Source organism: Rahnella sp. PAMC25617, from assembly GCF_050606005.1.
Classification (GTDB): domain Bacteria; phylum Pseudomonadota; class Gammaproteobacteria; order Enterobacterales; family Enterobacteriaceae; genus Rahnella; species Rahnella variigena.
Genome location: NZ_JBOCUM010000006.1, coordinates 115343 through 173013, shown reverse-complemented (window position 1 = coordinate 173013; position 57671 = coordinate 115343). Strand labels below are relative to the sequence as shown.

Here is a 57671-nt window from a genome sequence, read left to right as displayed (position 1 = left end):
TGGAAATCGATCTGCCGGACGGCAGCCATTTCGGATTTGCTATGTAAGGGCGGGGTATTACGCTAACCGTTCCGGTCATGCAATCAGAAAGCAAAAAGCCCGCTTAAGTTTCCTTAAGCGGGCTTTTCTAATTTGGCTCCTCTGACTGGACTCGAACCAGTGACATACGGATTAACAGTCCGCCGTTCTACCGACTGAACTACAGAGGAATCGTTTGAACGGGGCGAATAATAGCGACTGCCCCGAAGCATGTCAAAGGGTTAACGCAAAAAGTTGCCCAACTGCTGCCTTAATATTCAACTTGTTGAGTATTAAGGCAAAGTGATTAAAACCTCTGCCAGTTATTCCCCTCTTCGCGCCATTTCACTGACGGATTGCACTAAAAGCAAACACAAGTTGCCTGATTGTTGTGCAGCCGTTATCGACAAGTTTGATTCTGGCCGAGCTTCTGCACGTTTTTTGCCAGGAACCTGCCATAAAAACGTCATAAATGCAGATCTGCTGCACAAATTTCACTCATTTACAGCAACTGGCACACCCCGTGCATTGTTATTTCACTAACAGCAGCTAGTTTTTTGACAATGAAGCAACAAAGGATTAACCGATGCAGCCAGCGCAGGATGTGATCGAGCAACTCGAAGCCTCGTTCGCCGGACAGACACCAACCGGTAAACGCATTGCCAGTTATTTGCTGGCCAATCTGTCGCAGATCCCTTTTGAAACTGCGGACAGCATTGCTCGCAGTGCGGCGACCAGCGGGATTTCTGTCGGGCGTTATCTGCGCAGTCTCGGCTATCGCAATCTGGATCATTTCAAACAAACGTTACGGCTGCAAAGCGGCACCTCTTATCAGCCGTGGATGGTCACTGATCGTCTTGGCGCGTATCGCGAACGCAGTAAACAGCCTCAACAGGAAAAGCTGCAACAGTCATTGGCGCTCGAGCTGGAAGCCATTAATCACGTGTACCAGCTGGCGCAGACGGACAGTTTTGCCCTGGTCAGCCGTCGTCTGGCCGATGCGGAGGCGGTGTTTATTCTCGGCATTCAGTCGCTGCGGGGTATCGCGAATAACTTTTCCAGCTATCTCGAGTATTTACGGCCAAAAGTGTATTTCGCTGACGGACTTTCAGGCACCTACGTCGAATCCCTGAATTCAGAATTTGCACAGCCGTATCTGGTGGTGACCGACACCCGCGCGTATTCGAAGATGGCGCAAACCTATTGCGAAGCGGCCTGCGAACGCGGGCTGAACGTCGCACTGATCACCGACATTTATTGTCCGTGGGCGCGCGATTATCCGGTGGATTTGTTGCAGGTGAAAACTGACACCGGCCAGTTCTGGGATTCAATGGCGCCGCTAAGCTGCCTGTTCAATCTGCTGTGTTCCGCGGTGCTCGAACTGCGCGGCAATGAGGTGGAACAGCGTCTGGCCAGCAACCGGATCCTGCAAAAACAGCTTGGACAATTTGAATCCTGAACTTCTAACCCAGCGGAAAGATTTATTGATGAATACGAAAACACCTGATGTTGTCCTGGTCGATCTGGCTGAAATTCTGCCCGATGCAGTGATCGACCTGAAATATGCCACCGCCGATAACCTGACCGGTCAGCCGATTTATCGCGAATCCCGCTGCCTGTTACATCCTGATGCGGCCGCCGCGCTGAGGCGTTGTAACGACGTAGCGAAGCTGGCCGGATTCACGTTGAAAATCTATGACGCTTACCGGCCACAGGCGGCGCAGGCCTGTTTGTGGGCGGCGTTTCCTAATCCGGATTACGTCGTGGATATCAAACTCGGTTCGCACCACAGCCGCGGTGTGGCGGTGGATCTGACCTTGCTGGATGAGCAGGGTGATGTGGTGGATATGGGCGCGGGCTTTGATGAAATGACCGAAGTTTCGCATCCGTTTTATCCCGATTTACCGCCACAAATCCAGCGTAACCGCTTGTTGCTCAATGCCGTGATGGCAGCGGGCGGCTTTAAGGGGATCACCAGCGAGTGGTGGCACTTTGAATTACCGGATGCCAAAACGTATCCGTTGTTGGAAGAGCGGTTCGGCTGTTATCCGCCGGTGAATGCCGCGTAATTATTGCACGTCTCTTATCACTTTTTGACAGAGCCAGGAGTTCTCCGATGAGCAACACAGCAATCAACACGTTCCGCAAAAATACGAAAACCCAGGTCGCCGGTGCCATTTTTCTCGCCTTGTCAGGCTTAAGCTTTGCCGCGCAGGCTGCCGTGCCAAAAGACATGCTGGTGATTGGTAAAGCGGCGGATCCGCAAACGCTGGATCCTGCGGTGACTATCGACAACAACGACTGGACGGTCACGTATCCGGCGTATCAGCGTCTGGTGCAGTACAAAACCGAAGACGGCAAAGGTTCGACGCAGGTGGAAGGGGATCTGGCGGCGAGCTGGACGGCGTCACCGGACCAACTGGTCTGGACGTTCAAACTCAAACCGGGCGCTAAATTTGATGACGGTTCCGACGTCAATGCCGACGCGGTGAAATGGTCGTTTGGGCGTCTGATGAAGATCGGTCAGGGGCCGTCGGAAGCTTTCCCGAAAGACATGACGGTCACGGTGGTCGATCCGATGACGGTGACCTTTACGCTGAAAACGCCGTTCGCGCCATTCCTCTACACGCTGGCAAATGACGGCGCTGGCATCGTCAATCCGGCAATTGCCAAAGCCAATCCTGCTGATGAAGGCAAGGCGTGGCTGGCGGGTCATACTGCCGGTTCCGGCCCTTATAAACTGGATCGCTGGCAGAAAGGTCAGCAACTGGTGCTGGTGCCGAATCCGCATTACAACGGCACGAAACCGGCGTTTAAACGTGTGACCGTGAAAATTATCGGTGAAAGTGCTACCCGCCGCCTGCAACTGTCGCGCGGGGATCTGGATATCGCCGATTCCCTGCCGATGGATCAGCTGGCTGCGCTCAAGAAAGAGGACAAAGTTGCGGTTGAAGAATTCCCTTCATTGCGCGTGACCTATCTGTATCTCAATAACGCCAAAGCGCCGCTGAATCAGGTGGATTTACGTCGCGCGATTTCTTCTGCCGTGGATTATCAGGGCATGGTGAAAGGCATTCTTGGCGGTAATGCTAAGCAAATGCGCGGGCCAATCCCTGAGGGGATGTGGGGTTTCGACCCGGGGGCGAAACAATACACTTTAGATCTCACGCAGGCCAAAGCTGACCTCGGGAAAGTCAAAGACAAGCCGCAAACGCTGGACTTCCTGTATTCCGACAACGATCCGAACTGGGAATCCATCGCGCTTGCCGTGCAGGCCAGCCTTGGTCAGGCCGGTATCAACGTGAAGCTGGAAAAACTGGCTAACGCCACCATGCGCGACCGTATCGGGCAGGGCGATTACGACATCTCGATTGGTAACTGGAGCCCGGATTTCGCCGATCCGTACATGTTCATGAATTACTGGTTCGAGTCCGATAAAAAAGGCCTGCCGGGTAACCGTTCCTTCTACTCAAATCCTGACGTGGATGCGTTGCTGAAAAAGGCCGTTTCAGTCACCGATCAGAAACAGCGCACTGACTACTACCAGCAGGCGCAGAAAATAGTCATTGATGAAGCGGCGTACGTTTACCTGTTCCAGAAAAACTATCAGGTGGCGATGAACAAAGACGTTAAAGGCTTTGTTTTCAACCCGATGCTGGAGCAGGTGTTTAACGTTTCACAAATGAGTAAAAAATAAATCCCCGTCATACTTCGAACTGCAGATGCGTTGGCTGCACTCATTCGCCCCGGTCACATGGTATATCCATGCTCCCGGGGACTTGTGAGCTTGCCGCCTTCCTGCAGCCCGGATTATTTAGGGGATTGGCTGGGGGGTAGGATGACTTTTTGGACTCTGATTCGACAAAGATGCTGGGGTTTGATTTTGGTGATGGCAGGCGTTTGCGTAATCACTTTTATCATCTCGCATATGATCCCGGGTGACCCGGCGCGCCTGCTGGCGGGCGACCGTGCCAGTAATGAAATGGTCGAACATATCCGTGAGCAACTGGGGCTGAATCAGCCACTGTACGTGCAGTTTTTCCGCTACGTCAGTGATTTGCTGCACGGCGATTTAGGCACGTCGATCCGTACCGGCCGTCCGGTGCTGGAAGACCTGAAAGCGTTCTTCCCGGCGACGCTTGAACTGGCGGTCAGTGCGCTGTTTCTGGCGATTGTGCTCGGCATTCCGCTTGGCGTGCTGTCGGCGGTGTATCGCAATAAATTCCCGGATCATCTGGTGCGTTTGCTTTCCGTGCTGGGGATATCCACGCCTGCATTCTGGCTGGGGCTGGGCGTTATCATCCTGTTCTACGGTCATCTGAACCTGCTGCCGGGTGGCGGAAGGCTGGATGACTGGATGGATCCGCCGGCCAATATCACCGGTTTTTATGTCCTCGATTCCCTGCTGACTGGTAACTGGGACGCCTTCTGGAACAGTCTGCAACATCTGGCGATGCCTGCGCTGACGCTGGCGTTTGTCCACATGGGTATCGTGGCGCGGCAAATTCGCTCGGCGATGCTTGAGCAACTGAGCGAAGACTACATCCGCACGGCGCGCGCTAACGGGCTTTCCCGCTGGCGGGTGATCCTGAGCCACGCGTTGCCGAATGCGCTGATCCCGTCGGTCACCGTGCTCGGGCTGGCGATGGGTGATTTACTCTACGGGGCGGTGCTGACCGAAACCGTATTTGCCTGGCCGGGCATGGGCGCGTACGTGGTGAACTCGATTCAGGCGCTGGATTTCCCGGCGGTGATGGGCTTTGCGGTGGTGGTGTCGTTCGCGTACGTCATCGTCAATTTATGTGTGGATTTACTGTATGTGTGGATCGATCCGCGCATTGGCCGTGAGGGGTGAGGCATGTCAGTGATTGAACCGGGCGTCAATAACCACCGGGCCGAGATTGTGGCACCGGACATCAAACCGCGTTTCGCCAGCTGGCGGCGCACATTCCATTTACTGAGCCGCAGTCCGCTGACCATGCTTGGGCTGGCGATCATGTTGATCGTGTTGTTTATCATGATTTTTTCGCCGTGGCTGGTGCCGCATGACCCGAATGCCATCAGCCTCACCGACCGGTTGCAGGCGCCTTCCGCGCTGCACTGGTTTGGTACTGATGAAGTCGGAAGGGATCTGTTCAGCCGCGTTCTTATTGGCAGCCAGCAGTCGGTGGCCGCAGGGCTGGCGGTGGTCATTATCGCGGGCACGACTGGCTCGCTGCTCGGTTGTTTCTCCGGCGTGGTCGGCGGCGTGGTTGACGCGCTGATCATGCGCTGCATGGACATCATGCTGTCGGTACCGTCACTGGTCTTAACGATGGCACTGGCTGCCGCGCTCGGGCCGAGTTTATTTAACGCCATGCTGGCAATCGCCGTGGTGCGTATTCCTTTTTATGTGCGGCTGGCGCGCGGGCAGACGCTGATGTTACGGCATCAGGCGTATATGCAGGCCACGCGGACGTTCGGCGCATCGCGCTGGCATCTGATTACCTGGCACGTTTTACGAAACGTAATGCCGCCGTTAGTGGTGCAGGCTTCTCTGGATATCGGCACCTCGATTCTGATGGCCGCGACGCTCGGCTTCATCGGCCTTGGCGCGCAACAACCGACCGCAGAATGGGGCGCGATGGTGTCTAATGGCCGCAATTATATTCTCGACCAGTGGTGGTATTCGGCGTTTCCGGGCGTGGCGATACTGATCACGGCCACCGGTTTTAACCTGTTCGGCGACGGTCTGCGCGACCTGCTGGATCCTAAAAGCAGAGGGCGCTGAAATGACTGAACTAACCCAGGCGCCGGTACTGAAAATCGACAATCTGCAACTGGTCTTTCCGGTGTACGGCGGCGAAGTCAGCGCACTGAATCAGGTGTCCCTGTCTGTGAACGCCGGTGAAATCGTCGGCGTGGTGGGCGAATCCGGCTCAGGCAAATCGGTCACGGCGATGATGGCGATGCGCCTGCTGCCACCCGATGGTTTCACTGTCACGGGCGGCGCGTTACACATGCTCGGCACCGATGTGGTTCATGCCAGTGAAGAACAGATGCGCGCCTTACGTGGCGCTCGCGTGGCGATGATTTTTCAGGAGCCAATGAATGCCCTGAACCCGACACGCAAAATTGGCCGTCAGATGTGCGAAGTCATTTGTCTGCATCAGAAGCTCAGTAAGGCGCAGGCGTGGCAAAAAGCCATCGGGCTGCTTGATGATATGCAGATTGCCGATGCAGAACAGGTGATGTCGCGCTATCCGTTTGAGCTTTCCGGCGGGATGCGCCAGCGGGTATTAATCGCAATGGCTTTTTCCTGCGAGCCGGAACTGATCATCGCCGACGAACCGACGACCGCACTGGACGTTACCGTGCAGCGTCAGGTATTACGCTTGCTACAGCGTAAAGCCCGCGCCAGCGGCACCGCCGTGTTATTCATCACCCATGATATGGCGGTGGTGTCGCAGCTTTGCGACCGTGTTTATGTGATGTACGCCGGGCATGTGATTGAAAGCGGCAACACGGCTGACGTGATCGACACGCCGTCGCATCCGTATTCCATCGGCTTATTGCAGGCCGCGCCGGAGAATGGTGAGCCACGTAGCCTGCTGAAAGCCATTCCCGGTACGGTGCCGAATCTGGCAAAACTGCCGCAAGGCTGTGCATTTCGCGGGCGCTGCAATCACGCCGACGAGCGTTGTCTGATCACCCCTGTGTTGTCACCGCTGACTCAGTTTCCGCTACAGTCCGTCGCCTGCTGGCATCCGCAGCGTCATGCTGCTGAAATCCACATTCAAGACATTGAGGAGCATTCCTGATGATTGCTGAAGCATTGGTCGAGTTGCAGGATGTGCGCGTGCGGTTCCCGGCCAGTTATAACTGGCGCGGTAAACCTACCGGTTATGTCCATGCGCTGAACGGGCTTGATCTCAATATTATCCGCGGCGAGACGTTAGGGATTGTTGGCGAATCCGGTTGTGGGAAAAGCACGCTGGCACAATTGCTGATGGGATTACAAAAACCGAGCAGCGGAGAAATCCACCGTGCCCGCCATGATAATTCCTGGTTTGGTTCCGGTATGCAGATGGTATTTCAGGACCCACAATCGTCGCTTGATCCGCGCCTGCCGGTCTGGCGAATCATCACTGAGCCGGTATATGTGCAGAAACACAACAGCAGCCGCGAACGCCGTGAACTGGCTGCCACACTGGCGGAACAGGTGGGTATTCGCAAAGAATACCTCGACCGTCTCCCGCATGAATTTTCCGGCGGCCAGCGTCAGCGTATTTCCATTGCCCGCGCACTGTCTTCCGAACCAGACATCATCGTGCTGGATGAACCGACCTCAGCGCTGGATATTTCAGTGCAGGCGCAAATTCTCAATCTGCTGGTTGAACTGCAGCGCCAGCGTAATCTGACCTACGTGCTGATTTCCCATAACGTGTCCGTTGTGCGCCACATGAGTGACCGCGTGGCGGTGATGTATCTGGGGCAAATCGTTGAACTGGGCGCGGCGGAAAAAGTGCTGTCCGAGCCGCAGCATCCGTATACCCGTTTGCTGCTCGATTCCGTTCCCCGCGCCGGACGCGCTCTGGATGAGGGGATCGTTGATAAAAAGGGCGAGCTTCCCAGTAACCGTAATCTGCCTATGGGCTGTTATTTTCGCGAACGCTGTCCGCTGGCCGGTGACGGCTGTCAGATGCCACAGGAGCTTGTCTGCGGGGCAGGTGGGGTGGTAGCGAGGTGTCATCGGGTTATGCCGGAGCGGGCATAAAGTCGCTTTTTTTTAATTTCAAGCTCAAGGTCAAGGTCGTGGGCGTCGGCCCACACCGACCAGAGACCCGGTAACGCGCGGGCCTCTGGACTCCGCGCTTTTTTCACTGCGCGCTATCGCTCGCTGGCTATGTTTCAGTTGCCGCAGCGACAGGCTGGAAATCTTGCCGCTGCGCGGTGCCTTCTCTCGGTCCTGAAGCCTTCGGTCTTCAGGCCGCTCCGTTCAGCAAGATTTCTGAATCGCCCGCAGCTTTTTTAAAAAATTAAGATAGTGAGGTTGTGAAGTATAAGCCTGAGGCCGGTTCCAAAATTCCGCCGGAGGAGAGGTGGAAAACCGCGCGTCTTTTTGCGCGGGTTGTAACCCGAACGGAGGGAACCGCGTAGCGGCGGGATTTTGCGGCTATCGCTGTGGTTGATGAAACATAGTCAGCGAGCGATAGCGCGCAGTAAAAGAGCCGGAGATTCTTAAGAGGCGCGGCGATAGGCGCCTCTTAAGGCCAGTGTGGGTGGCAACCCACGACGTTGACCTTAAGGCCAGCATGGGTGGCAACCCACGACGTTGACCTTAAGGCCAGTATGGGTGGCAACCCAAGGTCTTGATTTTAATGTTAAGTCGTCACGATGTCCGACCCGACATCAACAGATCCACTGTTTTCCCCCAGTCAAACGGTTCCAGATCCGTATACCTGATCCCCTTCGCCGCCAGCGCATCCACCAGCCCCTGCTGGGCGATCACCGTACCGGAGCTCATATTCGGCGCGACGCCGACATCTTCGAGCGTTTTCACAACTTCACGCATTTCCTCGGCGCGGCGTTTGCCATGTTCCGCAATCCGGCTGATGAGATAGTGCGGAAACTGCGCGTTCCAGCCGAGTGAGGGGAAACTGGCGTGCAGCGAAGCCAGTACTTCTTTTTCGACACCGTACTGGCGTGCGGCACTCAGGCATTCGGCGGTCAGCGCCTCCAGACCTTTGATCATCACGCTGCGGCACATTTTGATCGCCGAGGCTTCTCCAACGGTGTTGCTGTGAACGTTGCTGTTAAATCCGTGTTCATTCAGCCATTCGCTGATGGCGTAAACATGCGTGCCGCCAAGCAGCAGCGGGGTTTTCAGGCGTGCGGGCGGATAGGGCGCCATCACCGCGACGTCGATATAATTGCCGCCTGCCTGTTCAATTAACGCCATCGCTTCGCGTTTGGTATGGGGTGAAACGGAATTCAGATCGAGAAAGAACTGTCCGGGGGCGAGGTGCCGGGCGACGGCATCGGCCACTTTCAGCGATTCAGCGGCGGTCACGGCTGAGAATATGATCTGACTGTTTTTCACGGCGTCTTCGACCGACAGCGCAAAGCTCACTCCCGCGTCACGGGCGCGCTGACGGATAACAGGGGAATCGGTCTGCTTATCAAATGCTGCAACGTCCAGCGCCGGATGTTGCTTTTTCAGATCCGTTGCCAGAATGGTGCCGACTTCGCCGAGGCCAATTAAGGTAATGCGGGTCACGTTATTCATGATGGGGTTCCTGGTGATCGTCCTGATTGCCGTCCCAGATGCTGGCGGGGATCGCGACGCGGCCTTCAAAAATCAGGCGGGCGGTGCGTAACAGTGCGCAGCCTTTCAGGCGATCTGCACCGGTTTTTGTCGGATCGAGTTGTAATTCCACGCTGAATTCGCCGGTCGGATGTTCCACGCTGATTAACGACGTGTTGCCCGTTGGCGCATGTGCCAGCCCTTCGGTGATGCTGCCGGGGATCAGGCAGGCGCTGGCGACGCTGACCGCGCCGAGCACGCCAATCGATGCGTGACAGCGGTGTGGGATAAACGTCCGGCTTGAGATAGCACCGCCGTTTCGCGGCTCGGCAATCAGGGTCATTTTCGGCACGGTACGCTGCGAGACATCGCCGAGATTCATTTTCGGGCCCGCCTGTAAACGGATCGACTCGAGGCGTTTTTTCAGTTCTGTATCCGCATCCAGCTGTTCGCGGGTCTCATAACCACTGCGCCCGAAATCCGCAGCCCGCAGCAGAATCACCGGCATGCCGTTGTCGATACAGGTGACGTCAATACCGTCGAACGTGTCGCGGGCGTTGCCCGTCGGCAGCAGTGCGCCGCAACTGGAACCGGCGATATCGGCAAATTCCACGCTGATTTTGGCCGCAGTGCCGGGTACGCCGTCAATGCGCAAATCGCCCTGATAGCAAACCTGACCGTCTTCTACGGGCACATGAGCGGTCGCAATCTGGCCTGTGTTTTCCATGAAGATCCGCACCGGTGTCATCCCTTCGATCGCGCTGACCAGCTGGCGCTCGAGGGCGAACGGGCCGACGGCGGCCAGGATATTGCCGCAGTTTTGCCCGTAATCCACCACCGCTTTATCGACATTCACCTGCGCAAAAAGGTAATCGACGTCGGCATCAGGGCGCGCAGAGGGGCGGACAATTGCCACTTTGCTGGTCAGCGGATCGGCGCCGCCGAGGCCGTCAATCTGGCGAGGATCGGGTGAGCCCATCACCGCCAGCAGCACGTTATCGCGTAAGGTCTGGTCTGCCGGCAAATCATCCGCCAGAAAGAATGCGCCTTTGGACGTGCCGCCGCGCATCAGCAGGCAGGGAATTCGGGTCTGCGGCATATTGGCTCCTCAGCGCTTTTCGGCTTGCTCTAATTCTTCGGTGGAATCGAAATACTTCAGGCCTTTTTCAGCCAGTCGCGGACGCATATTGTAGATATCCAGCCCGAGCTCGCCGTCTGCCATTCTTGCGCGTTTACTTTCTTCCAGCGTTTCACGTTCACGGCTGGCCTGCGCCACTTGCGCGACCTCTTCGCGGCGAACGACCACCACACCGTCATCATCGGCCACGATGGCATCGCCCGGATACACCAGCTGTCCGGCGCAAACCACCGGCACGTTCACGGAGCCGAGCGTTTCCTTGATGGTGCCCTGCGCATGAACCGCCCGCGACCAGACGCGGAATCCCATATCGCGCAAAGTTTTGGTATCACGCACGCCGAGATCGGCAACCAGTCCCACCACGCCGCGCGCTTTAAGCGATGTTGCCAGTAAATCGCCGAAGAAGCCGTCGGAACAGGGGGAAGTTGGCGCCACAACCAGAATATCGCCCGGCTGACATTGTTCGACGGCGACGTGGAACATCCAGTTATCGCCCGGTGCGGTCAGCACAGTGACCGCGCTGCCTGAAATCGCACAATCCTGTTGAATCGGACGAATTCCTGCCTCCAGCAACCCCTTGCGCCCCTGCGCTTCATGTACGGTGGCGACGCCAAAGGCTGCGAGAGCAGTCACGTCCGCTTTATTTGCCCGTGGAATATGGCGAACCACGACGCCTTTTTTGCCGACCAGACTCATGCTAAATCCTCCGTTACGCGCGGGAAGATGCTCTGATAGCCTTCGCCGTAAACGATGTTTTTGGCGCTGGTGATCCCGACATTTCGTTTGGCCTGCACGCCGCGCTGCTGGGCGACGCGGGTGTAGTATTCCCACAAATGTTCCTGGCCGGCCATGCACTGAATGGCCTGATATTTCTTGTCCCAGACGTCGGTGATGTCGAGCAGAACATCGGGTTTCCAGTCGCACTGTTCCGGCTGATGTGGTTCAAAACAGTAAACCGGCGGGGCGCCGACGATGGTTTCGCCCGGTTTATAGCCTTCGGCCTGCGCGATAATCCGCGCTTCCTGCGCCAGATGTGTCGCCATCGGATGATCGTAGTTGTACGGGTCTTTCAGCGAATGGGTCAGCACGAAATGCGGCTGCACGCGGCGGTAAACATCGGCCAGGCGGAACAGCGATTCTTTATCGGCACGCAGCGGATAATCGCCCATATCGAAAAACTCAACGGTGGCACCGAGAATTTCAGCGGCCGCCATGGCTTCTTCGCGACGCGACGCCTTCACGATTTCTTCGGTCATGCTGCCTTTACGCCACAGTTTGGCGGATTCACCGCGCTCGCCGAAAGACAGACAAACGATGTGGACGGCATAACCGGCCTGGGTATGTTTGGCGATGGCACCGCCCGCACGCCAGACGAAATCGGCGGAGTGGGCGCTGACGACTAATGCACTTTTAGAATCATCTTTTTTTGGCTGAGTCATGAGGGTGTCCTTGGTTTTATTGTTCTCAAAATGTCTGAGTTCCATGCTGTCAGCCTGCGCACGTGACGGGTAATTCATTTGAGCGCAGGAGGTATGCATTTTATTTATATAACCGTCATACTTCACATTGCGGATGCGTTGGCTGCGCTCAATCTCCCGAATCACTTACTTATGTAAGCTCATCGGGTGCTCTCGCTTGCCGCCTTCCCGTAACGTGAATTATTTAGGTTATAGTGCTGAGGGATGTCACTGAAAGAAACTGACAGGAGAAGGGGATGGCAGAGTCTGAGATGCTGAGTAACCTGATGCAAATACGGGCATTTTGTCAGGTTGTCGATCAGGGAAGCGTATCCCGTGCGGCCGATGAGCTTTACCGCACGCAGTCGGCGGTCACGCGGGCGATCCGCGATCTGGAACAGGCGCTCGATGTCCCGCTGTTTGAACGTCACGCCAACGGCATGTTGCTGACCGATTTCGGTAAATGCGTGCTGCCACGTGCGCGGAGAGCGATTGGCGAGCTGCATCAGATCCCCTCGCAGCTGGCGAAATTACAGGGCAAAAGCGGGCAAAGGCGCGGTGATACCGAACCGCTGTATCTGTTCAACGTCCGGCGTTTACAAATTTTTATCTCGCTGTGCAAGACGCGGCATATGCAGACGGTCGCCACGTTGCTCGGCCTCAGCCAGCCCGCGGTCAGTGCCGCCCTGAAAGTGCTGGAAAACGGCGCCGGTCTGGCGCTGCTCGAACGCACGCCGCACGGCATGATGCCGTCGCTGGCCGGGCAGGAGATCGTGCCGAACCTGCGCCGCGCGCTCAACGAACTGCGGCACATTCCCGCTGATATTGCCGCCCGCCGTGGCGTGCTGGAAGGCACAGTGCAGGTCGGCGCGTTGCCACTCGGGCGCACGCGGTTACTGCCACAGGCGATTATCGGTCTGACGCAGCGCTACAGTGGCGTAAAAGTGGTGACCAACGAAAGTGCGTTCAGCGCACTGGCATCGGAACTGCGTTCCGGCGAAGTGGATTTTATTTTTGGCGCGCTGCGTTCCAGTGATTACGCGGCGGATATGACAACTGAAACGCTGTTTACCGAAAGCATGGTAATACTGGCGAGAAAAGGGCATCCGTTGCTGAGCGGCGCAGTGACGCAGGCGCAGTTGCGCGAGGCCCGCTGGGTATTGCCCCGCGCCGAAACGCCCGCCCGACGGTTGCTGGACAACAGTTTTGCCGCAATGAACATGCCGCCACCCGATCCGGTGGTTGAAAGCGGTGATCTGGGAATTGTACGCGGGCTGTTGCTGGGTTCTGACATGCTGGCAGCAGTATCAGCCCGCCAGCTGGAGCACGAGCTTGAGTCCGGTGAACTGGTCAAACTGCCGCTGGATCTGGCCGATACGCACCGTGCTATCGGCCTGACATTCCGCGCCGGGAGTTTGCTGTCACCGGCGGCACAAGCACTGGTGGCAGAGATCCGGAAGGTTTGCAGCTAAATCACTTATTCAAATTCACCACTGCCTGTCTGATCGCGTACTCGTAGCCCTGAATACCGAACCCGCAGATCACACCGACGGAAACGTCGGAAAGAAATGAGTGATGGCGAAAGGCGTCGCGTTTATGCACGTTGGTGATGTGGACTTCGTACAGCGGCAGGCTGACGGCGGTCACGGCGTCGCGGATGGCGACGGAGGTGTGTGTCCATGCGGCGGCGTTCAGCACAATCGCGTCCACCGTTCCCCGGCAGGCCTGAATACGGTCGATCAGATCGCCTTCGTGATTGGTCTGGAAGAATTCGATGGTTGCGCCGCAGCTTTCGCCGGTCTGATGACATAACTTTTCGATGGTCGCCAGCGTGTCGTGGCCGTAGGTTTCCGGTTCACGGGTGCCCAGCAGATTGAGATTCGGGCCGTTAAAGACGGCAATTTTGTAATTCATGGTCTTTCCTTTCTTTAGTAATCCGTAAATCCAAACAAATCTTTCGGCGTCTGCCATAAAATCTGCTGACGGATTTTTTCGTCAGGGAATAATTGTTCGACCAGCATCAGCAACGTGCCGAGATCCATCCGGTGCTCCGCCCGCAGGAACGGCCAGTCGGAACCCCACATGCAATGCTCTGCGCCGAACGCATTGAGCAGCGCATGCTGATAAGCGTGCCCGTCCTGATAAGGAAAAGGCTGGCGGCTGAATTTCGCCAGACCCGACAGTTTTACCCAGGTTCTTTGCTGGTCAGCGAGACTGAGCAAAGCCTGAAACGCCGGTTGTTGCAGGCCCTGCGTGACGTCAGGGCGTCCGGAGTGATCAATCAGCAGCCGCGTTTTGCTGCGGTTGATCAGCGGCAACAATGCCAGAAGCTGATCGTTCTGCACCTGAATGGCGGCGAACATATCCAGTTCGGCAAGACGCCCCATCAGGCTGCCGAGGTGCAAAAAAGGCTCTGTGCCGAGCATCGCAACATTCATCGCAATGCCGACCACACCGGCCTGTTTCAGGCTGGCAAGCCGCTCAGTGCTGATATCAAACGGGACGACGGCGATACCTTTGAAGCGGCCGTTGCCCTTTTCCAGCGCATCCAGCAAACACGTACTGTCAGTGTTGTAACCCGACGTCGGGCCGACAATCAGCGAGTGGCGGATGTTGTACGCCTGCATCACGGCGCGGTAATAATCGGTGGTGCCAATCTCGTGTCCTTCCGGACGATAAGGCGTGTCCGGAAGGTACGGGAAGCGCGCCGGATCAAACACGTGGTGATGTGTGTCGATCTTGGGTTGCTCAAAAATCGTCATGCTTTCGCTTTACCTGCTACTGAATAGAGAACTTGTTGATTGCGGGTTTTCTGGAATTCTTCCAGCGTTTCGCCACGCATCGCGGAATAAATATGTAAATTGGAGACACCGACTACTGCGCCGAGTTTTTCCAGCAGGAAGAAGCTGACGCCGTAATGGATCATGCCGCGCCAGTCGAGTTCACGCAGCAGCTTTTGTTCCTCGTCCGTCAGTTTGTTTTCAGCAAACATAGCCTTCTGATCGGTAAGGAAACGCTCGCGCCATGCAGGTTGGATCAGACGGTGCAGGAACCGGTTAATACGCAGCGCTTTCAGGCTGCGCGCCTGAGTGAACGGGTAGGTGCCCGGCAGTTTTTCGACGCCCGCCATTTGCTGCGCGATTTTGTCACGCTGGCGCTGCTGCACGTCGTACGGCGCTTCACGTGACTGATTTTCGAGGATCAGCGTGGCGATGCCGGTCATCGACGGCAGGTAATAGGCCTGATGCAGTTTCTTCACATTGGCCGACAGCGCGCCGCGCATCACCAGCCACATAATGACTTCCGCACCTTCCATGCCGCCCTGCGTGGCAAATTCAGCCAGCGTCATTTCGGTCAGACGTTCCGGGTCGTTGACAATCATATCGACAAACTGCTCATCCCAGTCCGGATTGTTAAACCCGCAACGTTCGCCGTGAACCTGATGCGACACGCCGCCGGTGGCGACAATCGCCACGTTTAAATCTTCCGGGAAACTTTCAATCGCACGGCGCAGTGCCTGACCGAGTTTGTAGCAGCGGCGGGCAGTCGGAATAGGGAACTGTAAAACGCCGATTTGCAGCGGAACGATTTGTGTCGGCCAGCCGCCTTCATGCGGGAGCAGGGCGGAAAGCGGCGAGAACAACCCGTGATCCAAAGGCTTATCCTGGAAGAACGACATATCGAATTCATCCGCCATCAGGCTGGCACCGATATGCTGCGACAGTGCCGCATGGCCTTTGACCGCAGGCAGGTCACGCGGGCCGCCGCCTTCATCGGCTACTTCATACTGCTCGTCGATACCCAGCGTAAAGGCGGAATAGTGATCGAAGAAAAACGAGGTCACATGGTCGTTGAAAATGTAAACCAGCACGTCCGGTTTTTTCTCATCCAGCCATTTTTGCATCGGTGCAAAGCTTTCGAAAATCGGCGCCCAGGCGCTTTCTTCCTGCTTGTTATGGTCAACCGCAAAACCGATGGTAGGGGTATGTGAAACTGCTAAACCGCCTATGATTTTCGCCATCTTAAATCCTCAGTGCTTTTGTAGGGTAATCGCGGCGCGAAGGTCGTGCCGCGTTCTATTTCTATATATGAACAGGTAGATGAACAGGTAGATGAATAGGTTGATGAATATATTGCTCAACAGGTTTCTAATTATAAGGTGGCTAATCCAGAGACTAGCGGATATTCATGGTGCGCGACAACTCCGGGATGTCAGTAATATCAACGCCTTTGATCATCTCGGCCGGGTGCGCCGCACGGTGTAAAAGAATGCTCAGCCCCGCCAGCAATGCAGGCAACGCCAGAATAATAAAGATCATGTTTTGGCCGGAGAAAACGCCCAGCAGGACGCCGCCCATTGAAGAGCTGATAATCGCGCCGCTGCGGCCGATTCCGTGCATCCAGCAGACGCCGGTGGCACGCATTTCCGTCGGATAAAAGGCCGGGGAAAACGCCTGCAAACCGGTTTGTGCGCCGTTAATACACACGCCGCTGATGAACACCAGCAGGGCAAGAATATCCGGGCCGAAGTTACCGATACCCTGTGATAACAGGCTGACCACGCCCATCATGTAGAAACCGGCAATCACTCGTTTGGCGATGAATCGGTCCATCAGGCCGCCGACCATCAGCCCGCCGAAAGTGCCGCCTAACTGGAACAAACCGGCGACGATGGCCGCACGTTCCAGTGAGAAACCGCCGTTACGCATAATGGTTGGCAGCCAGCCATTCAGCAGATAGATCACGAACAGTCCCATGAAATAAGTGACCCACAGCACAATCGTGCCTTTGGCGTAACCGTTGGTGAAAAGCTGGAAGACCTTGGCTTTTTTCTGAATCACCGGCGCTTTCAGCACAAACTTGGTACCTTCGCTGAATACGCCACCGGCGCGGGTGAGCACTTTGGCGATTTTCTCTTTCGCCACTTCGCGCACCACCATATACATGGCGGATTCCGGCAGGATCCACAGCAGCAAGGGCAGCATCAGCAGGGGCACAATCCCGCCCGCGAAAATGACCGATTTCCAGCCGTAGTGCGGCAGTAAACCTGCGGCGACAAAACCTCCTGCGCCGGAACCGACGTTAAAGCCGCTGTACATCACTGTAATCATCAGGCTGCGGCGGCGTTCGGGCATGTATTCCGACACCAGCGTCACGGTATTGGGCATCACCGCGCCTAAACCGAGGCCGGTGAGAAAACGCAGGATCGCCATTTCCATCGGCGTGCGGGCAAAGGTGCTCAGCAGGCTGAACAGTGCGAAGCACAGAATCGACCACATCAGCACCCGTTTGCGACCAAAGCGATCCGCGTTCGGTCCGGCAATCAGCGCGCCAATAGCCACGCCAAACATCGCAGCACCCAGGATCGGGCCCATTTCCGCGCGGCTGATACCCCAGTCTTCGATCAGCGCCGGGGCGATGAAGCCCATCACTGCGGCGTCATAACCGTCGAACATGATGATGATGAAACACAGGGATAAAACCACCCATTGATATTTCGATATCGGGCGTTCGTCTATCCACGCTTTCACGTCCACGATGGTGTTGTTGCTCATAGGGTACGCTCTCTGTTTTTTTTATTAATATGTGATCGGATTAAAACTTTGGACAAAATTTCACGGACCGGCTTAGCACGAAGAACGGTCGCGAAGGGTTTCTATTAAGATTATTTTATTTATTAAACAATGCGTTGGTTATTTATTGTTGTGCTTCCTGATAACCAACTTAGGGGCTGTAAAGCGCGCTGTCTGCCATAAAATCATTATGCAGGTATGAGTTTTATTTATGATGGGGTGTTTAAAATTACGGCAGTCGTGCTGCCGTAATTAAAAGAGGACGCTGGAAGAGAAGGGGATTAAGCATTCATCAGGCGAATAAGTTACGCCGTCATATCCCAGAAACAGTCGTTATCGAGGGTGATGGTGGCGATTTTCTGCACCGGACCGCGCATGTTGACCTGAAAATCACCGCTGAAACTGATGGCAAGTTTCCCACCCGGCATATGCACCGTAACATTTTCATCCACCAGCCCCAGTTTGCGCATCGCGCTGGCGGCCGCACAACTGCTGCTACCGGAGGCCAGCGTATAGCCTGCGCCACGTTCCCAGATGCCGATATTGATGTTGTTTCTGTCCAGCACCTGCGCGAACTGCACGTTGGTACGCTTCGGGAAAATTGCCAGTGTTTCGATTTCAGAACCCAGTTGTTTCACCAGCCCTAAATCCAGTTCATCCACCCGGATCACGCAGTGCGGATTGCCCATCGACACCAGCGTCGCACTGAGGCTGTGTCCGCCCGCGACCAATGGCAATGCAAGGGCTTCGTCACCTTCAACGCTGGCAGGTAACGCCGCCGGAGAAAACTTTGCCTGACCCATATCGACAATCACCTGATGCGCACCTTCGGTCACTTCGCAACGCACCTGCCCGCCGGGGGTATTCACCAGAAACGGTTCGTGCGCTACGCGGCCAATATCAAACAGATAGCGGGCGTAAATCCGCAGGCCGTTGCCGCTTTTTTCGGCCTCTGAACCGTCGGGATTGATAATGCGCAGGGAAGGAATGTCGGCGTCGTCATGGTCAATCAGCAAACCGTCAGACCCGATACCATAATGGCGGTCGCAGAGTCGCTGAATTTGCTCATTACTGAGCAGGGAGGCTACGCTCTGATGACAGACCAGATAATCATTACCCAGCCCGTGATAGCGGTGAAAAATCATGTTGATGCTTCCTTTGGCAATTCCTGCTCGTTCATAATTGATATGAATAGCTTTAATAGGAAATCTTGCCTGTTTCAATAGCGCAACGTAAATTCAAAATAATCAGTACGAAATTGCTGAGCTGATGTCCCTGAGATCCCGCCATAAACAAGGAGTTACTGATGGAAGCTTTTACTGTTTCTGTGGCTGTTCCGCCGCTGGAAGAGGGACACTGGCTGCGGGAATCCCGCCTCCAGACTACGGCGTTGAAGTCAGGGTGAGTCAGACGGGGCGTTAGCTTTCCGTTGACCCTGGCAAAAAAAATCCCCGGCGTATAGAGTTCGCCGGGGAAGAGATGAATGTGCTTATTTGGACGTCGGGGTGTAGTTATCAATAAAGCCAGCGATTTTCCTGCCCACTAAGGTGAGGAGGGGGCCGGCAAATACCCCGCCCAAACCGGCGACGATCATTAACCGGTCATCGCTTGCATCCCGCGAAAGAACGAAAATACTCACCAACATCCCGGTGAAACAAGAAACGACAATCTGCAGAAAACAGGCTTTCAGCTCTTCTATGAACGGCTTACTTTTTCTCAGCATGATATAGCGGACAAGCCCGCCCCACGCCGACATCCCTACAATTGCAAGTATGATACCGTGCTCCATTAACACGATATCTCTGGCTTGTGCTGCACCAATCATGAAGTTGTCCTCATAAGTTAAAATTAAACCGATATAAAACTGATGCGGTCAAATTATCACCAGAGGCTGTGGAGCGAAAATCACAAGGCAACACATTTCACTGTGAGGTGTCAGGCTGCCATCACAGGGACATAAAAAAATTAAAAGACGTTGTATTTTAAGTCATTGTAAGCGACTGCTCTGGGCCTGACATGCCTCAGGCCATACTGACTGCAAGGCAAGAACGCATAAGCAACTCCTTCCTCAGGCGAGAGGAAGGAGCAAAACACTAAAACCGTCAGTTAACCGGGGAGGATAAACCGGGGGGTCAGCAAGGGCATTTGCCCATTTTCCCGCCCTCGCTCGGGAATCTCGCCTCCAGACAACGGCGGTGGAATTCACGCTCCGTCATCGGCGTGCTGCCCGGATGCCTTACCTGCATATGCCGGACATAATTCTGATAATCCTGCACGCCGACCATTAGCCGGAAACTCTGGGCGGTACGCTTTATGGCCAGTTTCAGCCACCCGGCGACGTCGTGTGGTTTCGGTTGTGGCACAAATAACGGCTGGCAGTGCGTCACCTTAAATGCGCCTAACCGTGGCGTCTTAAATAATGCGCGTGATTCAGACATGGCGGGCCTCGCGACGGTTAACCACGGCAGTTTCATGCACGGTTGGCGTAGCGGATTTAAGCGCGCGGCGGATAACAAAGAAGGCGGAAATCAGCATGGTCACCGCCACCAGCATGAAGAAACCACACAGCATGGCGTTAATCTGATTGTTCAGCACGATAGTGTGCATATCTGCCAGCGTTTTCGCCGGTTTGATGATTTCACCAGTGTCGATGCCCGCGTTAAATTTCTTCGCCTGCGCCAGAAAACCAATCGACGGTTTTTCATGGAAAATCTTCTGCCAGCCAGCGGTCATCGAGGTAATGAACAGCCAGATAGTCGGTAAAATCGTCACCCACGCGTAACGCTGTTTCTTCATTTTGAACAGCACCACCGTACCCAGGATCAGCGCCATTGAGGCCAGCATCTGGTTACCGATACCAAACAGCGGCCACAGCGTATTGATGCCGCCAAGCGGATCCACCACGCCCTGATACACGAAGAAACCCCAGCCCGCGACCGCGACCGTAGTACCGGCAAATGTGCCGATCCAGGAACGGTTATTCGCCAGCGACGGAACGGCGACGCCCACCAGATCCTGCACCATAAAACGGCAGGCGCGGGTACCGGCATCTACGGCAGTCAGGATAAATAAGGCTTCAAACAGAATGGCGAAGTGATACCAGAAAGCCATCATCGCCCGGCTGTTGAACACCTCGGTGATGATGTGCGCCATACCGACCGCAAAGGTTGGTGCGCCACCGGCACGGGAAAGAATCGACTGCTCGCCGACGTCTTTGGCGATTTGCGTCAGAACGTCCGGCGTGATGACAAAGCCCCAGCCGTTAATCACCTGTGAAGCGCTTTCCACTGTGGTGCCAATCAGCGCCGCCGGTGAGTTCATCGCAAAATACACGCCCGGATCGATAACAGACGCACAGATCAGTGCCATGATCGCCACGAACGACTCCATCAGCATTGCGCCGTAACCGATAAAACGGATATGGCTTTCGCGCTCAATCAGTTTCGGCGTCGTGCCGCTGGAAACCAGCGCATGGAAACCGGAAATCGACCCGCAGGCAATGGTGATAAACAGGAACGGGAACAGGCTGCCGGAGAATACCGGACCGCTGCCGTCAATAAAGCGTGAGACGGCAGGCATTTTCATTTCCGGCATGGCGAAGACGATACCCACCGCCAGACCGGCAATCACGCCGATTTTGAGAAACGTCGAGAGATAATCGCGCGGCGCCAGCAGCAGCCAGACCGGCAATACCGAGGCAATAAAACCGTAAATCACCAGCACCCAGGTTAGCGTGGTGCCGTGCAGCGTAAAGAACGGGCCCCAGTAAGGATCTGCCGCTACGTTGCCGCCGTACACAATCGCCAGCATCATCAGCACGAAACCAATCACCGACACTTCAGCGATTTTTCCCGGACGTAGAAAACGCATGTAGATGCCCATAAACAGGGCGATTGGGATGGTGGCGGCGATGGTGAACAGTCCCCACGGACTGTCGGCGAGTGCTTTAACCACCACCAGCGCCAGTGCGGAAAGAATGATGATCATCACGCCAAGCGCGCCGAGCATAGTGATCACTCCGGCAAAATCGCCCAGTTCCTGTTTAGCCATTTCACCTAATGAACGCCCGTCGCGGCGGGTGGAGATGAACAGGATCAGGAAATCCTGCACTGCACCCGCCAGCATCACGCCCACTAAAATCCAGATAGTGCCCGGCAGGAAGCCCATTTGTGCGGCAAGGATCGGGCCGACCAGCGGACCGGCTCCGGCGATGGCCGCGAAATGGTGGCCGAACAGTACCCATTTGTTGGTCGGCACGTAATCCAGCCCGTCATTGTGACGCTCAGCCGGAGTCATGCGTTTGTCATCCAGTTCAAAGACTTTTTCAGCGATAAACAGGCTGTAAAATCGGTAGGCAATGCTGTAACAGGCAATAGCGGCGACCACCAGCCACAGGGCGTTAACGTGTTCGCCGCGGCTCAGTGCCAGCATCCCAAAGGCAAAAGCCCCGATTAACGCCACCACCAGCCAGGTAATCCCGGACTTGACGCTTTTCATGATGTACAACTCCTTATGAATGGTCCTGCTCAGGCAGGCCACTATTTTTATTCAGAGAGTGTGATGTAGAGGTACGATGCGCAGAGGCGCATCAGGTTGCAATATTGTGAAAATTCCGTTTAAAAATAGTGTTTTTAAACGGAAAAGTTTGAAGTTAAAGATGAAATTGTGATGGGGTTGACGCTTTAGGCAGAGAAGGCTGGTCGGATGACATCAAAGTTGTGGCGCAGAAGAAAGAATGCAAAAAAAAACCGGCCCGTGAGGGGCCGGTCAGGCAGGTTATCAGACGCTATTATTCAGCGGCAGCGGGTTTTGCTTCACCTGGTTTGTGGTCACGCATCTGCTCCATTTTGGCAGCGCGTTTCTGGTAGTTCTCGTTGAACTGTTTTTTCTGCTCTGGCGTCAGCAGGTTATACATTTTGTTCTCAGCACGTGCGCGTTCCAGCATACGGTCGGACTGTGCTTTGGTGATGGTATCAATCTGCGATTTCACTTTTGATTCATCGAAGCTGTCGGACGCCACCAGGCTGTGCATCTGATCCATCTGCGCTTTCATTGCTGCGCGGTCAGGACGCGGGCCGCTGTCTTTCATGATCTCTTTCATCTGAGTTTTCTGCTGCTCAGTCAGGTTCAGACCGGCAAACGGGTTCATATGATGCGGGCCTTTATGGTGCATCATTTTACCGTGTGGCGCGGTGGTTGCATCAGTTGCAGGAGCAGCGGTCGTTTCAGCAGCAAACGCGAAAGAAGCAGAGCTCAGAGCCAGAGTTGAAGCCACAATCATTGCGGTAAGTTTACGCATAATTAAATTCCTCATTGAATATTCAGGCACGTCGCCCGTTTTGTTTCGACGTAAACAAGTCTACTCATTCCAATGAATAGTAATGCGAGGAAGATGTAAAAGAGTGAAAGCCAAAATGTCATTTATCCGGCAATCGTGGAGAAAATGTTTAGAAAGCGTAAGGTTGCGCGAACAGGCATGAACAGGAGGTCAGATAAATCTGAGTAATGCGGTGTGTTCACACATTAACATGGTGAATGTTTCGCCGCCAGACCTCACTGGTAAACATTGATGACGGTTGATGAGCAGTTTACTTCACAGATAAAAGCTAAAAACAGGCATAATAGTTATCATTTGATTAACACTTCCTATAACAGTGCAGATGAATTATGGCCGAATCCCGTTATGAAACGCTGGCGCGTACCTTACGCCGACAAATAGATACGCAGGTCTGGCTGCCCGGCGACCGTCTGCCTTCGTTGCGCGATACCTGTAAACAGTCGGGCCTGAGCCTGATGACGGTATTGCAGGCTTATCAGCTGCTGGAAAGTCAGGGTGTAATTGTTTCCCGCCCGCAATCCGGTTATTACGTGGCGGCAGGCACACAGCGCCCGGTACGTCATTCGCCGGATGAACGCCTGCACGCCGCCGAGCAGGTGGACGTCAACGACGCTATTTTCGATATTCTCAAAGCCGGGCAAGATCCCGCCGTGGTGCCGCTGGGTTCCGCGTTTCCTGATCCGACGCTTTTTCCGCAGCCACGGCTGGCGCGTTCGCTGGCCAGCGCCGTCCGCCGGATGTCGCCACACAGCGCGATTGCTAATCTGCCGCCAGGTAATGAAGAGCTGCGCCGCAGTATTGCGCAGCGTTACGCACAAAACGGGATTGAAGTGGCTCCTGATGAAATTGTGATTACCTCTGGGGCAATGGAATCGCTCGGATTAAGTTTGCAGGTGGTGACAGAACCGGGTGACTGGGTCGCCATCGAATCGCCCGCTTTTTATGGCGTATTGCAGGCCATTGAGCGCCGCAAATTAAAAGCCGTCGCTATTCCGACGGATGTGCGTTACGGCATGGATCCCGATGCACTGGAGAAGGCGCTGGAGATCTACCCGGTAAAAGCCTGCTGGCTGATGTCGAGTTTTCAGAACCCGCTCGGATGCAGCCTGCCACCAGAAAATAAGGCACGGCTGGTGGGAATTCTGCAGGCGCATAAGGTGGCGCTGATTGAGGATGACGTATACAGCGAACTCTATTTCGGCAGTGAACGGACGGTGCCGCTTAAAGCGTCAGATTACCGCAGTGAAATTCTGCACTGTTCGTCTTTTTCAAAATGTCTGGCGCCGGGATTTCGTGTCGGCTGGGTGGCAGCGGGGGCTTATGCCGAACGTATCCAGCGTCTGCAACTGATGAGTACATTATCGGCCAGCGTGCCGGTTCAGCTGGCGTTAGCGGATTATTTGCAGGGCGCGCAGCAGGGCGGCTACGACACGCATTTACGACGTTTACGGCGCCAGCTCGAACAGCGGCAAATGGCGATGCGCCACGCCATTATCCGGGAATTCCCGCCGCAGGTTTCAGTCTCGCAACCTGCGGGAGGCTATTTCCTGTGGCTGGATTTGGGCGATAACGTGGATGCGGCACGGGTCTATCAGCGCGCGCTGGCAAAAGGCGTCAGCGTCGCGCCCGGCACCATGTTCTCGGCCGATGAACGATTCCGCCACTGTTTGCGTCTGAATACCTCATTCGAATGGGGGCCGCACACCGCACGCGCTGTCTCAATTCTGGCGGCGCTGGTGGCGGAAGAAATCGAAAAGGGGAGTTAACCTTCCGGGGAGTAGCGGGTTCGCTAATTGTCTGATGCCAGGTAAAGGAATATTGTAATCCCTCACTCTAATAAGGGGTTTATAACCATGGCAATACCCGTTTACTTATGGCTCAAGGATGACGGAGGTGCAGACATTAAAGGTTCTGTGGATGTACGTGATCGCGAAGGAAGTATTGAAGTCGTTTCATTTAATCACGGGCTTCATATTCCGACAGATAACAATACCGGAAAAATAACCGGCACGAGGATCCATGCACCGCTGACATTTGAAAAAGAGTTCGATAGTTCGTCCCCATACTTTTATAAAGCTGTAGCTCAAGGCCAGACTTTAAAATCGGCAGAATATAAGTGGTATCGGATAAACGATGCTGGACAAGAAGTGGAATATTTCAATATGTTGCTGGAGAACGTGAAAGTCGTCGCTATAAGTCCGGTGATGTATAATGTTAAAACTTGTGAGAAAACCAATCATATGGAAAATATTGAACTGCGATATGAAAGGATTACATGGAAATATTGTGACGGAAACGTACAGTTCACCGATGCATGGAATGAACGTGTAACAGCCTGAAGATGAGAGGGGATTATCCCCTCTTTTCACTAATCATAAAGCCATCGTCCCGCCTCAGCAGAGTTAATGAACATCTGAACTGTTAAATCTGGCTTCTTTATCCATTTATCTTTTTTTCTGAGAATCCAGTCCAAAATGCCGATTTCTAAATAGGGAAAATAGGCATTCCAATCAAGAGTGCTCATATCAATACTGAATTCATCGCCAAATCGCTCAATTATTTCAACCAGATAGTAAGGTTCATCTTCGAAATCCTGTAGTGCTGAGTCGATCTCGATAGGAATTCTTTTAGAACTGAACAGAACCTTTTGGTCCGGTATTTCTCGCTTAAAAAAAGCCACCACCCTCTCCTCAATACTCATAATATCACCTTAAAATATCCGGTCTTGGGGATGGGCAATGATGTTGTATTTATTAACAGATTTACAGGCAATACTTGAGACATCGTAAGCAATCAGGATTGCTCCCAGCACTGGAATTGTGCGGCCAACAAAGGTTGATAATTTTTTAACCATCACAATTTTCATCTTAGGTGGGAAGTAACCTATTATCGTAGGTAACTTTATGGGCATCATTTTTCCACGAAGATATTTTCTGATAGTTTTCGAAGCCCTTGATGTCCCCGGAGTGGCATCGGAGGGTTTACCTGGCACATCGATATTATTTTTTCCTGAATATAGGAGTGAAACACCCACTACATCATTTACACCGAAATGATCAAGTGTTTCATCAACCATAATCCAGAAAAATAGTTCGCAGGCAGTAAGATTGGAGGTTCCATCGTAGAAATAAGTTCCATTTAGTTCTTCAACCGTATCCATCGTAAAAAACTCCCTTTATGAATGAGGAGTTACGTTATGCCTTTGAACTATAATAAACAATTATCGATGGTTATTTAACGAGATTTTCAGAAAGTTATTATGGATAAATATTCATTAGCGGAATCCCTATTATCACGATTTCAAACATCCTTCTCCCGCAACGTCTTGCCGACATTTCCGCCCGGATGGACTTTCAGCAAACGCTGCTGGTCGAAACCGTTGCGCAGCATAATGTTGCCGCACAACGCATCGAACACCGCCAAAACCAGCACGATAGACGTCGTGGCCAGCATATTGAGGGGGTCGATTTCGCGCTGAATGTGCGTTTTCACCACCAGCGTGGCGGCGCGGGCAATCGCCGAATCCAGATTCTCTGTCACGCTGATGATTGCCACGCCTTTAGCTTTCAGTGTCGGCAGCAGGCGCGTCAGCTCTTCAGAGTTGCCGCCGCGGGAAATCAAAATCATCAGGTCATTGCTGCGCATAAAACCTAAGTCGCCGTGAGCCGCATCGGTGGCACTTAAATACACCGCAGGCTGTTCGACGCACGCCAGCATATGCGCGATTTTCCGCGCTGCAATGCCCGATGTGCCCACGCCGGTGACGGCAATCTTGCCCTTACAGCCGGTCACCAGCGTCAGCAACTGCTGCCAGACATCCGCATCGAGATTGTGCTGCAATGCCAGCAGTTCCTGGCTGTAGGTCTGCCAGCCCTGACATGCCAGCGAGAATTCTTCCTGTGCATTCATTCAGTTTCCCCCTGCATCAGGCGGCGGTATTTCATGCTGTCGTGGTACATCTCATGGAATACGCGATATTTACGGTCGTAATACTCTTTGATTTTATTGGTTTGCGGCGTAACGGTTTTGCCGATACGGCTCATGGCGGCCATCGCTTCCGGCAAAGAATCGTATGCGCCTGCCGCGACGGTGCCCATCATGGCGCTGCCAAGCAACATCGCTTCGCTTTCTTCCGGCAATAACATCGCGCAGCCGGTGGCGTTGGAATGTTCCTGCACAAATACCGGGTTTTTGGTGCCGCCGCCGCTGGCCATCATGGTATCAATGCGGTAACCGCTCTGGTTCATGGTCTCGATAATGTGACGGGTGCCGAGCGCCAGTGCCTGAATGGTCGCCAGATAATGCAGGGCCATGTCTTCCGGTGTGCGCGACAGTTTCAGGCCGGTCAGCGTACCGGTCAGCGTAGGATTGGCACGCGGCGAGCGGTTGCCGTGGAAATACGGCAGCATATGAATGTCTTTGGTCAGGAAGGCGATATTCTCCGGTTCACCGGCCATTTTTCGCAGAATGCCGTTGAGCACTTCGTAAATGGTTTTGCCGCTGTCTTTGCCCTGTTTCAGCAAATCCTGATAACAGGGATGCGACTGGATCACGTGGTCTATCAGCGCGCCTGTGGTAGATTGCCCGCCTTCATTCAGCCAGTAGTCCGGCAGAATGGCTGAGTAATAAGGCCCCCAGATGCCGCCGATATAACGTGCGCTGCGCGACATCGCCATATGCGCCGTAGACGTGCCGCCAATCAGCGCGATGCGGTTGTCGAAATCCGCTGATTCACCGGAGGCGCCGCTGGCACCGAGAATACCGAGGCTGCCGGCGTGGGCATCAATAATCGAAACGCTGACTGCCGTGCCAGCCATCAGCCCCATTTCGGCGGCGGCGCGCTGGGTCAGACCGTGTCCGAGCGGTTCACCCATGGTTTTCACTTCACTGCCAATTTTCGCCGCGTTGTTTTCCAGCAAATCTTCCAGCCCGATCTGGCGGAAATAGCTTGGATCCCAGCGGTCTTCATGGCCGATATAGGTCCATTTGCAGACGGTGGAACACAGCGAGCGGGTGGTGTCCTGCGTGGCGCGCCAGGTCAGGAAATCAGGCAGATCAAACAGGTGACCAACGTTGTTCCAGGTAGTTGGCATGTGTTGTTTCAGCCACAGCAATTTCGGTGTCTGCATTTCCGGTGAAATAATCCCGCCGACGAATTCCAGCACGCGGTGACCGGTGGCATTGATACGCTCGGCCTGAGTGATGGCGCGGTGATCCATCCACACAATAATGTTCTGCTCGCTGCGCCCGGACGGACTGACGGTCAGCGGTTTGCCTTCTTTATCCAGCACCACCAGCGAACAGGTGGCGTCGAACCCGATACCTTTCACCTGAATCGGGTTGATGTCTGCCTGATTCACCGCGTCTTTCACGGCGTTGCAAACGGACTGCCAGATTTCATCGGAAGACTGTTCGACGAAATCGGCTTTCGGGCGGTACAACGTGATTTCACGGCTGGCCTGGCCGACCATGCGGCCGGTCATGTCGAAGACGCCCGCGCGGGCGCTGCCGGTTCCTACGTCAACTCCAATAAAATAACTCGCCATGTTCTTTCCCTTCGGTAAAAAGCTTTCGCTTAAGATTTTCTGTTTTGCAGAGCGATAAACAGGATCAGGACGCCGCCCCAAAGCGCCATTGTCAGGTAACTGCTGACGCCCATCAGGTTCAGGCCGCTTTCCAGCATTTGCAGGACGATCAGTGCCAGTACCAGCCCGATGACCCGACCGAAACCGCCGTCGGGGTTAATCCCGCCGAGCACCGAGGCCAGAATGGTCACCAGTAAATACGAATCGCCGTAGCCTGCTTTCGCCGAGTTAAATTTAGACATCATCAGCAGTGCCGCGCCCCAGCCCAGCAGGGCGGAAAGCACGTAAACCGCGATAGTCACTTTGTGGGTGTTGACGCCGCTGAACCTTGTGGCCTGTTCATTGGACCCCATCAGATACAGGCTGCGGCCGAGCGTGGTGTGTTCCAGCAAAACCCATAACAGCAGCGCCACCAGCAGGAATAACAGCAGGGCGACCGGAATGCCCAGCAGACTGCCGTTACTGAGATACTGAATCGCCGCCGGGAAGCCGGAAATCACCGCGCCGTTGGTCAGCAGAATGTTCAGTCCGGCAATCAGCGTCATGGTGCCGAGCGTTGCCAGAATCGGCGAGACACCGATGTACGCAATCAGCGCGCCGTTTAGCACGCCAGTCACCACCGCCACAGCGAGACCGGCAAGCATCGCCAGCACGAAATATTGTGGCTGATCCGGATGCGCTACCAGAATCGCCGCCATTGCCAGCGAACAGGCGTTAGCTCCGGCAATCACTGAAAGGTTGATGCCGCCGGTGAGCATGGTGATGCCCATGCCCAGCGCCAGCATGCCCAGAATCGGCAACTGCGAGGAAATCGACTGGAAATTGCCGATGCTGTAAAAACTGCCGCCCAGCGTGAAAGAGAACAACACGGCCACGGCAACGATGATCAGCAACTGCAAACGGATGATGCGGTCGCCGGGGAAGAATCGGTTTAAGGTTGTCATGTCACATCCCCTTTGCCAGTTTGCGTTTTTCATTCCACGCGGTGCTGCTGATGCTGACCAGAATGATCACGCCGCTGAAAACCTGATGCCAGTAAGAAGAAATACTCAGCAGGGTCAGACCGTTTTGCAGGAAGGCCAGCAGCATCACACCGAGAATGGTGCCGGTAAGCGAGCCGCGACCGCCGGTCATGCTGGTGCCGCCTAACACCACCGCTGCCAGCACCGTCAGCTCATAACCGAGCAGGGAATTCGGTGCGACAGACTGAGTGATTTGCGCCTGAACCACGGCAGCGATACCCGCCAGTAATCCCATAAATCCGTAGACGTAAAAATGCAGCCGCAGGATGTTCAGACCAAGGCGCGACGCGGCGTCACGGTTGCTGCCCATGGCGTAAATCTGACGCCCCACGCGGGTGCGGTTCATCAGCACGCCGGTGGCGATGATGACGCCCAGCAGGCTGAGTAACGGCAATGTCAGGCCATAGTCATAACCGTCAGCAGCGGTAAAGGAGAACCAGTTAATGCCGTTCATAAACCAGTCGGGGAAGCCGTACAGCCAGGTGCCGTTGGTCAGATACACCAGCAACCCGTAGAACAGGTTCAGCGTGGCGATGGTAATAATGATGGCCGGAACGCGCAGCCAGTACACCAGGAAACCGTTGACCAGCCCGAGCAGCAAACCGGTGCCCATCGACATGGCAAACGCCAGCGGGAAACTGCCGCCGTGGTGGATGATGTAGCTTGCCATCACGTACTGACCGATGGAGGTCACCGCCGGGAAGGAGATGTCGATACCACCGGCGATCAGCACCACAAACAGGCCGCAGGCCAGAATACCGAGAATGGCGTAACTGGTGGCGACGTCGGTCAGGTTGCCGAGCGTCATAAATTCATTGGTGCTGATGCTCAGGCCGATGACCAAAAGCAGTACCAGTAATCCCAGCCAGAATTCGTGCTGAGAAAACAGTTTCGAGAGAGATTTGTTATCCATTGATCGCCTCCGCAATCTGCGCTTCGCTGCTCTGGTGCGGCGCGAATTCCGCCACCAGCTGGCCTTTGCGCATCACCAGCACGCGGTGACTGTTGTAATAAGCTTCCGGAATTTCATCGCAAATCATCAACACTGCCATGCCGGACTCCGCCAGATCTCGGGCGATGCGGTAAATCCCTTCTTTGTTGGCAATATCCACGCCGACGGTTGGAGAATCGAGGATCAGGATATGTGGCTGCGTCGCGACCCATTTGGCGATGGCGATACGTTGCGCATTACCGCCGGAAAGCGTCTTCACGGGTAAGCCGCTGTCAGAAACTTTAATGTTCAGGTCACGGATCAGGTCTTTCACCACGGACGCCGCTTTGCGGTGATCCATCAGCCCGGTGCCGGTGTGCAGCTTGTCGAAAATCGACACCAGCGTGTTGTCGTAAATGGATTGCTCCATGATCAGCCCCTGCGTCAGACGGTCTTCTGACACATAAGCGATACCGTGGCGGATGGCGTCGCGGTTGCTGTGAAATTTAACCGCATTGCCGTTAACGCGGATTTCACCGCTGTCCGGCTGGCTCATACCAAACAGGCTCAGACATAGCTCGGTGCGCCCCGAACCGAGCAGGCCGATAATTGACGTAATTTCGCCCTGGCGCAGTGACAGCGAAATATCCTGATACTGGCCTTTGCGGCTCAGATGGCTGACTTCCAGCAGCGGCGTCACGTCGGCGGGCGCGCGGTGAGGCAGATGACTGTAGGTAAAACGTTGTCCGGTCATCAGGAATGCCAGCTCATTGCTGTCGAGTTCACTGGCCGGATAGGTGCCGACCAGTTTGCCGTCGCGCATCACGCTGATGCGGTCGGCGACTTCCATCACCTCATCGAGGCGGTGGCTGACAAAAACCACGCAGATGCCCGCAGCTTTCAGCTCATTCACCACCCGCAGCAGGCCGTTTACTTCGGTGCGGGTCAGCGATGCGGTCGGTTCATCCATGATAACCAGGCTGGCGTCAGCGGCGATTGCGCGGCATATTGCCACTAACTGACGGTCGGCGATCGAGAGTTTTTCGACTTTACGGTCCGGATCGAGAGAAACTCCGACCCGTTGCATCGCTGCGACAGCTTTTTTGCGCATTGCCTCGCGATGTACCCAAAAATCACCGCCTGGTAAATAACGGTGAATGGCAATATTTTCGGCCACCGATAAATTCGGGAATAAAGACAAGTCCTGATAAATAACCTGAATACCGTAATAAGATGAAAGTTGCGGCGTCAGGGTATGAAAGAGTTTTCCGTCGAGCGTAATCGCCGCGCCTTTTTCCGGCTGATACACGCCGGAAATCACTTTAATGATGGTGCTTTTCCCGCAACCATTCTGACCGGCAAGACAATGTACTTCGCCTTTATTTAGCGTCAGGCTGACATTATCCAGCGCTAATACACCGGGGAATTTCTTACTGATTTTTTCGAGGCTGATAAAGGCCTCAGCAGGGGCAGGGGACGTGCTGAGAGTATTCATCGCAATCCTTACAACATACCCTTCCTACTTCGTGCTGTGGATGCGTTGGCTGCACTCGCTCACCCGAATCACTGACTTATGTAAGCTCATCGGGATTTACTCATTTGCCGCCTTCCCACAATCCGAATTATTTAGGGTATAAGTTTCAATGTCTGATTAGAAATTCAGATACGGCACAGCAAACATCGCCGTATCTGTTTCTATTTGCCTGGTGTGGCGCTGGAGATAAATGTATCTCCGGTAAATATCCAATAAATAAAAGAATTAAAAAGCTAAATCAGAAGCCGAGTGATTTCGCATTCTCTGGTGTCACTTCCAGAATTTTATTAAAACGAATCACGTGTTTATCCATATCCACATCGGCTTTGCCTAAACCTTCGATGCTCAGGTCTTTGGTCACTTCTTTACCCTGCAACAGCTGGTCGGCGACGGTGACTAAGGCGTAACCGGCATCTTTCGGATCCCACAGCAGCACTTTCTTCACATCACCGCGCATCAGGTATGGCGCAGCCTGTGCAGGCATAGCGATACCGACAACGGCGATTTTGTTTTTCGCTCGTTTCTGCTGAACGGCCTGACCGGCACCAATCGGGCCGAGGGAACCGAAACCGATAATCCCTTTCAGATCAGGATAGGTTTTCATTAAATCGAGCGTGGTGGAGTAAGACTTATCGATGTTTTCTGCAACCGGCAGACGTGAAGTCACTTCATGCATATCCGGGTATTTTTCTTTCTGATATTTAATCGCCGCATCTGCCCAGGCGTTATGCAATGGCACGGTCAGGGAACCGACATAAATGGCATAACCGCCTTTGCCGCCCATATCTTTCGCCAGCTCATCCATATTCGCTTGCGCATATTTCTGGCTGTCGATGGTTTCAATATCCCACTGACCAATCTGCTGATCGGGTGATTCATGCGTTAACACCACGATGCCCTGGTCGCGCGCTTTTTTCAGCACCGGCTCCAGTACCTTAGCGTCGTTCGGCACAACGATAATGGCGTCGACTTTTTTGGCAATCAGATCTTCAATCACTTTGACCTGCTGGGCAGGATCCGGCGTGGAAGCGCCCACCTGATAGGCGTTAACGTCGAGTTTTTGCGCGGCTTCTTTTACGCCGACTTCCATGCGGGTGAACCAGGGAATGCCGGTGACTTTGGCGACGACAGCGATGTCGTAAGGCTTGGCGGCGAATGACGGTGTTGTGAATAACATGCATGCTGAAACCACACATGCACTGACTAATGCGAGGTTAAATTTCATGTCGGTACCTTTCTTATGATGTTCTGTTCTTGTGTAGGGGAACGGGCAGTGGTCATTTATTCCACATTCAGAGATTAACTTAACGGGAAAGCGCTTTTCGCGTGGTCGTGAACGGAATGTGATCAAAGCCCTTAATTGTTAATATTTGTGATTTTAAATGTTAAATTAAGGTTAATTAAATCCGGCGATTATACCGGAGTCCGGTTGGGGGGCAGACGTTACCGATAACAATGAAACAAATTTAGATCAAATAATTAACATATAAGACATATTGGAAAATCTATACGCGGATTTTTCAGAAAGAAAGGCGGGGCACTGTTTTTTATTTGCGCAGAGTGTGAACAGTGTCACGGGGCACAGGTGCGCCAGAGCGGTGCGACATTGCACCTTCATCGGGCGCTGCACCTGAAACAGCCAGGAGCGATACGCGCCGGATCACAATCCTGCATAAAACATTGTGGCTGAAATGAAATTATTTCCCTGCATAGTCATTCTTCATCACCCGTTGCTGCAAAAGGGGATTTTTTCTTTTATTCATTTATTATGCAATTAAAGTGAATAACGGACGGTATTAAGTGGTTGTTTTTTCACGATGTCACTTTTTCTATTCACTTTTCCCTTTGCTGGCATGAAGACTGCACTCTATTATGTGACTGAGTGAGATTATTTATTAACTTTTAAATAACAAACCAATAACCAAGTTTCCTGCCGGTATGGGGGGCGGGCTCCTGCACCCTGAATTCAGCCAGTCACTGGCCTTACATTAAGAGGTTTATATGGAACACCAACAGCAGCCACAAAACGTCAGCCGCCAGAATTTTGATGACTGGATGGTGCCGGTATATGCCCCTGCGGCGTTTATTCCCGTGCGTGGTGAAGGATCCTGGCTGTGGGATCAGGCGGGCAAAGATTATGTCGATTTTGCGGGCGGCATTGCCGTGAATGCGCTGGGTCATGCGCACCCGGAAATCCGTAAAACGCTGCACGAACAGGCGGATAAAGTCTGGCATCTGGGTAACGGTTACACCAACGAACCGGTGCTGCGTCTGGCCAGGCAACTGATCGACGCTACCTTTGCTGACAAAGTCTTTTTCTGTAACTCCGGCGCGGAAGCTAACGAGGCGGCGCTCAAACTGGCCAGGCTGTACGGCAATAAAGCTGGTGGTGAAAAGAATGAAATCGTCGCTTTCAAAAATGCCTTCCATGGCCGCACGCTGTTTACCGTGACGACCGGCGGTCAGCCGAAATATTCCGAAGATTTTGCGCCATTACCGCAAGCGATTACCCATCTGCCGTTTAACGATCTGGCCGCTGTCGCCAGCCATATTTCTTCCCGCACTTGCGCAGTGATTGTTGAGCCTATTCAGGGCGAAGGCGGGGTGGTGCCGGCTGACGCTGAATTCCTGCAAGGACTGCGTGAGCTGTGTGACAGGCATCAGGCAGTGCTGATTTTCGATGAAGTGCAGACCGGCGTCGGGCGTACCGGCGAGTTGTATGCCTATCAGCATTACGGCGTGGTGCCGGACATTCTGACCAGTGCCAAGGCGCTGGGCGGTGGTTTCCCGATTGGCGCGATGCTGACCACTGACCGTTATGCCGCGCTATTCCAGCCGGGCACCCACGGCACTACTTATGGCGGTAATCCGCTGGCGACGGCGGTGGCGGGTAAGGTGTTTGAGCTGATTAACACGCCGGAAGTGTTAGCCGGAGTCACTAAACGACATGACTGGTTTATCGCCGGGCTTAAACGCATTAACGACCGATATCAGGTGTTCAGCGAAGTGCGCGGCCAGGGTTTGCTGATCGGCGCTGTGATGAGCGAGCGTTATAAAGATCAGGCCAAACAGCTGAATACGCTGGCGGCGGAAGAAGGGCTGATTGCGCTGATTGCCGGACCTAACGTGCTGCGCTTTGCGCCATCGCTGATTATTCCGGGTGCGGATATTGAAGAAGGGCTGAACCGCCTTGAGCGAGCTGTCGCGCGCCTGTGCGTGTGATTAATTGGGTAAAATGAGGTAGAGCATCATGATGTTGATTAGACCTGTGCGGCCCGGCGATCTCGCCGATATTCTGCAGTTATCAGGCAAAACCGGCATCGGTTTAACGTCTTTGCCCAAGGATGAAGCGCATTTACGCGGGCGGATTGAGCGATCGGTAGCGACCTGGGAAGGTCGTCTGGATAAAGGCGAGCAGGGCTATCTGTTCGTGCTCGAAGACACCGAAAAGCAAAAAGTAGTCGGCGTGAGTGCCATTGAAGTGGCGGTCGGATTGAGTGAGCCGTGGTACAACTTTCGCCTCGGTACACTGGTCCATGCCTCCAAAAGCTTGAACATTTACAAACCGGTGCCGACGTTGTTTCTCAGCAACGATCACACCGGTTATACCGAGCTTTGCACGCTGTTTCTTGATGCGGATTACCGCAACGGTAAAAACGGTCAGCTGCTGGCAAAAGTGCGTTTCCTGTTTCTCGCGGCGTTCCGCGAATACTTCTCGCGCAAGGTGATCGCTGAAATGCGCGGAGTCTCCGACGACAATGGGCATTCTCCATTCTGGGACAGCGTCGGGCGGCACTTCTTTGGTATGGAATTCGCCGAAGCCGATCGTCTGACCGGCATGGGGCAGAAATCCTTTATCGCCGAACTGATGCCGAAACATCCTTTATATACCGAACTGCTCAGTCATGAAGCCCGTGAAGTGATCGGCGAAGTGCATCCGCAAACTGCACCGGCGCGTGCTGTGCTTGAAGGCGAAGGGCTGCGCTACGAAGGTTATGTGGATATTTTCGATGCCGGTCCGACGCTCGAGGGCGAAATAGATCAGTTACGCGCGGTGAAAGAAAGCCGCCTGCTGCCGGTGCGGCTGGCGGAAGAACGCAGCGGTGACGATGAGCCGCTGTATCTGGTCGCTAATGAGCAGTATCAGAACTTCCGTGCCCTGCTGGTTCCGGGAGGTGACACCCCGGAAAACCTGTCACTTAACGCCGCCGAAGCCGAAATACTCGGCCTGCGCGAAGGCGATTCGTTGCGTGCCGTGGCACTTTTTCCCGGCAACTCCGTTACTCCCGCAACCCAAAATCTCAAAAAGGAAAGTCTCGCATGATGCAACCTGCACTTTTTATTCAGGGCCAGTGGCGCAGCGGACAAGGCGCGCAGCTCAACAAAACCAATCCGGCGGATAACACGTTGTTATGGTCTGCGCTGAGCGCCAATGCAGAAGATGTCGACGCCGCCTGTGCGGCAGCGCGCACGGCATTCCCGGCATGGGCGCGTAAAACCCTGGCCGAACGCGCGGAAGTGATTCAACGTTTCGCGGATTTACTGACTGAACACAAAACCCGGCTGGCAGAGATCATCAGCCAGGAAACCAGTAAACCACGCTGGGAAACGCTGACCGAAATTCAGGCAATGATTGGCAAAGTGGCGATTTCACTGGAAGCTAATCAGCACCGTACTGGCGAAAAACACACCGCTATGCCCGACGGCGAAGCGGTTCTGCGCCACCGGCCCCACGGCGTGCTGGCCGTTTTCGGCCCGTATAACTTCCCCGGCCATCTGCCGAACGGACATATTGTTTCTGCCTTGCTGGCGGGCAATACGCTGGTCTTCAAACCGAGTGAACTGACGCCGAAAACCGCCGAAGAAACCGTGAAGTTGTGGCAACAGGCAGGGCTGCCGGAAGGTGTGCTGAATCTGGTGCAGGGCGGTCGTTCCACCGGCGAAGCGCTGGCGGCCTGCGGCAATATCGACGGGTTGCTGTTTACCGGCAGTGCGGGCACTGGTTATCAGTTGCATCGACAACTGGCCGGGCAGCCTGAAAAAATTCTGGCGCTGGAAATGGGCGGTAACAATGCGCTGATTGTCGAGCCGGCAGAAGACATTGATGCGGCGGTTAACCTGACCATTCAGTCTGCCTTTATTTCTGCCGGACAGCGTTGTACCTGTGCGCGCCGCCTGCTGGTGAAAGAGGGCGCGGCGGGTGATGCGTTTATCGCCCGTTTGCTGGACGTGACCATGCAGTTGCGTGTGGGCGGCTGGAATGACGATCCGCAGCCATTTATGGGGGGCGTTATTTCTGACGCTGCGGCTCGCAATATGCTGAAAGCGCAGGACGAACTGCTGGCGCTGGGCGGAAAGCCCTTGCTGTTGCTGACTCGTCCGGATCCGCTCAATACCGTGCTGACGCCGGGGATCATCGATCTGACCGGCGTGGCGGGCATTCCTGATGAAGAATATTTTGGTCCGTTGCTGGGCATTTATCGCTACAGCGATTTCGATCATGCCATCGCCCTCGCCAATCAGACACGCTTCGGCCTGGCAACAGGACTGATCTCTGCTGAGCGGGATCAGTTTGAGCAGCTATTATTGGAAGCAAGGGCAGGCATTGTTAACTGGAACAAACCGCTGACCGGCGCATCTAGCAACGCGCCTTTCGGTGGCATCGGCGCTTCAGGCAACCACCGTCCAAGTGCTTATTATGCGGCGGATTATTGCGCCTGGCCGATGGCCTCGCTGGAAACAGACAAGCTGGAACTCCCTGCGACGTTGTCGCCTGGTATTGATTTCCGTACAACCTGAGGAGACAGGAATGTCTGGATGTGAAGCAAATTTCGACGGATTAGTCGGGCCAACGCACCATTATGCGGGGCTGTCGTTTGGCAACGAAGCCTCGACCAAAAATCAGAATGCAGTCGCCAATCCGCGTCTGGCGGCGAAACAGGGCCTGCTTAAAATGAAAGCTCTGGCTGACCTGGGTTTTGCGCAAGGGATTTTGCCTCCGCATGAGCGTCCGCATCTGAGCACATTGCGTAAAATGGGTTTTGGTGGCAGCGACCGTGAGGTGCTGACCAAAGCTCAGGCGTATTCGCCACGTTTGCTGTCATCGCTGAGTTCGGCGTCTGCCATGTGGGTCGCGAATGCGGCAACCGTTTCGCCTTCGGCGGACAGCGCCGACGGGCGCGTGCATTTCACCGTCGCGAACCTGAACAATAAATTCCATCGTGCAATCGAGGCTGAAACCACATCTGCGATTTTGCGTGCCACATTCCACGCGGATAAATATTTTGCCCATCACGACGCATTGCCTCAGGTGGCGGCGCTGGGAGACGAGGGCGCCGCCAATCACAACCGTTTATGCGGCGCATACGATAAACCCGGCGTGCAGGTGTTTGTTTATGGCCGTGACGGGCTGGTGAACGACGGGAATGAACCGCTACGTTATCCGGCACGTCAGACCCGTTTAGCCAGTGACGCCGTGGCGCGTTTACATCAGCTTGATGAAAAGCGAACGGTGTTTATCCAGCAAAATCCGCACGCCATCGACAGCGGCGTTTTTCATAACGACGTGATTTCTGTCAGCAACAGCAACGTGCTTTTCCATCATGAACAGGCGTTTGTGAATTCAGATAAAGCACTGGCCGAAATCCGCAAAAAAATGGCGGCGCTTGAGCTGGATTTTCAGCCGATTGAAGTGCCGCAGTCGAAAGTGTCGCTCGATGATGCGGTGGCGACCTATCTGTTTAACAGCCAGTTACTGAGCAAAACGGACGGGAAAATGATGCTGGTGGTGCCGGAAGAGTCTCGCCAGCACGCGGGTGTGTGGGCCTATTTGTCGGCGCTGAAAGACAGCGGCGGGCCCGTCGACCAGATTGAAGTGTTTGATCTGCGGGAAAGTATGCGTAACGGCGGTGGTCCGGCGTGTCTGCGCCTGCGGGTGGCGCTCAACCGCAACGAACTGAACGCCGTGAACGTGGCCTCGCTGATGAGCGACAGTCAGTTTACCCGGCTCAATACCTGGGTGGATACGCATTACCGTGACCGGATGCAGGCGAAAGATCTGGCCGATCCGCAGCTTCTGACCGAAGTGCGTACTGCGCTTGACGAACTGACCAATATTCTGGGGCTGGGTGCGATTTATCCGTTCCAGCGCTGAACCTCAAAGGAGTGAGATATGTTTGATTTACTGGCGACGACGCTTTCCGGCGATGCTCTGACAGAGCCTGCCGGACAAACCGAAACGCTGGACTGGCAGTGGCGCGGTGAGGGCATTCTCGAGCTGTCACCGCGTCAGCCCTGCGAAGCGGCTGTGGTCATTTCCGCCGGTATCCACGGCAATGAAACCGCGCCGGTTGAGTTGCTGAATCAGCTGGTCAGCGAGTTGCTTTCAGGCGAACGGCAGCTGCGCGTCAGGTTGCTGGTTTTGCTGGGCAATCCGCCTTCCATGCGCATCAATAAGCGGTTTGTCGATGCGGACATGAACCGCATGTTCGGCGGGCGTCATGCGCGTTATACGCCGAATGATGAAACCCGACGGGCGCAGGAACTCGAACAGGTGATGGCGCTGTTTTACCGCAGTGCTGCGGCTGCGGGAGCCATGCAGCGATACCATTATGATTTGCACACGGCGATCCGCGGATCACAACATGTCCGTTTTGGTTTATTGCCACTTCAGGCGCGTCCGAAAAGCGAAGCGATGTTGGCGTGGCTGGATGCCGCCGGGCTGGATGCGCTGGTGCATCACCGGTCGCCGGGCGGTACTTTTACGCATTTCAGCAGCGATGTGTTTAAGGCTGACAGTTGCACACTGGAATTGGGCAAGGCGCTGCCGTTTGGCAGTAACGATCATACGCAATTCACCGGTATCCGCCGCGCACTGGAAACGCTGGTAAGCGGTGAACCGTTGCCCGTCCGTGAAGCCGCCGCGCCGCTGGTGCATTACCGCGTGGTGCAGGATGTGATCCGCTCACAGGAAGATTTTGAGCTGTATGTCCCGCCCGATGCCCTGAATTTTACGGCGTTCAGCAAAGGTTTTGTTATCGCGCGGGAAAGCGGCAAAACCTACCAGGTCGAAGCAGACGAGGAGGTTGTGTTGTTTCCCAATCCTAATGTCGCGTTAGGATTAAGGGCAGGGCTGATGCTGGTGAAGATGTGATTTTTTGCGAGATGTCTTCCTGAATTGTTCATACAGTATTGCAAGTTAGCGACCTTGTGCGTACTTTATGCTCATCGGATTCGGCATGATGTTGAATTCATTGCATGTTTTTGTAACGTGAAAACGTTATAAAAACGGCTCAGGGAGGATCATATGAACATGATGTATGACGAATACGATTGGTTTTAAAAGAGACTGATCTCAATAAGGCGGGGAATCCCGCCTTTTTCATGGATGAAAATCATGAAATTTGACGCGTTAGAACTGCAACTCATCAGCAATATCATTCTGCTTATCAGCGTCTTTGTCGCTATAGGCACGATTGTTTATAACGTCCGTATTGCAAAAAGAACTCAGACAGCTGTTTTTCTTTTTGAAAGTCGAACAGATACCCGCTATGCCCAGTCATTGAAAGTACTGAAAAAGGTACATAGTTCAGGAAAGTCTTTCCGCTCATTTGTATTTCCACCGGAAGCTTCACCGCTTACTGAAGAGGAAATCCGTGAGTGTAGTAAGTTCCAATACATTCTTAATTTTTATGAGCGTGTTGCGGTGACCATTCAGAGCGGTATTTATGATGAAGATATGATTAAACGCACTTCTTATTCGACCGTGATCGACACCTGGAACATTGCTGAGCCTTTAATTAAAGCTCTGCGGGAAGAATTGAAATCGGATAATACTTATCAGGAATTTGAATGGCTCGCCGGGCGATGGATAAATCAGCCACTGAGTGCCAAAAGAAGCCGGTTTATCCGCTGAGTACATGATCTTCACCAAAAGAAAAAGGGTCCTGATTTTCATCAGGACCCTTTTTCTTTAATTTGGCGGTGAGAGAGGGGTTCGAACCCTCGATACGATTTCTCGTATACACACTTTCCAGGCGTGCTCCTTCAGCCACTCAGACACCTCACCGTGTTCGTTACAGCGCATGCGTTGCAACGGGGCGCTACTATAGGGAGACAGCCGCGAAGGGTCAAGAAAATTTTCGGCGTTTTGTGCCAGCCGCTCAGACTCTATGCAGCATCAGCCTGCTGAATCTCCACTCTGTGAAGCACCTCAATAGTCATTATCCCTCAGTGCCATTATCGGGAACTGCTGGCAGACAGGGAAAGGTTTCCTTTTGCCTGTTTTTTATACTCAATCCGCGTCCCTTCCTAACAATAATTTTAAATCAGGATACAGCGGAAATGACTTCAACCTCATCACCTGCCTTTGAAAACCCGTCAGAAATGTCGAAAGTTGTCTTTGGTATGCCCGTCAAACTTTTCTGGGGCTATATCGCCATTGCTATATTTATGACCGGCGATGGCGTCGAACTGGCCTTTTTATCGAAATACATCATTGATATCGGATTTAACGTTTCGCAAAGCGCAATGGTATTCACCGTTTATGCCATCACTGCCGCCATTGCCAGCTGGCTGTCCGGTGGCATCAGCGAGATTTACGGCCCGCGCAAAATCATGGCGCTGGGCGTAGTCTGGTGGGTCGTGTTCCATGTGCTGTTTATCCACTTTGGACTCGCTGCCAAAAACTATCCCCTGATTCTGGTGTTCTATGCGCTGCGCGGTTTCGCTTATCCGCTGTTCTTCTACGCATTCTATGTGCTGGTAGTACAAAGAACACCTTCACACAGGCTGGCGTCGGCGACGGGCTGGATCTGGTCGATGTTCACCATCGGTTACGGCATCATTGCGTCGTTTCTGCCGAGCGTGACTATTCCTCTGTGGGGGTTCCTCACCACATTGTGGATGTCACTGGCGTGGGTGATCGTCGGGGGTGCAATAGCGTTGTTAACGCTGAAAGAGCTGCCCTCGCAAAATAAAACGGCGATGCCGGGCGCGGCGAAACTGCTGGAAATCAGCCGTGGTATTACCCTGATATTTGCCAACAGAGATATTTGTCTGGCGCTGATTATCCGCATTCTCTGTAACCTCGCGTTGTTTGGATTTCCTATCTTTATGCCGCTGCACTACACCTCACAAAACGTCGGTTTTACCCCTGAGCAATGGATGCGTATCTGGGGCATATTTTTCCTGGTTCAGCCGGTGACTAATGTGCTGTGGGGGATTATCGGTGACCGTATTGGCTGGCTGTTCCAGATGCGCTGGGTTGGCTTCTTCGGTTGCACCATCACCACATTGCTTTTTTATTTCATGCCTTTATATTTCCCGGCAAATCTTGGTATGGCCATTTTCTTCGGGCTGCTGCTGGCCTTCACGATTACCTCTTTTGTGCCGATGGGCGCGATTTTCCCGATGCTGGCACCTGAGCATAAAGGCGCGGCGATCTCTGTGCAGAATCTCGGCGGTGGTATCGGCAATTTTATTGGTCCGGCTATCGCTACGGTACTGTTCAGTGCCTCGTTTGATATCAAAACGGTGGTGATCTGCTACTCGGCGCTCTATTTCATCGGCGGTGTTCTGACCTGGTTTATCCGCAATCCACAGCCCGCACGGGTTCCGGCAAAGACAGAAACGGACCTGACCTCTCTCTCATTAAAGGAAGAAAAATGAACATCAACGAATTTTTTGGCATTAAAGGTAAAATTGCCGTCGTGACAGGCGCATCGGCAGGGATCGGACTGGCAATCACTGAGCTGATGATCCAGCTCGGCGCAACCGTCGTGATGGTGGATAAGGATCCACAGGTTGTTGCCCAGGCAGAGAAACTGACCGGTGACGGGTTCGGTATCGCGGCTGACTTGTCAGACATCGCCGCCATTCCCGCGCTGATTGAGCAGGTTATCGGCCGTTACGGACGGATTGATATTCTGGTGAACAACGCCGGAATAGGCATTCTCGAAGCGGCTTCTGAGGTGAAAAAAGAGAGCTGGGATGCCACATTGTTAGTGAATCTGACCGCACCTTATTTTCTTTCGCAGGCTGCCGGAAAGTACATGATTGCTCAGCAATACGGGCGCATTGTGAATATCGCCTCGCAGGCGAGTGTTATTGCGCTGGAGAATCATGCGGCGTATTGCACCAGCAAGGCCGGTCTGGTGATCGCGTCAAAAGTGCTGGCGGCGGAGTGGGGGCAATTTGGCATTACCGTTAATACGATTTCACCGACGGTGGTGGAAACGGAATTAGGTAAACGCTACTGGCAGGGTGAAAGAGCGGTGGCCATGACGGCAAAAATTCCCGCAGGTCGATTTGCGATGCCGGATGAAATTGCCGGCGCAGTAGCCTATCTGGTCAGCGAAAAGGCCGGGATGATCACCGGCGAAAATCTTATCGTCGACGGCGGCTATACGATTATCTGAGTTGCCTGTGCCGATTGTCTGAAGCAAAAAAAAAGGTCCTGATTTTCATCAGAACCTTTTTTCTTTAATGTGGTGGAGAGAGAGGGGTTCGAACCCTCGATACGATTGCTCATATACACACTTTCCAGGCGTGCTCCTTCAGCCACTCAGACACCTCTCCAGTCGTCGGCTGCACCGCAGTGCTGCTGACCGGCGCTAATGTAGGGAAAAGTGAGCTCAGCGTCAACCCTCTTTTGCAGGATCCGTGCCGATTAGACAAACTTAGAGCAATCTGATGATTTACAGAACAAAAAGCGCGTGAAGGATGAACAACGGTTATCTGGTTGCCGGACGTGATTAAAATTGCTTATCAGAATGCATAAGTAATTAGGGATTTTGCATAAAAGCACAATTATCCGGCAAACACTTTTTGTTACGGCGAAATAGCAAGATATGTTGTGGTAATCGCGGGTGGTAGCGGTATAACAATGCACTGTTAAAAAATGCTTCGCATAAGAACTGTACAAGTCACCGATTGAAGCAGAGTTTGTTTATCACATAAGGGCAGGGGTTATTCTTGAGTCAGTCAAATAACGCGACGACGTCGCAACACCGGACGGCAATACCTGCCGGGGCGGGCACATTATTCTTCGTTCAGACATTCGCGACGCTCGGTTTTGCGGTGCTGTATTCCACGCTGGTTTTATACGCCACCAAAAAACTCGGCTTCAGTGAAGATAACGCCAACGCCATCATGGGCGTATTCGGCGCATTCAACTACGGGTTGCATATGTTCGGCGGCTATCTTGGCGGACGTTATCTCAGCAACCGTAATCTGTTCGTGCTCGGCATGGTGTTGCAGGTGTTTGGCTGCGCGCTGATTGCGATGGAAGGCGTGACGGGGCTGTACTGGGGGCTGGCGATGTTCCTGACCGGCAGCGGGCTGAACGTTACCTGCCTGAACATGATGCTGACACAGCGCTTTGCACCAGATGATGACCGTCGCGAATCGGCCTTCCTGTGGAACTACGCCGGGATGAACCTCGGCTTCTTTATTGGTTTCGCAGTGGCCGGTTATTTCCAGCTGAGTGAAAACTATCGCGCGCTGTTCCTGTTCGCCACGCTGGGTAATGTGGCTGCCATTGTCGTGACGCTTTCCCGCTGGTCAATTCTGGCTGACATCAGTACACCGCTCAAAGAGGTCAGCCGCAGTCAGTGGTTGCGCCGGCTGGCGGTGGGTATTGCCATTCTGATCGTGCTGGTGCCGGTGATCCGCATGTTGCTGACCCACGCAGAATTCAGCAGTTACTTCGTGGTAGCACTGGGTATTGTGATTTTCGCGCTAATGACGGTGGTGACGTTCCGCCATCGTAATGCCGATGAGCGTCGCCGCATGAAAGCCTATCTGCTGCTGGCGCTGGGCTCACTGGTGTTCTGGATGTTGTATCAGCTCGCGCCGATGGGGCTGATGCTGTTCTCCGAAAATAACATCAACCTGAATGTGTACGGTATTCGCGTCGCACCGCAGTGGATCCAGAACATTAATACCGTGGTGATCGTCATCGGCGGGCCGCTGATGGCGCTGTGGTTTAACCGTCTGCGTCAGCGCGGCTGGAACATTGATATTCCGGCGCAGTTCTCGGCCTCTCTTTTCTGCATGGGGTGAGGCATGCTGGTGCTGCCGTTGGGTATTCATCTCGCGGGCGGTGACGGGCTGGTGGCGTTTAAATGGATTGCCATCAGCTATGTATTGCAAAGTATCGGTGAACTGCTGATTTCACCTATCGGTTACGCGATGATCGGCAAACTGGCGCCGCCGCGTTACCAGGGCGTGATGATGGGCTGCTGGATGATGGTGACCGGCGTGGCGTCGGTGCTGGCAAGCTACATTTCCGGACTGATGCCGCAAAATGCCGGCAGTACGCCGTTGCTGACCAATCCGGGATACAGTCAGGTGTTTAACGCACTGGGCTGGGGTTCTGTTGCGACGGGTGTTGTGCTGCTCATTCTTATTCCGCTGCTGCGCCGGATGATCCACCGCGAGCCTTCTGTGGCCTGATTTTTGTCATCACAGCACATCATTTAACAAGCCCCGTTCTTCGGGGCTTGTTCTTTTTTGCGTCACAGGGTTGCATCCCGATGATATTCAGGGAAATCTATCCGCTCACAGGAGGCTTTCCCGATGAACATTATTTTCTACCACCCTACATCTGATGCAAAACCCTGGATTGACGGAATAACAAAAAGATTACCGCAGGCCAACGTGCGCGCGTGGAATGCTAATGATCATGAACCGGCAGATTACGCCCTGGTCTGGCGGCCGCCGTACGCCATGCTCGCGCCGCGCACTGCGCTGAAAGGCATTTTCGCGCTGGGGGCGGGCGTCGATGCCATTCTCACGCAGGAACAGCGTCAGCCGGGCACATTGCCTGCCGGTGTGCCATTACTGCGCCTGGAAGATACCGGCATGGCATTACAGATGCAGGAATATGCGCTCGTCAGCGTACTGCGTTATTTCCGGCGGATGGACGAGTATCAGCTGTTCCAGCAACAAAAACAGTGGCGTCCGCTTTCGCCGCATTCCCGCAGTGAATTCACCATCGGTATTCTCGGTGCTGGCGTACTCGGCAGCAGCGTGGCGCAGGCGCTGGTGGATATGCAGTTTACCGTGCGCAGCTGGAGCCGCAGCGTCAAGTCGCAGGAAGGCGTACAGAGTTTCTATGGCGACGATCAACTGGCGGCTTTTGCCAGTGACTGCAAGGTGCTGATTAATCTGTTGCCAAATACGCCACACACCGCCGGTATTCTCAATCATCAACTGTTCACAAATCTTTCGCATAATGCGTATCTGATTAACCTTGGCCGGGGCGGACATCTGGTGGAAGGCGATTTGCTGCGAGCGCTCGACAGCGGACAAATAGCGGCTGCCGCGCTTGACGTTTTCGTCGAAGAGCCGCTGCCGGGTATGCACCCGTTCTGGTCGCATCCGCGCGTGAGTATTACGCCGCACGTCGCTGCTGATACGCTGCCGGAAGAAGCCATGGACAGCATCGTCAGCAATATTCTGGCGATAGAAGCGGGGCGTGAGCCGAAAGGACGCGTCGATCTCGGTCGGGGTTACTGACATTCATCTGCTAACATTATAAATGCTGCGGTTATTTCGCCGCAGCGGAAGACTTCAAGGAGAGCACATGCCGTACCCGGTTGATTTACATATGCATACTGTTGCCAGCACACACGCCTACAGCACGTTACATGATTACATTGATGAGGCAGCGGAAAAGGGCATTAAGCTGTTTGCCATCACCGATCATGGCCCTGATATGGCCGATGCACCGCACTACTGGCACTTTATGAATATGCGGGTCTGGCCGCGTCTGGTGAACGGAATCGGCATTCTGCGCGGCATTGAATCGAATATCAAAAACATTAACGGTGATATCGACTGTACCGGCCCGATGCTTAAAGAAATTGACGTCATTATTGCTGGTTTCCATGAACCGGTGATGCAACCGGTTGATAAAGAAACCCATACTGCGGCGGTCATTGCGGCAATGGCGGGCGGTGAAGTGCATATTATTTCGCATCCCGGTAACCCGAAATACCCGATTGATATTCCTGCTGTGGCGGCCGCTGCCGCGAAATATAACGTCGCGCTGGAGCTGAATAACTCCTCGTTTATTCATTCCCGCGTGGGCAGCGAGCCTAACTGCCGCGCCATTGCGCTGGCAGTCAAAGAAGCCGGTGGCTGGCTGGCGCTGGGATCAGATTCGCACATTGCTTACTCGCTCGGCGGCTTTGAACATTGCGAACGTATCCTGCGTGAAATTGATTTCCCGGAAGATCGTATTCTTAACGTCAGCCCGCGTCGTTTTCTCGATTTTCTTGAAACACGTGGCCGCGCGCCCATTGCTGAATTAAGCGAACTGTGACATTGTCGCGACCAAATTGCGGGTGATTAACCCTTTTCATTGTCTTATCAGGTTACTGTTATGAATGAATTTTCGATTGTCTGCCGCGTGCTGGGCACCTTGTTTTACCGTCAGCCGCAGGATCCGTTACTGGTTCCGCTGTTTGGTCTGATTCAGGACGGCAAGCTGCGTGAACACTGGCCGCTGGAACAGGATGCGTTACTGGTCCGTTTGCAGGAAAGCGCCAATCCCGAAGCACTGGCCGCTGAATTTAACCGTCTTTTTGTCGGCTCAGAATGCGCGGTTTCGCCGTTCCGCAGTGATTATGTTGACGGTGCAAATGAAATGGATGTGCGTACATTCCTGCAACAGCGCGGAATGCCTTTGGGTGAAACGCCTGCCGATCATTTTGGCGGTATGCTGCTGGCAGCTTCCTGGCTGGAAGATCAATCGAAGGAAGATGAAGTCAGCGCGCAGATCACCCTGTTTGATGAATTCCTGTTCCCGTGGTGCGGCAAATTCCTTGGTAAAGTTGAGGCCCATGCCACCAGCGGTTTCTACCGCACACTGTCTGAAATCAGTCGTGAAGCTTTGCAGGCGATGCGTGACGAACTTGAAGAGCAGCTGCCGCCAGAGCTGGATGATGCTGAAGAAGACGACCAGTAATCCGGACGACAGAACGTAAAAAGCCCGGCGGTGAGCAATCACGCCGGGCTTTTTATTATCGGTTGACTAAGACTAATCAGTAAAAGGTATCACTAACTGCCCCGGTTTCACTTCAATGCCTTTGGCCAGTTTCTTCGCCATCGCTTCGCCTTTGCTGTGATCGCCATTGAGCACATAAGCCGGACGCTGGTTGAAATAGGTGTTCAGTGAGTTGTTCAGATAAGGCATCAGGCCTTTCATCACGTTATCCATTTTTTCCGGCTTGATGGTGTAATCCACCACCTGCATATCACGCAGGAAAATGGCACCTTTCTCACGGTCATACGTCGGATGCGCTTTCAGGGTCAGGCGCATATCGGCTTTTTGCGGACCGAACAATGAAGAGATATCAACATGCGCGTCGCCGGTCAGGGTCACGATGCCGGGTTCTGCGCGGCCAATCTGGCTGCTGAGATTGGTCAGGATCAGTTTTGCATCTACCAGTCCGGGAACACCCAACTGTTTCTCGAAGTTGTTGTTCTTTTGCAGGTAATCATTCACCTGCTGCTCGCTGATGGTGTACTGCGTCAGCTGATTGCAACCGGCCAGTAAACTGGCACATATCAGGACTGCGGCACCCAGAAATCGCTTTGTCATTCTTCCCTCATTACGTAAATGCTATTTTGTCAGCATGACCCGAAAGCGTCATGGCTCCAATCAGACAACGCTGATTAGCCTAAGTGCCGGAGGCAGGGAAGAAAAGGGAAAATTGCCGGAAGCGCACTTCCGGCAGCTAAGTAAGATGTGCTTAGCTCGCGAGGCGAGTTAGCAGATTGACCTGCGTTTGCTTCGCCATATTGTCGCGATAGTCCTGCACGCGCGAAGGCCAGTCAATGCCCTGTACAATTGTCAGCGAACGCAGGAGCGGCCACAGATTAATGTCATCTTCAGAAAGCTCGCCGTTCACCGCATTCGGCTCGACGATCAGCTTGTCGAGCGCTCGCAAATCCTGACTGATCTTCTTCACCAGCCCTTCGGAATGTTGCAGATGCTCTGCGAAACTGCCGCTGGCGGCCTGTTTTTTATCGGAGAAGTATTTACGCGCTTCCGGCGTGGAAAATTCTTCCAATGGTGCGGCAGCAAAACGCGGCAGCAGCAGACGTCCGGTATATTCAGAAACCTGACGCAACCACGCGGCAATTGACGCATTCAGCGGACCGGTCAGCAGCGGCTTGCCGTCGCTTTTGTCGATGTAATGCACGATATCCATGCTCTCAGGCATGAAGCCGCCATCGGCTTTTTGCAGGACAGGCACCATCTTTTTGCCCACCATCGAAACCGGCGTCTTTTCGTCGTCATTGAGCAGCACTTTGATTTCAACCGGGAGGTTCTTCAAACCGAAAATCATGCGTGCTTTCACGCAGAAAGGGCAATGTTCGTAAACGTAAAGTCTCATAGTTCGTAGCTCCTGTTGTCGCCGGCGGTGACCTGTAGGGTGCATGAAAACTGCCGGATGTAGGTTCGGATTTTATCTAACGCTATGATTCAGTATGGGTATAGATGCGGGTGAGATCAAACCTGCCCGTCATGCTTGTCGCTGTCACTGTGTTGGCTACGCTCGTTTACCCGAATCACTGACCTTTGTCAGCTCATCGGGGTTCACTCGCTTGCCGCCTTGTTACAACGCCAATCATTTTGGGTATTAAAAAAATGAGTAAGAGATCAGCCCCCGCTGAGCATGGCCGGTTCGATACGGCGCAGATTGAATTGCCAGTACAAACCGGTGAGGGTGATAAAGCCGACAACGGCGAGCAGAAACCACGGTAACTGAGGCAGTTGCAGTGCCCGGCCTGTGTCGTACATCCAGCCGCCGCCGGTGTAACCAATCACACCGCCGAGTGCCAGACCGAGACGGCTGAAGCCCATATAACTGCCGCGTGCGCGGGAATCCGCCAGTGATGCGCTGAGGGTTTCACGCGCCGGTTCGGCAATGATGGAACCGATATAGAAGAAGCCAATCAGCAGTAATAACGGATTGATTGAGGTAACCAGACCGACCGGTAACAGGCTGAGTGTCATGATCAGCAATCCAAACATCAGGCGCTGCTCGAGGCGGAAGCGTTTTTCGCTCCAGCGGGCAATCGGATATAAAAATGCCAGTGACAGCACGGCTTCGATGGCGTACATCCATTTCACCGCCGACGGACTGCCCGCGACATCATTGACCGCGATAGGCAGCATCAGCATCACCTGCACGGTCAGCATGTAATAGCCGGTGAGCGTCAGGACATAAGCCAGAAAACGGCGGTCGCGCAACACGCGCATCATGCCTTCGCGCATCGGGGTACGCATGGTGGAAATACGGTATGCAGGTAACAGCCAGGCGTTACAGGCTGCGGCAAGACAGAAAATGGCTGCGCCGACCCAGCAGACGTAATGAAAGTCGTACTGCAACAGCCAGCTGCCGATCAGTGCGCCAATCACAGCACCGGCACTGTCCTGCATCATCATCAGGGAGAAGAAACGGCTGCGCTCGTGGGGACGGGTCAGTTTGATCACCAGCGCGGTACGTGGCGGATCAAACAACGTGCCGCCGAGGCCGGAGAGAATACAGGAGCCGACCAGGATCCACGGCTGATCGGCCATCGCCATGGTGGCGAAGCCCGCCGCACGTAATAACATGCCAGTGATAATCATCGGTTTTGCGCCGAACCGGTCAGCAATCGCTCCGCCAAAAATGCCTAATCCCTGTTGTGTAAGCTGACGAACGCCAAGCGCCAGACCGACGGCCATCGCTGCCCAGCCAAGCTGATCGACAAATCGGATCGAGATCAACGGAAAAACCACGAAAAAGCCTAAAATAACCAGCGCGTTGTCTAATAACAGAAAATACTTACCCAAGCTCCGAGCTTGTGATACCAGAGACATGCTTCACCATGAGCGATTATTTGTATCCTGTCCGGCAGATACAGAAAGGAGAAAAGACGCCCCCAGTCTGAACCGGAAACAGGCATTTAGATAGGGCGCTATTGATAATATTTTTTTATCGTCAAGCCGCGTTCTGACTGGCAGAATTAGCGATGATCTGTCGTTTCCTATAAATTCTATTTATCGACCCATGCGGGATGTGGAGGGAAGGGATGTTTGGCTACAAATCTGCCGTGCCAAAGGTGCGGCTTACCACAGACCGGATGGTTCTGCGCCTGGTTCATGACCGTGATGCGCACCGGCTGGCTGAATACTACGCCGAGAATCGTGCGTTTCTGAAACCCTGGGAGCCGGTCAGGGATGAAAGCCATTGTTATCCCTCCGGATGGCAGGCTCGCCTCGGGCTGATTACCGAGATGCAAAAGCAGGGCAGCGCCTATTACTTTATTTTGCTCGATCCCGATGAAAACCGGGTGATGGGTGTGGCGAATTTCAGCAACGTACTGCGTGGCTCTTTTCATGCCTGTTTCCTCGGGTATTCGCTCGGTCAGGAATGGCAGGGCAAAGGCCTGATGCAGGAAGCGTTGCAGACGCTTATCCGCTATATGCAGCGCCAGCAAAAGATGCACCGCATCATGGCGAATTACATGCCTCACAATAAACGCAGTGGTCAGTTGCTGGAGCGTCTCGGTTTTGAACGTGAAGGCTACGCGAAAGACTATTTGCTGATCGACGGCAAGTGGCAGGATCACGTGCTGACAGCACTAACCTGGCAAGAATGGACACCCCCGTCCCGATAAGGAGAGCAGTATGAAACACGAACTCAGCGCCCGGGAGGCCCGTGTCGTGGGCTGTTTGCTTGAAAAACAACTCACCACGCCAGAACAATATCCGATGACCCTCAACGGCCTGACCACGGCCTGCAATCAGAAAACCAACCGCGAACCGGTGATGGAACTGAGCGAGAGTGAGGTGCAGCAGACGCTGGATTTACTGCTGCGCAAGCACATCATCCGCACCCTGAGCGGCTCGCGCACCATGAAGTACGAGCATCGTTTCTGTAATTCCGAGTTCGGTAATCTCAAATTTTCCCCGCAGGAAGTGGCGGTGGTCACCACGCTGTTGCTGCGCGGCGCACAGACGCCCGGTGAACTGCGAACCCGCACCAACCGTTTGCATGATTTCTCCGATGTTGCCGAAGTAGAACAAACCCTGACTGAACTGACGAACCGTGAAGACGGCCCGTTCTGTGTGCGTCTGGCCCGCGAACCGGGTAAGCGCGAGAGCCGGTTTATGCATCTTTTCAGCGGAGAAGTCAGCAACGTGGCCGGTGCCGCTGAAGAGCCATTATTCAGTTCAGCGCCCGAAAGTGCAGATCTGGCTGCGCGAGTAGAAACGCTGGAAGCAGAAGTCGCTGAGCTGAAACAGCGTCTGGAAAATTTGTTGCAACACCTGGCTGATTAAAAGGAGCGGGTTGTGAGTAAATTACGAATTGGTGTTATCGGACTGGGCGGGATTGCGCAGAAAGCGTATCTGCCAGTGCTGAGCCACGCTGAAAACTGGACGCTGGCAGGCGGATTTTCTCCGAATCAGCAAAAAGCACAGGCCGTTTGTGACAGTTACCGCATGGCCTGTTTTTCCCGTATAGATGAGCTGGCCAGTCAGTGTGATGCGGTTTTCGTTCACAGCAGCACCGCCAGCCATTACGAGGTGGTCGGGCAGTTGCTGGCGCAGGGCGTGCATGTGTATGTCGATAAACCACTGGCGGCAGAACTTGGTCAGGCTGAACAGCTGGTAGAACAGGCGCAAAAGGCAGGCAAAGCGCTGATGGTCGGGTTTAACCGCCGTTTCGCGCCGTTGTATCGCCAGCTTAAAGAGAACATGCAGGATGCGGCATCATTACGCATGGATAAACACCGGACCAACAGCGTCGGACCAAACGATCTGCGTTTTACCTTGCTGGACGATTATCTGCACGTGGTTGATACCGCGCTATGGCTGGCGGGCGGAAATGCCACTCTGGAAAGCGGTCTGCTTCAGATTAACGAAGCAGACCAGATGCTCTACGGCGAACACCATTTCCTGTGTGGCGAAACGCTGGTGACAACATCCATGCATCGCCGTGCGGGAACTGCCCGTGAGAGTATTCAGGCGGTAACGGAAGGCGCGGTGTATCAGCTGGACAATATGCAAATCTGGCGCGAAGAACAGCAGGATATTCTGACGCAACTGCCGGTGCCGGGCTGGCAAAGTACGCTGGCGCAGCGCGGATTTGTCGGGGCCATTGAACACTTTGTCGATTGTGTGAACAATCAAACTGCGCCGGAAACCAGCGGTGAGCAGGCGATTTATGCGCAGGCGATGATCGAGAAAATTCTGAATTCTTAACCTGAGTGCTTAACGGAAAAGCCGTGCGGGATGGCGCGGTTAACACTCTATAACAACATAAAACAACTGCCGGTGGCTATTGCATGGCGGATGCGTAGACTAAGCGCATCTTTGAGCCATGCCGGTTCATCTTTCACGCCTGCTGATGCAGGCGTGGTTGTTTAACTGACTCATTTATCAGCTAACCGGTAAACAAGAAAAGTGACATGAATCTACTTAAATCTTTGGCAGCCGTCAGTTCCATGACGATGTTTTCACGTGTATTAGGTTTTGCCCGCGATGCCATTGTGGCACGTGTATTTGGCGCCGGAATGGTCACAGACGCCTTTTTTGTGGCGTTTAAACTTCCCAACTTGCTGCGCCGTATTTTTGCCGAAGGCGCATTTTCTCAGGCTTTCGTGCCGATCCTGGCTGAGTACAAAACCCAGCAGGGCGAAGAAGCCACCCGCACCTTTATCGCTTACGTTTCCGGCTTACTGACGCTGGTTCTGGCGATTGTCACCGTTCTGGGCATGATTGCCGCACCGTGGGTAATTTATATTACGGCGCCGGGCTTTGTTGATTCACCGGATAAATTTGCGCTAACCAGTTCGCTGCTGCGTATTACTTTCCCGTATATCCTGCTGATTTCACTGGCATCGCTGGTCGGTGCGATACTCAATACCTGGAACCGTTTCTCTATACCGGCGTTTGCGCCGACGTTCCTGAACGTCAGCATGATCGGTTTTGCGTTGTTTGCTGCTCCGTACTTCCATCCGCCGGTGCTGGCGCTGGCCTGGGCGGTGGTGGCTGGTGGTTTGCTGCAACTCGGTTATCAGCTGCCGCATCTGAAGAAAATCGGCATGCTGGTGCTGCCACGTTTGAATCTGAAAGACGCCGGTGTGTGGCGCGTGATGCGCCAGATGGGACCCGCGATTTTGGGGGTTTCCGTCAGCCAGATTTCCCTGATCATCAACACGATCTTCGCGTCATTTCTGGTGTCCGGTTCCGTTTCATGGATGTATTACGCTGACCGCCTGATGGAGTTTCCTTCCGGCGTGCTGGGCGTGGCGCTGGGCACCATACTGCTGCCGTCACTGGCACGCAGTTTCTCCAGCGGTAATCATGGCGAATACAACCGCCTGATGGACTGGGGCTTGCGTCTGTGCTTCCTGCTGGCGCTGCCAAGCTCTGTCGCACTGGGCATTCTGGCGAAACCACTGACAGTCGCGTTGTTCCAGTACGGCAAATTCAGTGCGTTTGATGCCTCGATGACGCAACGTGCGCTGGTGGCGTATTCCGTCGGCCTGATGGGTCTTATCGTCGTGAAAGTGCTGGCACCGGGCTTCTATTCCCGTCAGGACATCAAAACGCCGGTGAAAATTGCCATCATTACCTTGCTGATGACGCAGGTGATGAACCTGGCCTTTATCGGACCGCTGAAACACGCGGGACTTTCCCTGTCGATTGGTCTGGCAGCTTGCCTGAATGCTTCGCTGCTGTACTGGCAACTGCGCAAGCAGGATATCTTTCAGCCTCAACCTGGCTGGAGAACGTTCCTGATCAAACTGTTTGTGGCAGTGATAGCGATGTCCGCGGCACTGCTGGGCATGATGTATGTGATGCCAGCGTGGGACGTGGGCGGTATGGCATATCGTCTGGCGCGTCTGGTGGCGGTGGTTCTGGTGGGCGTGGTGGCATATTTTGCCGTACTCGGACTGCTGGGCTTCCGCGTGAAAGAATTTGCGAGACGTCTGGATTGATGACTTTCTTATTCAGCAAATAAATAAGAAAAAACCCGCTATATCTCGGCGGGTTTTTCTTTATGCGATCAAGATAACTTTATTCTTCGCTGGTATTACTTTCTCTATCGGAATATTCCTGCGTATTTTTAGGATTTATCGCGGCCATATCTCGTGTGTTTTTCTGCACAGCAGTAGCCCCAAATAAGCACATAAAAAATGTCACGCCGTAAAATCCTTTTTCGCTCATCGCTAGTTCTGCATTCCATAAGCCTATGCACATTAAGGCAACGGCGATAGCAAATGCGGCCCAGCATAAGTTTGCATACAATGTCGTGGTTGGCAGGCCTTCCAGCTTGTCACGAACATGTTTTTGCAGGGAAACAGAAGAGAATAATCCGAGTATCAGTACAGCGAAATAATAGCCTTTTTCATTAAGCTGCATCTGAGCGTTGTTGAGTCCAATCAGAAAAATGATAAAGCCGCCTAATAATGCGATCCAGGATGCAAAGATAAAAGCCGTAGAGGGTTTGTTTTGAAAATTGTTCATTACTATTCCTTTAAATGAAAATCTATTTTTCAGTTTGAAGATCGCTTTCCTAAGCGATTAAATGCGTTGAGAATATTACGGTATAAACAGAATTTGAGGAATAGTATTTTTGTTGGAAACTCTGGAAACACAAAAGGGCGCTTGAGCGCCCTTTTTTAATATCGAAATACTGCGAATTACATACGTTCTACAGTTTCGATACCCAGTGTATCCAGACCGGTTTTCAGCGTGCGTTGTGTCAGCAATGCCAGTTTCAGACGGCTGTTGCGGCTGGTTTCGTCTTCTGCGTTGAGGATAGGGCAATGCTCGTAGAAGCTGGAGAACAGGCCTGCCACGTCGTACAGGTACGCACACATGGTGTGTGGCGTGCCTTCACGGGCGACGACAGTCAGCACTTCTTCGAACTGCAACAGGCGGGTTGCCAGCGCGGCTTCGCGCTCTTCACTCAGCACAACTGGCTGGGTCAGGCTGTTCACGTCGATTTCTGCACGTTTGAAGATGGAAGCCACGCGGGTATAAGCATATTGCATGTAGGGCGCAGTGTTACCTTCGAACGCCAGCATGTTATCCCAGTCGAAGACGTAATCGGTGGTACGGCTTTTTGACAGGTCAGCGTATTTGATTGCGCCGATACCGACGGCATTCACCAGTTTTTCCAGTTCAGCAGCGTCTTTCATTTCCGGATTTTTTTCGGTGATAAGCTTACGCGCGCGATCAATTGCTTCATCCAGCAGATCAGACAGTTTCACTGTGCCGCCGGAGCGGGTTTTGAACGGCTTGCCGTCTTTGCCCAGCATCATGCCGAACATATGGTGTTCCAGCGCCACAGAATCCGGCACGTAACCGGCTTTACGCGCAATGGTCCACGCCTGCATCAGATGCTGGTGCTGACGGGAATCGATGTAATACAGAACGCGGTCGGCACCGAGTGTTTCGTAGCGGTATTTCGCGCAGGCGATGTCGGTGGTGGTGTACAGGTAGCCGCCATCTTTTTTACGGATGATAACGCCCATCGGGTCGCCGTCTTTGTTTTTGTATTCATCCAGATAAACGACCACGGCGCCTTCACTGTCGACTGCCAGCCCTTTGGCCTGCAGGTCGGAGACAATGCCAGGCAGCATGCTGTTGTACAGGCTTTCACCCATCACATCATCTTCTGTCAGGGTCACGTTCAGGCGGTTATACGTCAGCTGGTTTTGCTTCATGGTCACGTCAACCAGTTTGCGCCACATTTGCAGGCAGTATTCGTCGCCGCCTTGCAATTTAACCACGTAACCACGTGCGCGCTCGGCGAAGGCTTCGTCTTCGTCGTAGTTTTTCTTGGCTGCGCGATAGAACTCTTCCAGATCCGCCAGATTCATGTCACCGGCATTTTCGTTCTGCACTTTTTCCAGATAAGCAATCAGCATCCCGAACTGCGTGCCCCAGTCGCCGACGTGGTTAGCGCGGATCACTTTATGGCCGAGGAATTCATTGGTGCGCACGGCGGCGTCACCGATGATGGTGGAACGGATGTGGCCGACGTGCATTTCCTTCGCCACGTTTGGCGCGGAATAGTCGATAACGATGGTTTGCGGTTCAACCGGCGTGATGCCCAGCTTTTCGTCGTTCAGAGCGCTGTCAACGTGCGCGCCAACAAACGCAGGATCGAGGAAAATGTTGATGAATCCCGGACCGGCGATTTCGACTTTATATGCGATACCGTTCAGATCTAACAGCTCAACCACTTTCTCTGCCAGTTGTCGTGGTGGCATACCCAGTTTTTTTGCCACGGACATTACGCCATTTGCCTGATAGTCGCCGAACTGCGCTTTGGCGGACTGACGGACTTGCGCTTCGCTGTCGGCGGAGGCGCCTGCTGCGATCAGCGCCTGGCTGACTTTTTCTGAAAGAAGTGACTGAATATTCACCGAAGTACCTTTATTTAGGAATGGAGTTGTTTGCTGTTCATCCCAATGCGGATGAACCTAAAATGATGCGTGTTTATATCATATTAGCCCTGCGACGTCAGTATCGCCGCACGCCTGACGGCAATGAAAACGCGATTCTGCGGCGCGTCTCTGGCAACCGGATGAAAGGCTGTGTAAATTACCCGACCCTGAAGATAAGCAAACTGAAATGAGATAGGATACCTGCCATGAACCAAGTGCCTGAGTTACAGGATTTAGCCGACGATATGCCGCCGTTTGTCAGCGTTTTGACGGCGTTTGCCGCAAAATTGCAGATCAATCTGGGCGAGTTTCATGCAGA

The 57671-nt window shown here is 53.8% G+C and carries 53 protein-coding genes, 3 tRNA genes and 1 pseudogene (2 of these 57 running past the window's edge); 28 read left to right on the top strand and 29 right to left on the bottom strand.

Translation table 11 applies throughout. The features are described from left to right. A protein-coding gene (locus ACM615_RS06775; RefSeq protein ID WP_120161836.1) for a helix-turn-helix domain-containing protein crosses the window boundary here: on the top strand, positions 1 to 47 show its final stretch. It extends 256 nt beyond the left edge of the window; the window shows 47 of its 303 coding nt (coding positions 257–303); its start codon lies off the left edge, out of view; it ends in the stop codon at positions 45 to 47. Positions 48 to 133: 86 nt separating this feature from the next. Here the strand turns inward: ACM615_RS06775 and ACM615_RS06770 are convergent. After that, a tRNA-Asn gene (locus ACM615_RS06770) sits at positions 134 to 209 on the bottom strand. Positions 210 to 604: 395 nt separating this feature from the next. On the opposite strand from ACM615_RS06770, the gene ACM615_RS06765 reads away from it, so the two are divergent. The 7 genes from ACM615_RS06765 (at position 605) to ACM615_RS06735 (ending at position 7774) form a co-directional block, all read left to right on the top strand. Beyond that, the gene (locus ACM615_RS06765; RefSeq protein ID WP_431011686.1) at positions 605 to 1477 is read left to right on the top strand and encodes a MurR/RpiR family transcriptional regulator; all 873 of its coding nucleotides are present in this window, start codon (positions 605 to 607) and stop codon (positions 1475 to 1477) included. Positions 1478 to 1505: 28 nt separating this feature from the next. Then, positions 1506 to 2087 carry a D-alanyl-D-alanine dipeptidase gene (gene ddpX / locus ACM615_RS06760; protein ID WP_129638597.1) on the top strand — a complete coding sequence of 194 codons (582 nt, stop codon included), beginning with the start codon at positions 1506 to 1508 and terminating at the stop codon, positions 2085 to 2087. A gap of 47 nt (positions 2088 to 2134) precedes the next feature. Further along, positions 2135 to 3715, top strand: a complete 1581-nt coding sequence (locus ACM615_RS06755; RefSeq protein ID WP_132963851.1) for an ABC transporter substrate-binding protein — start codon at positions 2135 to 2137, stop codon at positions 3713 to 3715. Between the two features lie 141 nt (positions 3716 to 3856). After that, complete coding sequence (locus ACM615_RS06750; protein WP_120161840.1) at positions 3857 to 4873, top strand: ABC transporter permease; 1017 nt, start codon at positions 3857 to 3859, stop codon at positions 4871 to 4873. A 3-nt stretch (positions 4874 to 4876) separates the two neighbouring features. Next, positions 4877 to 5788, top strand: a complete 912-nt coding sequence (ddpC, locus tag ACM615_RS06745; protein ID WP_132963852.1) for a D,D-dipeptide ABC transporter permease — start codon at positions 4877 to 4879, stop codon at positions 5786 to 5788. A gap of 1 nt (position 5789) precedes the next feature. After that, positions 5790 to 6818 carry an ABC transporter ATP-binding protein gene (locus tag ACM615_RS06740; RefSeq protein WP_132963853.1) on the top strand — a complete coding sequence of 343 codons (1029 nt, stop codon included), beginning with the start codon at positions 5790 to 5792 and terminating at the stop codon, positions 6816 to 6818. Then, the gene (locus ACM615_RS06735; protein WP_431011685.1) at positions 6818 to 7774 is read left to right on the top strand and encodes an oligopeptide/dipeptide ABC transporter ATP-binding protein; all 957 of its coding nucleotides are present in this window, start codon (positions 6818 to 6820) and stop codon (positions 7772 to 7774) included. The genes ACM615_RS06740 and ACM615_RS06735 overlap by 1 nt, the downstream gene beginning before the upstream one ends. Positions 7775 to 8389: 615 nt before the next feature. Here ACM615_RS06735 and ACM615_RS06730 read toward each other — a convergent pair. The 4 genes from ACM615_RS06730 to galB are packed head-to-tail and all read right to left on the bottom strand — an operon-like array spanning position 8390 to position 11881. Next, positions 8390 to 9286, bottom strand: coding sequence for a DUF1932 domain-containing protein (locus ACM615_RS06730; RefSeq protein WP_431011684.1), 897 nt, complete (start codon positions 9284 to 9286; stop codon positions 8390 to 8392). Then, complete coding sequence (locus tag ACM615_RS06725) at positions 9279 to 10403, bottom strand: 4-oxalomesaconate tautomerase (RefSeq protein WP_431011683.1); 1125 nt, start codon at positions 10401 to 10403, stop codon at positions 9279 to 9281. Before ACM615_RS06725 ends, ACM615_RS06730 begins: the two co-directional genes overlap by 8 nt. 9 nt (positions 10404 to 10412) lie before the next feature. Next, entirely contained in the window at positions 10413 to 11138 is a 726-nt protein-coding gene (locus ACM615_RS06720; RefSeq protein ID WP_112290643.1) for a 4-carboxy-4-hydroxy-2-oxoadipate aldolase/oxaloacetate decarboxylase, read from the bottom strand. Then, positions 11135 to 11881 carry a 4-oxalmesaconate hydratase gene (galB, locus tag ACM615_RS06715; protein ID WP_129638605.1) on the bottom strand — a complete coding sequence of 249 codons (747 nt, stop codon included), beginning with the start codon at positions 11879 to 11881 and terminating at the stop codon, positions 11135 to 11137. The genes ACM615_RS06720 and galB overlap by 4 nt, the downstream gene beginning before the upstream one ends. Before the next feature lie 275 nt (positions 11882 to 12156). Here galB and ACM615_RS06710 point away from each other — a divergent pair, with 275 nt between their 5' ends. After that, positions 12157 to 13371 carry a LysR family transcriptional regulator gene (locus ACM615_RS06710; RefSeq protein WP_431011682.1) on the top strand — a complete coding sequence of 405 codons (1215 nt, stop codon included), beginning with the start codon at positions 12157 to 12159 and terminating at the stop codon, positions 13369 to 13371. Between the two features lies 1 nt (position 13372). Here ACM615_RS06710 and aroQ read toward each other — a convergent pair whose 3' ends face one another. The 9 genes from aroQ to spy form a co-directional block, all read right to left on the bottom strand. After that, positions 13373 to 13813 carry a type II 3-dehydroquinate dehydratase gene (aroQ, locus tag ACM615_RS06705; protein WP_132963858.1) on the bottom strand — a complete coding sequence of 147 codons (441 nt, stop codon included), beginning with the start codon at positions 13811 to 13813 and terminating at the stop codon, positions 13373 to 13375. 14 nt (positions 13814 to 13827) lie between these two features. Continuing rightward, positions 13828 to 14661 (bottom strand): amidohydrolase family protein, encoded by an 834-nt coding sequence (locus ACM615_RS06700; RefSeq protein WP_431011681.1) that lies wholly within the window; start codon positions 14659 to 14661, stop codon positions 13828 to 13830. Next, complete coding sequence (locus ACM615_RS06695; protein ID WP_129638609.1) at positions 14658 to 15920, bottom strand: gallate dioxygenase; 1263 nt, start codon at positions 15918 to 15920, stop codon at positions 14658 to 14660. Before ACM615_RS06695 ends, ACM615_RS06700 begins: the two co-directional genes overlap by 4 nt. Positions 15921 to 16074: 154 nt before the next feature. Next, positions 16075 to 17454: an MFS transporter gene (locus ACM615_RS06690; RefSeq protein ID WP_129638610.1), complete on the bottom strand. Its 1380-nt coding sequence runs from the start codon at positions 17452 to 17454 to the stop codon at positions 16075 to 16077. 323 nt (positions 17455 to 17777) lie between these two features. Beyond that, positions 17778 to 18617 carry a diaminopimelate epimerase gene (gene dapF, locus ACM615_RS06685; RefSeq protein WP_431011680.1) on the bottom strand — a complete coding sequence of 280 codons (840 nt, stop codon included), beginning with the start codon at positions 18615 to 18617 and terminating at the stop codon, positions 17778 to 17780. 344 nt (positions 18618 to 18961) lie between these two features. Beyond that, a complete protein-coding gene (locus ACM615_RS06680; RefSeq protein WP_240783299.1) occupies positions 18962 to 19297 on the bottom strand; it encodes a phage holin family protein in 336 nt (111 codons plus the stop codon). A 307-nt stretch (positions 19298 to 19604) separates the two neighbouring features. After that, entirely contained in the window at positions 19605 to 19910 is a 306-nt protein-coding gene (locus ACM615_RS06675; protein ID WP_431011679.1) for a YbdD/YjiX family protein, read from the bottom strand. After that, the gene (locus tag ACM615_RS06670; protein ID WP_431011678.1) at positions 19903 to 21969 is read right to left on the bottom strand and encodes a carbon starvation CstA family protein; all 2067 of its coding nucleotides are present in this window, start codon (positions 21967 to 21969) and stop codon (positions 19903 to 19905) included. Before ACM615_RS06670 ends, ACM615_RS06675 begins: the two co-directional genes overlap by 8 nt. 292 nt (positions 21970 to 22261) lie before the next feature. Next, positions 22262 to 22771, bottom strand: coding sequence for an ATP-independent periplasmic protein-refolding chaperone Spy (spy, locus tag ACM615_RS06665; protein WP_120161856.1), 510 nt, complete (start codon positions 22769 to 22771; stop codon positions 22262 to 22264). A 368-nt stretch (positions 22772 to 23139) separates the two neighbouring features. Between spy and ACM615_RS06660 the strand changes: the two genes are divergently transcribed. Then, entirely contained in the window at positions 23140 to 24576 is a 1437-nt protein-coding gene (locus ACM615_RS06660) for a PLP-dependent aminotransferase family protein (protein ID WP_431011677.1), read from the top strand. A gap of 87 nt (positions 24577 to 24663) precedes the next feature. Then, positions 24664 to 25149, top strand: a complete 486-nt coding sequence (locus ACM615_RS06655) for an Hcp family type VI secretion system effector (RefSeq protein WP_120161858.1) — start codon at positions 24664 to 24666, stop codon at positions 25147 to 25149. A gap of 29 nt (positions 25150 to 25178) precedes the next feature. Here ACM615_RS06655 and ACM615_RS06650 read toward each other — a convergent pair whose 3' ends face one another. The 8 genes from ACM615_RS06650 to ACM615_RS06615 form a co-directional block, all read right to left on the bottom strand. Further along, entirely contained in the window at positions 25179 to 25511 is a 333-nt protein-coding gene (locus ACM615_RS06650; protein WP_112288269.1) for a DUF1493 family protein, read from the bottom strand. Between the two features lie 9 nt (positions 25512 to 25520). After that, positions 25521 to 25970: an STM2901 family protein gene (locus ACM615_RS06645; RefSeq protein ID WP_112288268.1), complete on the bottom strand. Its 450-nt coding sequence runs from the start codon at positions 25968 to 25970 to the stop codon at positions 25521 to 25523. Positions 25971 to 26110: 140 nt separating this feature from the next. Continuing rightward, on the bottom strand, positions 26111 to 26719 hold the full coding sequence (locus ACM615_RS06640; RefSeq protein WP_314720806.1) for an SIS domain-containing protein: 609 nt from the start codon (positions 26717 to 26719) through the stop codon (positions 26111 to 26113). Beyond that, complete coding sequence (locus tag ACM615_RS06635; protein WP_120133457.1) at positions 26716 to 28356, bottom strand: FGGY-family carbohydrate kinase; 1641 nt, start codon at positions 28354 to 28356, stop codon at positions 26716 to 26718. Before ACM615_RS06635 ends, ACM615_RS06640 begins: the two co-directional genes overlap by 4 nt. 29 nt (positions 28357 to 28385) lie before the next feature. Continuing rightward, entirely contained in the window at positions 28386 to 29339 is a 954-nt protein-coding gene (locus ACM615_RS06630) for an ABC transporter permease (RefSeq protein ID WP_159281549.1), read from the bottom strand. A gap of 1 nt (position 29340) precedes the next feature. After that, complete coding sequence (locus ACM615_RS06625; protein ID WP_159281550.1) at positions 29341 to 30330, bottom strand: ABC transporter permease; 990 nt, start codon at positions 30328 to 30330, stop codon at positions 29341 to 29343. After that, on the bottom strand, positions 30323 to 31843 hold the full coding sequence (locus ACM615_RS06620; RefSeq protein ID WP_132963866.1) for a sugar ABC transporter ATP-binding protein: 1521 nt from the start codon (positions 31841 to 31843) through the stop codon (positions 30323 to 30325). Before ACM615_RS06620 ends, ACM615_RS06625 begins: the two co-directional genes overlap by 8 nt. Before the next feature lie 277 nt (positions 31844 to 32120). Beyond that, positions 32121 to 33107 carry an autoinducer 2 ABC transporter substrate-binding protein gene (locus tag ACM615_RS06615; protein ID WP_112288262.1) on the bottom strand — a complete coding sequence of 329 codons (987 nt, stop codon included), beginning with the start codon at positions 33105 to 33107 and terminating at the stop codon, positions 32121 to 32123. A 776-nt stretch (positions 33108 to 33883) separates the two neighbouring features. On the opposite strand from ACM615_RS06615, the gene ACM615_RS06610 reads away from it, so the two are divergent. The 6 genes from ACM615_RS06610 (at position 33884) to ACM615_RS06585 (ending at position 40796) form a co-directional block, all read left to right on the top strand. Further along, positions 33884 to 35104 (top strand): aspartate aminotransferase family protein, encoded by a 1221-nt coding sequence (locus tag ACM615_RS06610; RefSeq protein WP_132963867.1) that lies wholly within the window; start codon positions 33884 to 33886, stop codon positions 35102 to 35104. A 28-nt stretch (positions 35105 to 35132) separates the two neighbouring features. Beyond that, positions 35133 to 36206: an arginine N-succinyltransferase gene (astA, locus tag ACM615_RS06605; RefSeq protein WP_431011676.1), complete on the top strand. Its 1074-nt coding sequence runs from the start codon at positions 35133 to 35135 to the stop codon at positions 36204 to 36206. Further along, positions 36203 to 37681: a succinylglutamate-semialdehyde dehydrogenase gene (gene astD / locus ACM615_RS06600; RefSeq protein ID WP_431011675.1), complete on the top strand. Its 1479-nt coding sequence runs from the start codon at positions 36203 to 36205 to the stop codon at positions 37679 to 37681. Before astA ends, astD begins: the two co-directional genes overlap by 4 nt. Before the next feature lie 10 nt (positions 37682 to 37691). Further along, positions 37692 to 39035, top strand: a complete 1344-nt coding sequence (gene astB / locus ACM615_RS06595) for an N-succinylarginine dihydrolase (protein WP_431011674.1) — start codon at positions 37692 to 37694, stop codon at positions 39033 to 39035. 18 nt (positions 39036 to 39053) lie between these two features. After that, complete coding sequence (astE, locus tag ACM615_RS06590) at positions 39054 to 40034, top strand: succinylglutamate desuccinylase (protein WP_159281553.1); 981 nt, start codon at positions 39054 to 39056, stop codon at positions 40032 to 40034. A 243-nt stretch (positions 40035 to 40277) separates the two neighbouring features. Next, positions 40278 to 40796, top strand: coding sequence for a DUF4760 domain-containing protein (locus ACM615_RS06585; RefSeq protein WP_431011673.1), 519 nt, complete (start codon positions 40278 to 40280; stop codon positions 40794 to 40796). 63 nt (positions 40797 to 40859) lie between these two features. Here ACM615_RS06585 and ACM615_RS06580 read toward each other — a convergent pair. Next, positions 40860 to 40949: transfer RNA gene (locus ACM615_RS06580), tRNA-Ser, on the bottom strand. 275 nt (positions 40950 to 41224) lie between these two features. On the opposite strand from ACM615_RS06580, the gene ACM615_RS06575 reads away from it, so the two are divergent. Next, on the top strand, positions 41225 to 42550 hold the full coding sequence (locus ACM615_RS06575; protein ID WP_431011672.1) for an MFS transporter: 1326 nt from the start codon (positions 41225 to 41227) through the stop codon (positions 42548 to 42550). Next, on the top strand, positions 42547 to 43299 hold the full coding sequence (locus ACM615_RS06570) for a GolD/DthD family dehydrogenase (RefSeq protein ID WP_132963873.1): 753 nt from the start codon (positions 42547 to 42549) through the stop codon (positions 43297 to 43299). The genes ACM615_RS06575 and ACM615_RS06570 overlap by 4 nt, the downstream gene beginning before the upstream one ends. Before the next feature lie 70 nt (positions 43300 to 43369). Here ACM615_RS06570 and ACM615_RS06565 read toward each other — a convergent pair. Further along, positions 43370 to 43459 (bottom strand) — tRNA-Ser (locus tag ACM615_RS06565). Between the two features lie 396 nt (positions 43460 to 43855). Here ACM615_RS06565 and ACM615_RS06560 point away from each other — a divergent pair. The 4 genes and pseudogenes from ACM615_RS06560 to ACM615_RS06545 all read left to right on the top strand — a co-directional run bounded on the left by ACM615_RS06560 (position 43856) and on the right by ACM615_RS06545 (position 47855). After that, positions 43856 to 45337 (top strand): annotated as a pseudogene (locus ACM615_RS06560) (peptide MFS transporter). Positions 45338 to 45460: 123 nt separating this feature from the next. Next, positions 45461 to 46402, top strand: coding sequence for a glyoxylate/hydroxypyruvate reductase GhrA (ghrA, locus tag ACM615_RS06555; protein ID WP_431011671.1), 942 nt, complete (start codon positions 45461 to 45463; stop codon positions 46400 to 46402). Between the two features lie 67 nt (positions 46403 to 46469). After that, a complete protein-coding gene (locus tag ACM615_RS06550; protein ID WP_120161875.1) occupies positions 46470 to 47210 on the top strand; it encodes a phosphatase in 741 nt (246 codons plus the stop codon). A 60-nt stretch (positions 47211 to 47270) separates the two neighbouring features. Then, positions 47271 to 47855 (top strand): TorD/DmsD family molecular chaperone, encoded by a 585-nt coding sequence (locus ACM615_RS06545; RefSeq protein ID WP_112288251.1) that lies wholly within the window; start codon positions 47271 to 47273, stop codon positions 47853 to 47855. A gap of 72 nt (positions 47856 to 47927) precedes the next feature. Here the strand turns inward: ACM615_RS06545 and ACM615_RS06540 are convergent, their stop codons facing one another. The 3 genes from ACM615_RS06540 to mdtH form a co-directional block, all read right to left on the bottom strand. Continuing rightward, a complete protein-coding gene (locus tag ACM615_RS06540; protein WP_120162656.1) occupies positions 47928 to 48491 on the bottom strand; it encodes a lipoprotein in 564 nt (187 codons plus the stop codon). A gap of 151 nt (positions 48492 to 48642) precedes the next feature. After that, entirely contained in the window at positions 48643 to 49290 is a 648-nt protein-coding gene (grxB, locus tag ACM615_RS06535) for a glutaredoxin 2 (protein ID WP_129638629.1), read from the bottom strand. Between the two features lie 266 nt (positions 49291 to 49556). Further along, positions 49557 to 50762: a multidrug efflux MFS transporter MdtH gene (gene mdtH, locus ACM615_RS06530; protein WP_431011670.1), complete on the bottom strand. Its 1206-nt coding sequence runs from the start codon at positions 50760 to 50762 to the stop codon at positions 49557 to 49559. Positions 50763 to 50974: 212 nt separating this feature from the next. Here mdtH and rimJ point away from each other — a divergent pair, with 212 nt between their 5' ends. From rimJ to murJ, 4 genes are all read left to right on the top strand, one after another. Next, on the top strand, positions 50975 to 51562 hold the full coding sequence (gene rimJ, locus ACM615_RS06525) for a ribosomal protein S5-alanine N-acetyltransferase (RefSeq protein ID WP_013575017.1): 588 nt from the start codon (positions 50975 to 50977) through the stop codon (positions 51560 to 51562). A 10-nt stretch (positions 51563 to 51572) separates the two neighbouring features. Beyond that, the gene (locus ACM615_RS06520; protein WP_132963876.1) at positions 51573 to 52226 is read left to right on the top strand and encodes a YceH family protein; all 654 of its coding nucleotides are present in this window, start codon (positions 51573 to 51575) and stop codon (positions 52224 to 52226) included. A gap of 12 nt (positions 52227 to 52238) precedes the next feature. Beyond that, on the top strand, positions 52239 to 53150 hold the full coding sequence (locus ACM615_RS06515; protein ID WP_431011669.1) for a Gfo/Idh/MocA family protein: 912 nt from the start codon (positions 52239 to 52241) through the stop codon (positions 53148 to 53150). Between the two features lie 206 nt (positions 53151 to 53356). Further along, on the top strand, positions 53357 to 54892 hold the full coding sequence (gene murJ, locus ACM615_RS06510; RefSeq protein ID WP_431011668.1) for a murein biosynthesis integral membrane protein MurJ: 1536 nt from the start codon (positions 53357 to 53359) through the stop codon (positions 54890 to 54892). Positions 54893 to 54971: 79 nt separating this feature from the next. On the opposite strand, the gene yiaA is transcribed toward murJ, so the two are convergent. Next, entirely contained in the window at positions 54972 to 55421 is a 450-nt protein-coding gene (gene yiaA, locus ACM615_RS06505) for an inner membrane protein YiaA (RefSeq protein ID WP_129638633.1), read from the bottom strand. A gap of 176 nt (positions 55422 to 55597) precedes the next feature. Continuing rightward, positions 55598 to 57331, bottom strand: coding sequence for an arginine--tRNA ligase (argS, locus tag ACM615_RS06500; RefSeq protein ID WP_431011667.1), 1734 nt, complete (start codon positions 57329 to 57331; stop codon positions 55598 to 55600). A 227-nt stretch (positions 57332 to 57558) separates the two neighbouring features. Here argS and ACM615_RS06495 point away from each other — a divergent pair, with 227 nt between their 5' ends. Further along, positions 57559 to 57671 carry the start of a VOC family protein gene (locus ACM615_RS06495; protein WP_431011666.1) on the top strand. Its footprint extends 448 nt past the window's final position, so the window shows 113 of its 561 coding nt (coding positions 1–113); it begins with the start codon at positions 57559 to 57561; the stop codon falls past the right edge of the window.

Bases quoted from the DNA above. Each gene is read 5' to 3' on its own strand.
- ACM615_RS06765 (WP_431011686.1), top strand. From the start codon at position 605: ATGCAGCCAGCGCAGGATGTGATCGAGCAACTCGAAGCCTCGTTCGCC.
- ddpX (WP_129638597.1), top strand. From the start codon at position 1,506: ATGAATACGAAAACACCTGATGTTGTCCTGGTCGATCTGGCTGAAATT.
- ACM615_RS06755 (WP_132963851.1), top strand. From the start codon at position 2,135: ATGAGCAACACAGCAATCAACACGTTCCGCAAAAATACGAAAACCCAG.
- ACM615_RS06750 (WP_120161840.1), top strand. From the start codon at position 3,857: ATGACTTTTTGGACTCTGATTCGACAAAGATGCTGGGGTTTGATTTTG.
- ddpC (WP_132963852.1), top strand. From the start codon at position 4,877: ATGTCAGTGATTGAACCGGGCGTCAATAACCACCGGGCCGAGATTGTG.
- ACM615_RS06740 (WP_132963853.1), top strand. From the start codon at position 5,790: ATGACTGAACTAACCCAGGCGCCGGTACTGAAAATCGACAATCTGCAA.
- ACM615_RS06735 (WP_431011685.1), top strand. From the start codon at position 6,818: ATGATTGCTGAAGCATTGGTCGAGTTGCAGGATGTGCGCGTGCGGTTC.
- ACM615_RS06730 (WP_431011684.1), bottom strand. From the start codon at position 9,286: ATGAATAACGTGACCCGCATTACCTTAATTGGCCTCGGCGAAGTCGGC.
- ACM615_RS06725 (WP_431011683.1), bottom strand. From the start codon at position 10,403: ATGCCGCAGACCCGAATTCCCTGCCTGCTGATGCGCGGCGGCACGTCC.
- ACM615_RS06720 (WP_112290643.1), bottom strand. From the start codon at position 11,138: ATGAGTCTGGTCGGCAAAAAAGGCGTCGTGGTTCGCCATATTCCACGG.
- galB (WP_129638605.1), bottom strand. From the start codon at position 11,881: ATGACTCAGCCAAAAAAAGATGATTCTAAAAGTGCATTAGTCGTCAGC.
- ACM615_RS06710 (WP_431011682.1), top strand. From the start codon at position 12,157: ATGGCAGAGTCTGAGATGCTGAGTAACCTGATGCAAATACGGGCATTT.
- aroQ (WP_132963858.1), bottom strand. From the start codon at position 13,813: ATGAATTACAAAATTGCCGTCTTTAACGGCCCGAATCTCAATCTGCTG.
- ACM615_RS06700 (WP_431011681.1), bottom strand. From the start codon at position 14,661: ATGACGATTTTTGAGCAACCCAAGATCGACACACATCACCACGTGTTT.
- ACM615_RS06695 (WP_129638609.1), bottom strand. From the start codon at position 15,920: ATGGCGAAAATCATAGGCGGTTTAGCAGTTTCACATACCCCTACCATC.
- ACM615_RS06690 (WP_129638610.1), bottom strand. From the start codon at position 17,454: ATGAGCAACAACACCATCGTGGACGTGAAAGCGTGGATAGACGAACGC.
- dapF (WP_431011680.1), bottom strand. From the start codon at position 18,617: ATGATTTTTCACCGCTATCACGGGCTGGGTAATGATTATCTGGTCTGT.
- ACM615_RS06680 (WP_240783299.1), bottom strand. From the start codon at position 19,297: ATGATTGGTGCAGCACAAGCCAGAGATATCGTGTTAATGGAGCACGGT.
- ACM615_RS06675 (WP_431011679.1), bottom strand. From the start codon at position 19,910: ATGTCTGAATCACGCGCATTATTTAAGACGCCACGGTTAGGCGCATTT.
- ACM615_RS06670 (WP_431011678.1), bottom strand. From the start codon at position 21,969: ATGAAAAGCGTCAAGTCCGGGATTACCTGGCTGGTGGTGGCGTTAATC.
- spy (WP_120161856.1), bottom strand. From the start codon at position 22,771: ATGCGTAAACTTACCGCAATGATTGTGGCTTCAACTCTGGCTCTGAGC.
- ACM615_RS06660 (WP_431011677.1), top strand. From the start codon at position 23,140: ATGGCCGAATCCCGTTATGAAACGCTGGCGCGTACCTTACGCCGACAA.
- ACM615_RS06655 (WP_120161858.1), top strand. From the start codon at position 24,664: ATGGCAATACCCGTTTACTTATGGCTCAAGGATGACGGAGGTGCAGAC.
- ACM615_RS06650 (WP_112288269.1), bottom strand. From the start codon at position 25,511: ATGAGTATTGAGGAGAGGGTGGTGGCTTTTTTTAAGCGAGAAATACCG.
- ACM615_RS06645 (WP_112288268.1), bottom strand. From the start codon at position 25,970: ATGGATACGGTTGAAGAACTAAATGGAACTTATTTCTACGATGGAACC.
- ACM615_RS06640 (WP_314720806.1), bottom strand. From the start codon at position 26,719: ATGAATGCACAGGAAGAATTCTCGCTGGCATGTCAGGGCTGGCAGACC.
- ACM615_RS06635 (WP_120133457.1), bottom strand. From the start codon at position 28,356: ATGGCGAGTTATTTTATTGGAGTTGACGTAGGAACCGGCAGCGCCCGC.
- ACM615_RS06630 (WP_159281549.1), bottom strand. From the start codon at position 29,339: ATGACAACCTTAAACCGATTCTTCCCCGGCGACCGCATCATCCGTTTG.
- ACM615_RS06625 (WP_159281550.1), bottom strand. From the start codon at position 30,330: ATGGATAACAAATCTCTCTCGAAACTGTTTTCTCAGCACGAATTCTGG.
- ACM615_RS06620 (WP_132963866.1), bottom strand. From the start codon at position 31,843: ATGAATACTCTCAGCACGTCCCCTGCCCCTGCTGAGGCCTTTATCAGC.
- ACM615_RS06615 (WP_112288262.1), bottom strand. From the start codon at position 33,107: ATGAAATTTAACCTCGCATTAGTCAGTGCATGTGTGGTTTCAGCATGC.
- ACM615_RS06610 (WP_132963867.1), top strand. From the start codon at position 33,884: ATGGAACACCAACAGCAGCCACAAAACGTCAGCCGCCAGAATTTTGAT.
- astA (WP_431011676.1), top strand. From the start codon at position 35,133: ATGATGTTGATTAGACCTGTGCGGCCCGGCGATCTCGCCGATATTCTG.
- astD (WP_431011675.1), top strand. From the start codon at position 36,203: ATGATGCAACCTGCACTTTTTATTCAGGGCCAGTGGCGCAGCGGACAA.
- astB (WP_431011674.1), top strand. From the start codon at position 37,692: ATGTCTGGATGTGAAGCAAATTTCGACGGATTAGTCGGGCCAACGCAC.
- astE (WP_159281553.1), top strand. From the start codon at position 39,054: ATGTTTGATTTACTGGCGACGACGCTTTCCGGCGATGCTCTGACAGAG.
- ACM615_RS06585 (WP_431011673.1), top strand. From the start codon at position 40,278: ATGAAATTTGACGCGTTAGAACTGCAACTCATCAGCAATATCATTCTG.
- ACM615_RS06575 (WP_431011672.1), top strand. From the start codon at position 41,225: ATGACTTCAACCTCATCACCTGCCTTTGAAAACCCGTCAGAAATGTCG.
- ACM615_RS06570 (WP_132963873.1), top strand. From the start codon at position 42,547: ATGAACATCAACGAATTTTTTGGCATTAAAGGTAAAATTGCCGTCGTG.
- ghrA (WP_431011671.1), top strand. From the start codon at position 45,461: ATGAACATTATTTTCTACCACCCTACATCTGATGCAAAACCCTGGATT.
- ACM615_RS06550 (WP_120161875.1), top strand. From the start codon at position 46,470: ATGCCGTACCCGGTTGATTTACATATGCATACTGTTGCCAGCACACAC.
- ACM615_RS06545 (WP_112288251.1), top strand. From the start codon at position 47,271: ATGAATGAATTTTCGATTGTCTGCCGCGTGCTGGGCACCTTGTTTTAC.
- ACM615_RS06540 (WP_120162656.1), bottom strand. From the start codon at position 48,491: ATGACAAAGCGATTTCTGGGTGCCGCAGTCCTGATATGTGCCAGTTTA.
- grxB (WP_129638629.1), bottom strand. From the start codon at position 49,290: ATGAGACTTTACGTTTACGAACATTGCCCTTTCTGCGTGAAAGCACGC.
- mdtH (WP_431011670.1), bottom strand. From the start codon at position 50,762: ATGTCTCTGGTATCACAAGCTCGGAGCTTGGGTAAGTATTTTCTGTTA.
- rimJ (WP_013575017.1), top strand. From the start codon at position 50,975: ATGTTTGGCTACAAATCTGCCGTGCCAAAGGTGCGGCTTACCACAGAC.
- ACM615_RS06520 (WP_132963876.1), top strand. From the start codon at position 51,573: ATGAAACACGAACTCAGCGCCCGGGAGGCCCGTGTCGTGGGCTGTTTG.
- murJ (WP_431011668.1), top strand. From the start codon at position 53,357: ATGAATCTACTTAAATCTTTGGCAGCCGTCAGTTCCATGACGATGTTT.
- yiaA (WP_129638633.1), bottom strand. From the start codon at position 55,421: ATGAACAATTTTCAAAACAAACCCTCTACGGCTTTTATCTTTGCATCC.